The sequence below is a fragment of the Microcoleus sp. T3_D1 genome, assembly GCF_036700405.1.
Lineage (GTDB): Bacteria > Cyanobacteriota > Cyanobacteriia > Cyanobacteriales > Microcoleaceae > Microcoleus.
On record NZ_JAUBOV010000006.1, the window covers coordinates 57672 to 115342 of the forward strand.

Sequence of the window (57671 nt, forward strand, 5' to 3'; positions counted from 1 at the left end):
GAATCGCTTGCTCGTAGCAGCTTATAGCCTCCACCACATTCCCTTGCTCTTCCCGCAACAGGCCCAAATTAATCAGCGCTTCCGCGCAATTCGGGTTCAAAGAAAGCGCCCGCTCGTATTCTGCGATCGCCTCTTCAGTCTCCCCTGCTTCCGCAAGCGCGCTGCCCAAATTGCTTGCAGTTTCCGCCAAATTCCCGTCGATTGCTAAGGCTTGTCGGTAGTGCGCGATCGCCTCTGTTAGCTGGCCGCTTTGCTGTTTAACAACGCCTAAATTGCTGTGCGCGGCTGCGTAATTAGGATCGATCGCGATCGCCCGCTCATAACAAGCGATCGCACCGCCCACATCGGCTTGCTGCTGCAAATCCACGCCCAACCGAAACTCTGCATCCGCCGAATCCGACGGCCGGGATGCAGCACCCACCGCGCCTAGAGCTTCCGCCACCCGATCGAAAACGTCCTCCCACTCGCCCCGCTGATGCTGGCGAAACAGCCTTGCGCTTGGATACCAAGGACTATCTTCGCGCTCCAACAGCCACCGCCAATCCGGCGAAAACGCCAGCAAAATCCACACTGGTTTGCCCAAAGCGCCCGCCAAATGGGCGACAGCGGTATCCACACTAATGACTAAATCCAGTTTGGCGATCGCAGCAGCAGTATCGGCAAAATCGCCAAAATGCGGGCTCAAATCTACGATCGACGTTTGATTCAACAGCGCGCGATCGGCATCGGAAACCTCTTTCTGCAAGCTGTAAAAACTTACCCCCGAAACGTCAAAAAGCGGCAGAAACTGGCTTAAACTGCAAGAACGCTGCTTGTTTTTGCGGTGTTTTGGATTCCCCGCCCAGACAATCCCAACTTTCAAAGTGCGATCGGGCCCAAGCGTAAATTCAGCACCTGCCGGCGGAGATAAATAAGCACTATTTGCTGGTATTGTTTCCAGCTTTGTACCGATAATATAGGGCAAACTCAACATCGGCGCTTGCACGTCAAATTCCGGCAGTGGCTCCCCTTTAACTATTAGCAAATCAATGCCATCAACCGTTGCAAATAAACGGTGCAATTGCGGGTAACAGCCCACAATTACCCTACCGCCTTTATTTTTGACGATCGCAGCGTAGCGAATAAACTGAAGCGAATCGCCTAAACCTTGTTCGGCGTGCAGCAAAATAGTCTTTCCTACCAAATCAGAACCGTCCCATAGCGGCCGGTATTCTCTCACCGAAACAGTATTATCCGGCCCCGTCAAAAAACAGGAATGACCAGTGTGAAATTCTTTAATTTGCCAGCGCCACTCGTATTCAGCGAGACCATTTTCCAAATCTCCCACCAACAGCAAAGCCAAGGATAAATTCAGGTGAGCGCTAGCATGATTGGGACTTAAATGAATCGCTCGTCTGTAGCAGGATATGGCATTTTCTACCGCGCCTTTTTCCAGAAACGTCCTGCCTAAATTGTTGATAGCTTCCACAAAATCCGGCAGCAATTCTAGAGCTTTGTGATAATACTCCAACGCATCTTCTAAATTGCCCTGTTCTTGCAACACTGTTGCCAGATTGTTGTAAGCTTCCCAGCTATGCGGATTAATTTCCAGCGCTCGCCGGTACAGCTCGATCGCCCTGAAAAGTTCGCCTTTTTCTTGCTGCGCCACAGCTAAATTAATCAGTGCGGGTACGAAATTCGGTTCAGCGACAAGAGCTTGTTCGTAATGTGCGATCGCCTCTTCCGCTTGACCTTGTTCCTCAAAAATCTTGGCCAAGTTGTAAGATGTTTGAGGAATATTTGGATCGATGGCTAAAGCTTCTAGGTAATGCGGGATAGCGGCTTCTAATTCGCCATTTTCTTGCTTGAGAAAACCAAAATTAATCCGCGCTTGGACGCAATTTGGGTCAAGAGATATTATCTGTTCGTAAAGGGCGATCGCCTCTTCCCGATCTCCTGTTTCCATTAACTGTTCTGCTTGCCGCAATAAATCCTCTAAAACAACCAAATTATCGCCAGCCGTTCCGATCGCAACCGATGTCTCAATCCCCTGCGATTGCTTAGCTGCAGAGCCTTCTGCTAAGCCTTCGCTCGCAATCACAAATATTTGTTTACTCTCTTGAACTACCCTTGCACCTGTCATTTTGAGAGCTACTGAATCGAGGTCAGGCGTATGATTAGCAGTCATTGCAAGTGAAACGAAGTCAAGCGAATCTTTGGCAGAATCCTGGGAATAACTAGCAGTATTTGCGATCGCAAATAAACTCAAAGCCGCCTGTACATCCTCAAACAATTCTTGCCAACTTTCCGGCTGACTTTGGCGGAAAAGCCTCGCAGTTGGATACCAAGGATTGTCTTCACGATCCAGCAGCCAACGCCAGTCAGGAGCAAAAGAAAGCAGCACCCAAACCGGTTTTCCTAAAGCACCGGCTAAGTGCGCCACAGCCGTATCGACAGTAATGACTAAATCCAGTTGAGATATAGCCGAAGCGGTATCAGCAAAGTCGTTCAAATGCGGAGTTAAATCCGGCACCAAGTGTTGGTTCAACAAAGTGCGATCGCTCTCGGACAAGTTTTTTTGTAAACTATAAAAAGCAATTCCCGGAACATCCAAAAATCGAATAAAATCGCTCAAGCTGCAAGAACGCTGATTGTCTTTCCGGCGCTTGGGACTCCCCGCCCAAACAATTCCTACCTTCAATTTGGCATCAGAAGAAAGCGCAAATTTGCACTCAGCAGGCGGATATAAATAAGGAACATTGGCAGGTATTGTTTCCAGAGTTGTCCCGACAATTCGCGGCAAACTCATCAGCGGCGCGTGAACGTCAAATTCTGGCAAACCTTCCAGACTCACTGATAAATATTCAATACCAGCAACTGTGGCAAACAAGCGCATCACTTCTGGATAGCAAGCCACCATAACTTTAGCGCCTCGGCTGCGAAGAATCGGCGCGTAGCGAATAAACTGAATCGAATCGCCGAAGCCTTGCTCGACGTGGAGTAAAATAGTTTTCCCCTGCAAATCCGAACCATCCCAAACCGGCTGTTTAAATTGCCTCGGTTGTAGTTGCGGAGTGCGCCACCGCCACTCATATTCAGCAAAACCGCGCTGAAAGTCTCCGAACAATAGCAAAGTTAAGGCGAATTCCAGGTGTGCGGTGGCGTTGTCTGGCTGCAATTCCAAGGCTCGACTGTGACAAGAAAAAGCTTCTTGAAATTCTCCTAAATCGACCAAAGCGTGTCCGAGATTGTTAATAGCTTCCACGAAGTCTGGCTTTAAGTTTAATGCTTGTCTGTAGTAGGATATTGCGGCTTTTACATTACCTTGTTCGTGGTAAAATGCTCCTACATTGTTGTGAGCTTCGGGATTGTTGGGTTCTAGTTTTACCGCTTGCTGGTAGCAGTTGAAAGCTTCGTCTAATTTCCCCTGCTGTTGCAAAACTGTTCCCAAGCCCATCAGAGAATATGTTAAGTTGGGATTGATTTTTAAAGCGTGCCGATAACAGGCGATTGCCTCGTTTAATTGATTTTTTTGTTTATATAAATGTCCTAAATTGTGCGCTGTTTCCTGCAGGTTGGGGTCGAGTCGCAGCGCTGTTTGGTAATATAAAATTGCCGAGTCTATTTCGCATAATTGCTGTTTTGCCCAGCCCAAATTATTGTAAGCGAGTGCTGAATTGGGCTGGATTTTGATGACTTGTTCGTAACTGGCGATCGCCCTTGGATACTCGCCTACATCCAGTAAAAGATTAGCCTTATTTAAATGTGCTTCTACAAAATCGCGGTTTTGGGCGATCGCCTTTTCGTAAAAGTCGATCGCCTCTGCAATTTTTCCCTGCTGTCTCGCCGCTATTCCCAACAAACACAGCACGTTTGCTGATTCCGGCTGTACTTCTATTATTTGCCGGTACAAATTCTCAGCTTCTAACAAACGTCCCGCTTGGTGATGTTCCCAAGCTAATTTCAAACAGTCTTCTGCACCCAGTTTGCCAGCAAATTTTCGCGATTTTTTTTGAGAAGCCATAGTTGTCTTAGTTGTTTGGGAGTTCGCTAACTTGTAATTGCAAAATTGTTCTAACTTGTTAACTCTTCCTTCCTTGGGAGCATCTCAGTTTTGTAAAAAGCATTTTTTTTATTGTAGTGCGAGCGTCCCCGCTCGCGTATTGTACAATACGCGAGCGGGGACGCTCGCACTGTAAATGCAAAACTGAGATGCTCCCCCTTCCTTCTTCCCTCTTCCCCCTTCCTTCTTCCTTCTTCCCCCTTCCTTCTTCCTTCTTCCTTCTTCCTTCTTCCTTCTACCCCAACAAACAAGCTGCGGGAAAAATCAGATATTCTAAGAAAAACAACTTCCAGATAAACTGATAAAATGCAGCAATTTCTATTTTATCGTCCAAATCAACTTTCGCGCTCCAAAACCACATCAAACCCAAAGCCGCCAAATGAGAAACTGCCAGAAACACTAAATTAACATTAGGCAATACGATCGCTCCCGCCAAAGTCGCGCCCAAATAACAAACCGTCAACACCCAGCGAGATAAATTAAAGACGGCCGGCTTGCCCAGCTCAATCGTAAACGTAGTAATATTATATTGCTTGTCCCCTTCCATGTCGGGGATATCTTTAAAAATGGCGATCGCAAACGTAAACACCACAACAAAAACCGTTAGCACCCAAACTTCCGCAGGAATCTCAAAAGACATACTCTCCAAACTCCAGCCAGAAAAAGCGCTTTTCGCCCTTCCCAAATTCAACACCCAATTAAAGTGCAAAAATAACCCTAAATTTACGATCGCGCCCCGCACAGTAAAAATGCACAGCGCCGCCCACAAAGGAAAGCGTTTCAGCCGAATTGGCGGCAGAGAATAAGCAGTCCCGAGCGCCAAACTAACGCCAACGGTAGCCAGCAAAAACGGCCCTTGTAAAACAGCAGTCAAAATTGCTAGGATTCCCGTTGCAATTACGATTAATTCCCCGGTTTTCCGAGAAAACACTCCCGATGCGATCGGCAAATACGGCTTATTAATTTTATCAATTTCAACATCTTCTAACTGGTTCAATCCCACAATATAAATATTGCCGCAAATGCAAGCCAACCAGGCAAAAGCTAGGGCCCCAAATACAGGATTCACAAACAGCCGCGCGCTTTGGGCGATCGCGTACAACGCCAATACACTCAAGCTAGTACCCACAATTGTGTGCGGCCGAGAAAACTCCCAAAATGCCCTCACCCAGCTTTGCGGAGCCGAGCCATTTTTATCAATCCAAGACTTGCCAATCGAATCGTTGCCCATAAATCTCACACCCGCACCAAACAAATAATATTCTGTAGGGTGTGCAATGCACACCTTACTCATCAACTCAAGACTCAAAACTTCTCTGATATCTGCCTGTTATTTTACAGCACAAATCAGCCCAAAACGAATCAACCCGCTCTGATATCCACGGCTCATCAATCCGAGAGCAAGTGCAGCTTGAATAGTCGTCCAACCGCTAGTTAGCAAACCCCAAATCGCGCTCGGAGTCAAAGCAGAATCGATCACCACATCCCAAAAAGGAGCAACAGCTTTTGACCAATCAGCGCTGCGAATACTTGTCAAAGGCAAACTGCGAACAATTTCCTCGTATTCCGGCAAAGAAATCACATAAGGCAAAGCATAAACCCGGTAAATTTCTGCCAATTCCTTTCTCTCTTCATCAGTTAATTCTCCCGCCGTTTCTCCCACCGGGCGGTGACACCAAGTAGCCAAAATCAAAGTTCCTCCCGGCTTCAGTACGCGGCAGCATTCCTGCAAAAACTTAATTTTGTCTGGCATATGTTCGCCACTTTCGAGCGACCAAACCAAGTCGAATGACTCGTCAGGAAAAGGCATATTCAAAGCATCGGCCACCAAAAAATTCACATTGCTTTGAGCATCGGCAATTTTAGCGCGTTCGGTCGCTCTGTTGGCCTGTACCGGACTCAGAGTAATCCCGGTCGCTGTAACGACGCTAGCGCCCGTTTTATTTGGTTCGGCAGATATGCTAAAATCACGATCGCTCCTGCCATCCAACTTTAAATTATTTTCCGCGATCGAACTAAACTTTTGAGTCAAATACAGCGTGCTGCCGCCGATGCCGCAACCGACATCGAGAATGCGGTAAGATTCACAGAGTGCCTTCTCTGACGGTACTCCAGCCCAGCCCAGCAGTTCTTCTATCAAATCTATCTGAGCCTGTCGGCGCTCTTTTTTCAAATTGCCATCCGGGCCGTAGTAACCGTGGTGCATATGTTCGCCCCACACCTGCTCCCACAGACCGCTAGAAGCGTCGTAAAGTTGCTGAATTTGCTGGTAAAGTGTTGATGTCATCGCCGGATCGCAAGTTATTAAAGGAATTCTACCGTTATTTTCCCGATGTTGTCATAGAATTTGGCTATTGAGTTCGATCGGTCTCCGGCATTCGCCAGACAGAGATGTTCTGATTTCAAGCCCGACGATCGATTTGTGGGCTGCGTCTAAAATCTCAAATCTCAAATCGATTTGTGGATTCCCTCTCAAACCTCAAATCTCAAATCGATTTGTGGCTTCCCTCTCAAACCTCAAATCCCAAATCGATTTGTGGCTTCCCTCTCAAATCTAAAATCTCAAATCTAAAACCTAAAATCGAATGACTGTCTCGCGAACCATTGCTTTGGGCTTTCTCGCTGTCATCCTCGTAGGTGCTCTATTACTGATGATGCCCTTTTCCACAATTGATGGAACTTGGAGCGATCCAATAACAGCACTGTTTACCTCTACTTCCTCTGTCTGCGTCACGGGCTTGTCGGTTGTAGATGTCGGAAAATATTACTCTTTTTGGGGGCAACTGTGCCTAGTTTTACTGGTGCAAATAGGAGGCTTGGGCTACATGACAGCCACGACTTTCTTGCTGCTGTTATTGGGCCGCCGCTTTGGTTTGAAAGACAAAATTGCCCTGCAACAATCTCTCGACAAATCCGGGCTAGCCGGCGTAGTACAACTCGTGCAGTCAATTCTAGCAACAACGCTTTTGTTTGAATTAACAGGAGTGTTTTTGCTGATGACGGTTTTCGTCCCCCAATACGGATTTAAACAGGGTGTGTGGTCTGCTATATTTCACAGCGTTAATTCCTTTAACAACGCGGGTTTTAGCATCTATTCAGATAATTTGATCGGCTACATCAGTTCGCCTATGGTTAACTTCACAGTCACTGGTTTAATCATATTTGGGGGAATCGGCTATCAAGTAATTATGGAAATGTACCTGTGGCTGCGCGATCGCTTCAACAAAAGCCCTATCTGCACAGTTTTTTCCCTGAACTTCAAAGTTGTTACCACTACAACGGCTGTCCTTTTAATTTTAGGAACGCTAGCGTTTTTGGTGCTGGAATACGACAACCCAGACACTTTCGGATCTCTAACTTTTCCTCAAAAGCTGATGGCAGCTTGGTTTCAATCTGTTACTCCCCGCACGGCGGGATTCAATACAATTAGCATTGGCCAAATGACCGAAGCCTCGCTATTTCTGACGATCGCGCTGATGTTTATCGGCGCCAGTCCTGGCAGCACTGGCGGCGGAATCAAAACCACAACTTTTAGGATATTGTTTTGCTGTACCACAGCAGTTGTCGAAGGCCAGGAAGATGTGGAGTGCTATCAGCGTCAGATCCCGCCACCAATGATTCTGAAAACCATTAGCGTAGTCTTCGGTTCCCTGTTGGTCGCGTTCACATCTGCAATTTTAATCGAGCTGACCAATCCCCAAGTAGAATTTATCGCAGCGCTGTATGAAGCAGTTTCAGCTTTTGCCACGGTCGGTCTTTCCACTGGGATTACACCCACGCTTTCAGCGATCGGTAAGTTGATTTTGATTGCTACAATGTACATAGGTCGGGTTGGGGTGCTGCTGCTGGTGAGTGCTGCATTCGGCGACCCAAAACCCAGGTCTTTTAAGTATGCTGAGGAAAGTTTGTTAGTGGGATAAAAAAATCCTGTCTCGTTGCTGATAATCTAAACAATGGGTGACAACCCAAATCAACTTTTACTACTTACCCAAAAATCAAAAGGAGGCGGCGCTGTCTCTGCTAAAATTTAAACAGCAAGACGCTCAGCGCTGGAAATTTAGTGAACCTGTCATCTTTGAATTTTTTTCGCACTTTGCGCGCCGACAACAAGCAGTTTGCAGTTATTGGTTTGGGACGCTTCGGCAAAGCTGTCTGTTCGACTCTGCACGGTTTGGGTTACGAAGTCTTGGGAATTGACACCGACGAAAAAAAAGTAACTCAAGCTTTGAGCGATCGTATTGCTGCTCACGTTTTGCAGTTAGATTCTACGGAGCCTAGCGCTCTTGCTGAAGCCGGTATATTTGAATTTGAAACAGTGATTGTTGCGATCGGCAATTACCTAGGAGAAAGCATTACCACCACCCTTAACCTTAAGGAAGGGGGGGTACGTCACGTAATAGCCAAAGCTTCTTCGGAAACTCACTTAAAACTGTTGAAAAAAGTCGGCGCCGATCATGTAGTTTTTCCCGAACGAGAAATGGGCTGCTCTTTGGCCCGCCTTCTTACAAAACCCAGCATTTTAGAACGCTTTGACCTCGACCCCGATCACAGCATCGTTGAGGTGCTCGTTCCTGAAAAGTTTGACGGTAAAACCATCTCCGAATTGGAACTCCGGCGCAAGTATGGTTTGAACTTGCTAGCAGTCGGGCGCGCCGACAAGTTCGAGATTAATCCGGAGCCAAGCGAACGCTTGAGAAAGGGCGAGGTGATGGTAGTAATTGGTTCTAATAAAGATATCAATCGCTTGCCAATTTAACAGAGCGCCATTTTACGCACATATAGCAACATTCCTGGACTCAGAAACCCGGTTTCTTGAGTTCGGAGTGCCTAAGTCCTAAGCAATTCTTGCGGGATGTATGAAAATTTCCTACCCCTACAAACCCGGTTTATCTAAGATAAACTGGGTTTCTCTGTCAATCTTTATGTTCTAATTTTTAACTGAAATATGTATAGCAACCGCCTTGGCGGTTAGGACGGTATCGATTGCTGAAACCCTTGCTCTGATTACCTCTGCCTCCTGCCTCCTGCCTTCTGCCTCCTGCCTCCTGCTATAAATTGAATTTCACCAGTTCTGGGGTTTGTTCCGTCTTTGCGACCCCCTCGGAGAACCTAGCCAGACAAATCGCGAAAAATTTTAACAAAGTAGCAGCACCCGATCGCGCTCCCGCCAATCCTAGGAGCGCTAGCCCTGAAAATTCAGCCGACTTTCAAGATTTTTTGCAAATAAGCTTTGCCGAAAACCACCACCGCCAAGACTAGAGCGAGTTCAACAGGCCAAGGACACGCCGCCACAAACCAAATTAACGAACACACTCCAATAATTGCAGCTATGGGAGCAGGAATTCCGTCTAGCGTTCTATTGTCAGTCCCGGCAGTCACCCACCAAGCAACCAAGCAGACCGTCAAAGGAATCAAGCAACTTGCGATCATGATTTTTACCCCATCAATGTTTTTTACATATGGCATCTGAGCATATTGTTACAATACATCAAAGATTCAGAAGTGCACCATCAATTGCGATAAAATTTAAGGTTAGGTAATTCATACTATGGGGTGATATATTTTGTAATTTTTAGCTTAGCCTCTCTCAGAAGGCAGAAGTAGGTTGGCATCAGGCAGGATTGTGGAATTTTTATTTCGGCAGAAGTCCTGAAAGCTTTCTACCTTGAGGTCACTAACCCCACCCTAAAGGGATGGGGCTTGAAAGCGGAAGACTCACCACCTTCTTAATTTGAGGCCAAACCAGTGTCTAGCCTGGGTCTTCGAGACAAGCTGAACTATATGGTGGTGGTACACCAAGCGACGTTAAGAATGCTTCCCTAGTTTTTAACCTCTCGGATAGTCAGCGGCGAAGGGATATATACACACGGGCTTACAGCCACTTGCTATGCGTACAGGTAAAAAGCACGAGCCTGTAACTGTCCAGGCGAAAGGCGAATACAAAACGTCGAACGTCGTCACTATATTCAAGGCGGTAGCAAGCAAGAAAAGGGGGACTAATCCTCCCCCCATCCAATGTAAAGCCGTCCTAAAAGGACGGGGTTTCAAACCCAAATTTTTGATGAATTGCAATGCGGCCATCTCTGCAAGTTATACTCAGGATTGCAGTCAGTTACTGTAGAGCGTGAATCAATGCTGGGCAAATTTTTTCGCAAGCCAGAATTAGAAAATAGCGATCGCGTCCCCCCGGGTCAATACCTCGCCAACGGGTTTCCCGTGCTGACCTACGGCGATACACCCTCCGTCAGCATTGAAAGTTGGGAATTTAAAGTCTGGGGATTGGCCAAACCAAAAACCTTCACTTGGTCGGACTTCCAGGCCATGCCCCAAAGTAACTTTACTGCGGATTTTCACTGCGTCACCCGGTGGTCAAAACTCGACGTGCAGTGGACGGGAGTTAAAGTGACAGATTTTATGAACTATATAGAAGTCGATCCGAAAGCTATGCACCTCGTGGAACACTGCTACGGCGGCTACACGACTAACATTGCGATCGCCGACTTCCTCCGAGAAGAAAACTTTTTCGCCCACACCGTCTTCGGCGAACCCCTATCGGCAGACCACGGCGGCCCAATGCGGCTCGTAGTTCCCCACTTGTACGCTTGGAAAAGCGCTAAATGGATTAACGGCCTGCAGTTTACAGAAACCGAAGAACTCGGTTTTTGGGAACGCAACGGCTACCACCAGCGGGGCGAACCTTGGGCAGAGGAACGGTACAGCGGTCTGTTTTGATGGTCGATCGGGAGCAAAGACGGGGCCATACCTTCTCTATACAATCTTGGTTGAGGGGCAATCCGGTCTTTTACCGCTTCAATCGGCAGAAATTGCATCTGGTCGATCGCATCTTTGGGATATCTCACGCCACGGGATCTATTTAATTCAACCAAAATACGTAGAGCCAACGATCGCATTTTGTACGTAATTTACCCGATAGATAAACTACTTTAACTCCCCTACACAAGTCCCAAAAAACAAATATTCCCAGTTTCAGGTTAATATAAAACTTCTGTAACAGTCCGTACCCACGAATATTACCGTATTTATACTTAAGTGTTTGCTGTTGAGGATTGAGACTTGACAATATAATAAAAAATTAGCCTAATCCCGATCCAAATCACTTGGGCTGACCCGCGCTCCCATGCCCGCTACGGCAAGGTTTCAAGCCACAAAATTTATAATTATTTAGTGGGTATTATTAGGAGGCGATCGCCCGCGGGCCGATGCGATCGACAGCATTTATGAAGGATATGTAAAGGCTTGATAAAGAATATGTCAAACTTTACCTAAAGTGCCCCAAATACAAACAAAGTATCGCATAATGAAATTATTAAGACGATCGCACAAAAGGAACAGGTTTATGAATACCAAACTCTTATCCGCCCTAACAGCTACCGCCGCCGCCACAGCTCTGTTTGGCGCCGGAGCTCCAGCTCAGGCCTTCTCCTTTGGTACCAACGGCATCACATTCAGTCAAGATCAAGATGTCAAGTTTAAATTCAAAGAGTCTCACGGTGGGTATACTTCCTCTTTGGGAATCTACCAGGTGAACGGCTTCACACTCGCTAACGTTGCCAAGTTATTTTCGGAAACTAAATCCTCAGACAACGGTGACGCTAGCGACTGGAAAGGAACTTTGGGCAATACCGTCACGGGTTCTGGCGAGGTAGTATTCAGATTCTTGGCAAATCAAGTTTACACTTTGGGACTCTCCAGCACTTTCGGGGAGGCGTCGAAGGGCATGGTCTACTCGACATCAGGGCTGAACCTGAACGTCGCCTCTACCGGCAGCCAGCAAGCCGTGTTTGGCGCGCAATCGCAACTGTGGAGCGAACTCAACACAGAAAAAACGAACCGCTTCGGAGCTGCCGGAAACTTCACAAACGGAATAGGTTCTCTGTTTAACGGAGGCACACTAATCTCCTTCGACGATCGCGGTAACAGCAACGACGCAGACTTCCAAGACTTCACAGTCAGCGCAGAAGCAGTTCCAGAACCGATGACAATGACTGGTTTGGCTCTCGGTTTGGGTGGTTTGGTTGCAGCGCGCCGCCGTCGCGCTAGCAAGACGACTTCATGATTTTTTCAACCGGAACAATATCCTCAATGACGCTTGACAAAATAAAATTCAATTAGGAGGCGCGCTAATGAGAAATCGGCTCGCCTTTTGCTTGATTTGAAAAGTCAGAAGGGAGAAGTCATATCAATTCTGGTTGCACTCCTCCGGAATTGTTGACTGTTGACTGTTGACCGTTGACTGTTGAAGGAGGGGTCGCCAAACTGAATGATGGTTGAGTGTTGGATGTTGACTCGATTTTACGCCCGACTGTCGAAGCGCGGATTTGATATCAGAGGAAAGTTCGGCCACGCCCAGTGTACGGGATTTAACGGAGTTAACGGATGGGTGTTGAGGGAAGAAGTCAAGCGTGAAGCCAGAGGATTTTTCCAACTCTCCCACTCTCCCACTCTCTCCCTCTCCCAACTCAAAATTCAAAACTCACTCACGGTAAATTGTTCGATCGTACAAAGTCACCAGTACCGGTTGAGGAATTTTAAGGTCCGCCCGGATGCACGCTACTTTAATCGCCACCACAGCCCTAGTGTTTGTCCGTCGCACCTGTGCTTGTTCGCGCAGCGTCCAATAGCGGACAATAAGATCCAAAGAACCATCGTTAAAGCCTGAAGTATCAACATCATAGGCTAAATTTAAAGGCAAGTTAGTTCGCCTGCGGGGCAGGCCTATTAGTAAGCTGTTGTGCATTTAAATTGTATATTGAGGGCGCGATCTCCTGCCCAACCCCTACTCCCCACACCAGTAAAGATTTATTTGACTATGCAATTTAAATGCGGATTAGCTTACCCGCACTGAATTGGCAAATACGATCGCCTTCGGCACGATAACTCGCTCTCCCCCATCGCTAATAATTTGAGTTGAACGCAGCAAAATCTTTTCAACAGTACCTTCAAAAGCCTTCTACAATTATTATCCGATCGCCCCATTGAAACGGTTCGTGCAACAGAAAAAATATTTCCGCTAAAAAGTATTTGAAGATGTCTGGGAACGGGAAACTAATCCCTACTGAACCAAGTCCTAACCAACTGATGATATCTGCAGGCTGCCAAGCGGGGAACGCCACGCAGGCGATCGAACTGCCAGCAGCCCAAGTGAGAGTGTCAATCGATTTTAGATTTTCGATTTTAGATTTTCGATTGAAGCCTTGACCCCACGGATAAATTCGCGGGCTTGTATCCTGGATGCTTTCGGTCAAATAATTAAAAAATGCCACGCTAACACAAAAGATTGAGATCCATCGCCCGACAAGAATGTTTGACTCTCACTGTGCGGGTGACTCCATCGACTAGCTCGCTAATCATTAAAACACAGTCAAAATTTAAGATTAGCAGCGCCGACCCCGATCGAGTAAAATCACAGCACTTGCCCGCCGATGACTTAATCTGCTAAAACTAACAAAGTTTGATGATTTCTGAGAAATAACATACATGGTTGCTACATCCGTCAAGATTAAACACGAAGTCAAAGACTTGTCCCTCGCCCCCTTGGGAAAGCAACGCATCGAGTGGGCCGGCCGGGAAATGCCCGTTTTGCGGCAAATTCAAGAACGCTTCGCTAAAGAAAAGCCTTTTGCTGGCATTCGCTTGGCTGCTTGCTGCCACGTAACCACAGAAACCGCTCATTTGGCAATCGCCATCAAACTCGGCGGTGGCGACGCCGTACTGATCGCCAGCAACCCCTTGAGCACTCAAGATGACGTAGCAGCTTGCTTAGTTGAAGACTACGGCATTTCCGTCTTCGCCCTCAAAGGAGAAGACGCGGCTACCTACGAACGTCACGTCTACACAGCCCTAGACCACCGCCCCAATATTATCATCGACGACGGCAGCGACGTGGTAGCCGCCCTGATCCAGCACCGCCCGAACCAAATTTCCGACTTAATCGGAACTACCGAAGAAACTACCACAGGCATCGTGCGCCTGCGGGCCATGTTGAAAGACGGCGTGCTGACTTTCCCCGCAATGAACGTCAACGACGCCGACACCAAGCACTTCTTTGACAACCGCTACGGCACCGGTCAATCTACCCTAGACGGCATTATCCGCGCTACCAATATTTTGTTAGCCGGTAAAAATATTGTGGTTGCAGGTTACGGTTGGTGCGGCAAAGGCACGGCACTGCGCGCCCGCGGTATGGGTGCTAACGTAATTGTCACCGAAATCGATCCGATTCGGGCGATCGAAGCAGTGATGGACGGTTTCCGCGTCATGCCGATGGACGAAGCAGCAACAGTCGGAGATATATTCATTACCGTTACCGGCAACAAACACGTCATTCGTGCCGAACATTTCGACACAATGAAAGACGGCGCAATTGTTTGCAATTCCGGTCACTTCGACATTGAAATTGACCTCAAATCCCTCGGCGCAAAAAGCACCGACGTGAAAACAGTCCGGTCTTTCACTCAAGAATATCACCTCAATAATGGCAAATCGATTATTGTGTTGGGCGAAGGCCGTTTGATCAACTTGGCAGCAGCCGAAGGACACCCCAGCGCCGTGATGGATATGAGCTTTGCTAACCAAGCTTTAGCCTGCGAATATCTAGTTACGAACAAAGGCAAACTAGAGCCTGGTATTCACTCAATACCCGTAGAAGTTGACAAAGAAATTGCCCGTCTCAAATTGGAAGCAATGGGTATTCACATTGATACCTTGACTGCCGAACAAATTGAGTACACAAACTCTTGGACTTCGGGCACTTAATCATCGTTTATCGTTCCCAGGCTGTGCCTGGGAATGAATGCAGCAAGGCTCTGCCTCCCTCATGGGGAGTCGAGGCAGAGCCTCGTTTTTGATCGTTCCCAGGCACAGCCTGGGAACGATCAAAAAACGAGCAAAATACAAAGTACCTATTACCAATATTTAAATCAAAATGGTTGAATGGATAACTAACACAATGCAGTCGATGAGCTATCTCGGGATTGGCCTGTTGATGTTTTTAGAAAATCTTTTCCCCCCCATACCCTCAGAATTGATTATGCCGCTGGCAGGATTCACGGCCTCAAAGGGTGATGATATGGAGTTAGCGCCGGCGATCGCAGCCGGAGTAATCGGTACAATTCTGGGGGCGTTTCCCTGGTACTATGCGGGTAAATTATTGAGCGAAGAACGCTTGAGGAATTTAGCCGACAAATACGGCAAGTGGATCACAGTATCGGGTGCCGATATTGACAAAGCAAATAGATGGTTTAACAGACACGGCAACAAAGCCGTGTTTTTGTGTCGCCTCGTACCGGGAGTTCGCACCCTAATTTCCCTGCCCGCTGGCATCAATAATATGCCTTTAATTCCTTTTTTACTATACTCAACCGGCGGCACTCTTTTATGGGTAAGTTTCCTGACTTTTGCCGGATATAAACTAGGGGAAAATTATACACTTGTAGAGGAATATCTGGCCCCGGTTTCCAAAATAGTTGTGGTGATTATTGTCATTTGGTGTATTTTGTGGGTTGTCAAAAAGAATATGCAGAAGGAAAAATATCGCAAATAAAGGCAAAAGTTGTGAAAATAATCGGCGTTTATTTGCGTTCATCGGCGGCTACAATCACCATTTTGACCCCACCCAAAAACGCATACAACTTTCCGACAAAAGTCGCGATCCGTTCAAAATTTTAGACTAAGGTTCAACCTCCCAGATTCATGTGTGGAGTAAATCTAAAATCTAAAATCTAAAATCTAAAATCCACTGACTTGTTTCTAGCATCTTCTCAACCGTAGCGCTGAAAGATAGAGAGGGAGATTTGAGGGAAACTTCTGCTATCTTTGCTACTTTTTTAAATTGAGGTTGAAATGGGCGATCGCCCAAAAGTCAGAGTGACGGGCAGCCGATCGCCCAAAAATCCCACTTAAATTTATACAAATATTTAAGATTGGTGGAGGTTTAGGCAGATAATCGTGGCAAAATAGGGAACATTCCTATCCGCGCTGTTAAAATATGTACGAAAAGATTGTAGCCCCGACAACAGGTTCTAAAATTACTTTCAAAGACGGTTTGCCGATCGTCCCCAATGACCCAATTATTCCCTTCATTCGCGGCGACGGTACCGGCGTTGACTTGTGGCCTGCATCCCAGAAAGTCATGGATGCTGCGGTAGAAAAGGCTTACGGTGGCGATCGAAAAATCAACTGGTTTAAAATCTATGTAGGCGACGAAGCCTGCGATGTCTACGGTACTTACCAATATCTGCCCCAGGATTCCTTAGACGCCATCAAAGAATACGGAGTCGCCATCAAAGGGCCACTGACAACCCCAATCGGGGGCGGCATTCGATCGCTAAACGTAGCTTTGCGGCAAATCTTTGACCTTTACGCCTGCGTGCGCCCCTGCAAATATTATGCTGGAACACCATCGCTACACAAAACCCCTGAACTCCTAGATGTAATTATTTACCGGGAAAATACAGAAGATATTTACCTCGGAATTGAATGGGCCAAAGGCAGCGAAATCGGCAAAAAATTGATTGAATTCCTCAATAATGAGTTAATTCCCGCAACACCAGAACATGGCAAAAAACAAATTCGCCTCGATTCTGGAATCGGAATAAAACCCATTAGCAAAACAGGTTCTCAGCGTTTAGTACGGCGCGCCATTACCCACGCTTTACGGTTGCCGAAAGATAAGCAGCAAGTGACTTTGGTGCACAAAGGCAACATCATGAAATATACTGAAGGAGCTTTCCGAGATTGGGGTTATGAATTAGCAACCACCGAATTTCGCGAACAGTGCGTAACTGAAAGAGAGTCTTGGATTCTGGAAAACAAAGAAAAAAATCCCGACATTAGCTTAGAAGATAATGCTCGCCAAATAGACCCAGGATACGATGCTTTGACCCCAGAAAAACAAGCCAAAATTCGTCAAGAAGTAGCCGACGTTCTGTTTGCAATTTGGGACAGTCACGGCAGCGGCAAGTGGAAAGAAAAAATCATGGTCAACGACCGAATTGCTGACAGTATTTTTCAACAAATTCAAACCCGACCGGCCGAGTATTCGATTTTGGCGACAATGAATCTGAACGGGGATTATTTGTCCGATGCGGCCGCCGCCATTGTCGGTGGATTGGGCATGGGCCCCGGTGCTAATATTGGTGATGAATGTGCAGTTTTTGAGGCGACTCACGGCACTGCACCTAAACACGCTGGTTTGGATAAAGTCAATCCCGGTTCCCTGATTTTGTCCGGGGTGATGATGTTAGAATACATGGGATGGCAGGAAGCCGCAGATTTGATTAAGAAGGGTTTGGGAGCGGCAATTTCTAACGGTGAAGTTACTTATGATTTGGCGAGGTTGATGGAACCGCCGGTGCCTGAGTTGAAGTGTTCGGAGTTTGCTGATGCGATTATTAAGCATTTCGCGGATTGAGTTTGAGGGCTTTTTTTGAACGGGCTAGAAGCCCGTTCCACAAAAGTCAATTTGCTTGTGGGGAGTAGGGGTTGGGCTTCTAGCCCGCCCGCTGTGGATTGAGAACGGGCTAGAAGCCCGTTCCACAAAAGTCAATTTGCTTGTGGGGAGTAGGGGTTGGGCTTCTAGCCCGCCCGCTGTGGATTGAGAACGGGCTAGAAGCCCGTTCCACAACCAGTAAACTTGCTTTGTGGGGTGGGCGGGACGCCCGCTGTTTATTAAGAACGGGCTAGAAGCCCGTTCCACCTCACATCTTGCACCATTGTCAAGAACAGGCAAGATGCCTGTTCCACAAAGAGGGAATTTTCTTGTGGAACAGGCATCTTGCCTGTTCATAAAAAGCTTATTGAGAATGGTGCAACATCTCAGTTCCACAAAAGTCAATTTGCTTGTGGGGTGTCCCGCCCTCCCGAAAATACAATTTAGATGGGGGGTTTATAATGATGGAACAGCCATGCCGCGCTCAACTGCAGGACGCTTCTGCAAGGTTTCTACCCAACGTTTGAGGTGGGGGTGGTTGTCGAGGCTTAATCCTTGAAATTCGTAAATAGCAACCCAGGGATAGGTAGCAATGTCGGCAATAGAATAGTCGCCGCAGATGTATTCGTATTTTGCTAGTTGAGTGTCTAATACTCCGTAGAGGCGCAAGGTTTCTTTTTCGTAGCGCCCAATCGCATAGGGAATTTGTTCGGGTGCAAAGCGTTTGAAGTGGTTTAGCTGACCAAACATCGGGCCGACGCTGGCCATTTGAAACATCAGCCATTCCATAACTTGAAAGTATTTTTGTTTGTCTGTGGGCAGAAATCTGCCGCTTTTTTCGGCAAGATAGATCAGAATAGCGCCGGACTCGAAGACGGTGATGCCGTTATCTCGATCGACTATCGCCGGAATTTTGCTGTTGGGGTTGATGGCGATGAATTCTGGGCTAAATTGGTCGTTTTTTGTGATGTCGATGACGTGCACGTTGTAGGGTAAACCTATTTCTTCGAGCATGATCGAAACTTTGCGACCGTTGGGGGTAGTAAAAGTGTAGAGGTCAATCATAGTTGTGATGTTAAGTTGAAAGTTGGCAAGGCAGGAAATAACCTGATATACTATCACAATTTGGACGAAAATTGCGATAGTATATCTATTGTGTTAAAATTATATTCTAATAATAGAAGAATAACGATCGCTCGAAATGGACATTATTGAAATTCTCAAAGACGATTATCAAAGATTTCCAGATAATCAGACTTACAGCATCTATGCAAAAGATGTTTATTTTGAAGATCCGGTGAATCGATTTACAGGAGTCGATCGCTACCGCAAAATGATCGGGTTTATGGGGACTTTTTTTCAGGATATAAATCTCGATTTGCACGAGATTTCGCGATCGGGGGATACTATAGACACTCGCTGGACTCTGAGCTGGATCGCACCGCTACCTTGGAAACCTAAAATGGCGATCGCCGGTAGGAGCGAAATGAAAGTCAACAGCGACGGTTTAATTGTTTCTCACATCGATTACTGGAACTGTTCGCGGTTGGATGTGCTCAAACAGCTTGTATTTCCTGTGAAAACTAATGTTTGAGAATTGTTCTTAGGTTTGTTAGCAATAAAAAATAGTGTTTCAAGAGCGAGATCCCTTTTTTAACCGCAGATGTTAGCAGATAAACACAGATGAACGCTGATGGATTTTTATTTGTTGCAATTGATATCTGAGATAAATAATTTTAACTGATCTTGACATGGCGGCAATTTCGTGAGTCACAGGAAATGTGCTGTGTCCGGCTGGTGCTTGTCGCCAAAATTAAGCGCCGACTAAATTAATCTCTGTTACAGAACGTTACAATAAAGAAGTAAAGAATTTTCAGGCGAGCTAAACAATCAATGCGCTTAATATTAATGACCGGAAAAGGCGGCGTCGGCAAAACCTCCGTAGCCGCTGCTACTGGGCTACGGTGTGCCGAATTGGGATACAAAACCCTAGTGCTGAGCACAGATCCCGCTCACTCCTTAGCCGACAGCTTCGACATGGAACTCGGACACGATTCGCGGCTGGTGAAACCGAATTTGTGGGGAGCAGAATTAGACGCTCTCAGGGAATTAGAAGGCAATTGGGGAGCCGTTAAGCGCTACATTAGTCAAGTCTTGCGAGCGCAGGGACTCGAAGGGGTGCAAGCTGAAGAATTAGCCATCTTGCCAGGAATGGATGAAATCTTCGGTTTAGTGCGAATGAAGCGGCATTACGACGAAGGCGAATTTGATGTTTTAATTATCGATTCGGCTCCGACTGGCACTGCATTGAGACTGCTAAGTTTGCCGGAAGTTGGCGGCTGGTACATGAGAAAATTTTACAAGCCGCTGCAAGGCATATCAGCCGCCCTTCGGCCTTTAGTTGAACCTATTTTTAGACCAATTGCGGGTTTTTCTTTGCCAGACAAAGAGGTGATGGATGCACCTTACGAATTTTACGAACAAATCGAAGCTTTGGAAAAGGTTTTAACTGACAATACTGTCACTTCGGTAAGGTTAGTTACCAATCCCGAAAAAATGGTAATTAAAGAGTCTCTGCGCGCTCATGCCTATTTGAGTTTGTACAATGTAGCCACTGATTTAGTAGTAGCTAACCGGATTATTCCCGCAGAAGTAACTGACCCATTTTTCAAACGGTGGAAAGAAAGCCAGGAACAGTACCGTCAGGAAATTCACTCAGATTTCATGCCGCTTCCAGTTAAGGAGGTGCCACTTTATTCAGAAGAAATGTGCGGTTTGGCAGCTTTGGAACGCTTGAAAGAAACGCTTTACAAAGACGAAGACCCCAGTCAAGTTTATTACAAAGAAAATACGATTAAGATCGTGCAGGAAAACAATCAATATAGTCTTGAACTGTATTTGCCCGGAATTGCTAAGGATCAGATCCAGTTGACCAAAACGGGAGATGAGTTGAATGTTCGGATTGGGAATCACCGCCGTAATTTGGTGTTGCCGCAAGCTTTAGCGGCGCTGCAACCTTCGGGGGCGAAGATGGAGGATGATTATTTGAAGATTAAGTTTGCTTAAGAAGACTTACGCACTATCAACCTAAAAAACCCGGTTTCTAGGAAAAATCGTGGATAATCCCTTGAGATATTCACGCAGAAACCGGATTTTTTGTGCGCGTGCAGGTATTGAGCTATTCAGCAGACTTACGCCATTCTTGTCCAAGGCGAACTGCTTTGTCAAAAGTAGGATGGTTGCGTCTGCGTTTATGAGACAGTGACTTTTGTAATGGTATCAATTCCGATTGTACCGGAATGATTTAACCGCAGAGGGCGCAGAGGGCGCAGAGTCTGCAGAAGAGAGAGATGAATAATTCCGATGTCAAGGGGTTGGATATGAGATGCTGCTGGCTAGACACAATTAACAGGGCTCAGCACGAAGGACTTCGTTTAATGCCTCATCAATCACTGCATCGCTGACACCTCGGCGCTTCAAACTTGCTACTAAGGCTGTTACTGTCTCGCTCTCAAATCGTTCTAAATCAACGCGCAAACCTTGACCGATATAAGCACGAATTAATGGCTGATAACCCGAAAAACCCAACAATGGTGCAACTTTTTTTAAATCTTCCACAACATCTTCGGGCATACGAATCGTCACGCTAGTCATTGGACGGTTGCGGTTTAATCGCTGCTTTAATGCTTCAACCTTCATACTCTGCCCTCTCCTGACGAGTTGCTTTACGTGCTGAAATAATCCGAATGACATTTTCTTCACGCTCAATGTGAACCACATACAGTAGATTCCACCGACTATCTAGCCAAATCACAGTATAGGGAAAGGGATGAAAAGAATTCGACCTTCCTATTCATCAGGCTGACTCCAACAAATAAATAGTTCTAAATCATCAATGATCTTACCAATGGGTGCTGTTGCAATAACCTCAATAACTCCAAGCCCTAGGTAGTCCTTGATTGACTCGCTCGTAGGCATACATCGTAATAGTGGCCACATCATGGGTAAGTAAGATGCGTCCTTCATTAGCCGCCCATTCTAAAATATCTGGATCGTCAGTGTGAATCAGCCCTACATCTTGGACACGAACAATATCTAATTCAGGCAAACGTCTCACCAGCCCACGCAATATGGCTCCATTAAAATTTTCATCAGTTAGAAGGCGCACTTGGTATCGACTCCCCTTTTGACTGATAACGAGTAAGCAAACGTTGTCTCAGATCAACTAAGTTGTGTTGTCGAGAAAGTTCTTGTCTCAGTTGCTGAGATTGTTGGCTGCGCTGTTCCAAATAACTGTCAATTTCCTGACGATGGTTTAGATAGTAAGCAATGGTACTGTATATGTCTTCTAAGCGAACAACTGAATACTGAATAGCGATTTCTTCGGGAGTGGAGCCATTGTGGTATGAAGCAAGTATGCTATCTAGGGTGACTCGACTCGAACCTATACGGATACCTCCCGCTTCATCCCAACGGAAAGGAGGAGAGGTTGCTTGGAATTTTGCTGGGGCGCTCATTAGGGACATATTCTACCTGACTTGAACTGTATCAAAACATTGTAGCAAGAAGCCTAATGCTTTGTCGGAAGGTAATGAAAGCCAACCATAATTATAGCTGTCGTTATGCTGGCTTTGCTACGAATGCAGGATAGGTTTTGTGTGCATCTGCATAAATCCTAAGTGCTACAGACATTTGTTGTTGGGCAGTTTCTCCTTGTGCCTGAAACCAAGCAAATGTTTCAGGATCGACTTGAACTGGCATAGTAATAGCCGACTGAGGCATTCGTAATTGCGCTCTAGTAAAGAACTCCTCCGATAGTGGTGGACTATCGGAAGTATCGATATCTTCATCGCTCATTGCGTCGATTCTCGCCCAGTCGGTTTGTGAGGTATTGTTCATAGCGTCTGCGTTCATAAGACAGTGACTTTCGCCCTGGAGATAATACGAACTGTTTCCCGATCAAGCTCCGTGTAGACAACAACTACAACTCGTCCATCAAGTAAACCAATACCGATACTCGACTCCAACGCATTGTTAGGCTTTCTGATTGCTACGGATATGGCAATAAATTTAAGTTTTGAATGAATCGATAATCTCGTTGGTTCTTAGTGATGAAAGGGTACTCCCATACTATTGCTGTAGCTGCGATCGAGCCATCGGCAATTAGTAAGCCGTGACTTAGCCGATACAACCGTAACAAGTCAACCGCCTTATCTGAGATAGACTGGTCAATTCTAATCACGTCAAACTGCTGGAGAAATTTTTCTAGAGTCTGTAACTCTACCTTGTTAGCGCAGCCAACAATTAGCTCCATTTGTGTGATTATGCTAATTGCTAATCGAGAACTTGATTTTAGTCCTTGCAAACAATTAACTGCATCAGGAATACCACGACCAACATCAATGATTATGTCGGTATCTATGATAGTTGAACTAGCCATGTGCTTTTTACCACTCGTTTTCTCGGAGATTACGTACCCAGGTAGTGCTACCTAAGTCTTGACGATCTCGCCACATTCCAATAAAGGGATCGTTCATTAAATCAACATTTACTGACGAAGAGACAGGTTCATCATATATGTACTTTTGTTTTAAAAAGGCGATCAAACTTACCACTTGACTCTGTGCTTCAGCCGGCAGAGATAAAAATTCACCTAAAAACTCTTGATTTGTCATGGCTATACCTTTTAAACAGAACAAGATATCTTTGATTAAGTCTATCAATATTTTGAGATTTTGGGAACTACTCCCTTCCCGTCATGGGGTCAAAAGCAGAAATTTTCTGTCTAAAATCCCAATTTTGGGTAGTTAGGCAAAAACTTTCTCTGTTTCCATGACTATTCCTCTTCTTTCCCTTCCTCTGTGCTCTCTGTGCCCTCTGCGGTTCCTTCAATCTTTCCCGCATTAACCTCAATCTTTTGCGAGTGGCGTTCCGACGCAGCTTTTTGCAGCATTTTCAATTTTTCTGGGTCAGCATTCGATCGCCAAAATAACTTATGATCCTTAATTTTAACGCAGTTTTCCTCCAAACACTTCACCCATTCTCGATGTTTCTTAACTACACCACGATCGAGAATACCTAACTTTTCTTCTTGGCGGGTGAGTTTCGCAAACTTGTCATAATGGGGATAACTAGCAGTAACAAAAGCTTCTTTTCTCACTAAAATTGGTGGATTATACACATCAGAATAGTCTTGATAGCTCACAGAAAGATCGCGCAAATCTATGTGCATAGAAGTGTGAAGGGCTGGATGCGGGTTAGTGTCAAAATCGGGATAAAATAAATAGGAAATCTGAGGTCTGCGAGCGTAAAATTTGATGATTGTCGCGCCGTCAAGTCTGCCAATTGTGCGGTTGGCGCAGCCTTCGTAGAGCCGGAGTAAAGGGTCTAGTTCTTCTAATGCAGAGACGTGAACTGAAAGGGAACCATGCTGTTTGTAGCCGATCGCACTATCTTCGCAGCAATCCGCAACAATATCAGGTTTGCTCAGACTATATAGCATTAAATCTGCTAAAGTGCAAGCTTTTTGATAATTGTCAAACAAACCTTTGATATCATTGCGGATTTGAGCTGGGAGTCGGCGGATTGAAGGCCGATCGCCCAAACCGTTCAGAGCCAGATACACCAGCAAATCCTGGCGGCGCTTGTCGGCGATTTTCTCCCAATCATCCGCATCCGTTGCTTGCAAAATCACCCTCCAAGCGCGATTAAAACTGTGAAATTCCTCCTTAATCGCCGATTCTTCCGCTAGTTCGCCTTTAACAGGAAGGCGGCCCCGATCGCTCACAAAAGCCATCAAAGGAGCCAACATTTCCGCATAATCCTCAAACCGCTTAACTTGCGATCGCACCCTGGGAGTCGATAAGTGCGATCGAAACCGAGAAGCACGAAAACTTTCACCCTCCGCCGCATCCCGAAATACAAAATAAATCCCCAAAGCCACAGGAATTGCATCTACACTCAAAACTTGGTCGATATAAACCTTCAACTCTTCTTGTTCGTAATACTTCTGAAAAGTATTCCGAGAAGTAATCACCCCATCCCCGTAAGCAATTTGACCTTGTTGGCGATCGTCAATCAAAACCTGAGCCGCTACAACTAATAAACTCTTAGTTAATTCCCAAGCATTCAGCAAAGCTTCTCGGCGTTCCGCCAAAGATTCAATCACATTAATCACATAACCAATATTCACAATATCAGCACAAATTCGCGGAGTATCCGGCTGATAGTATGGGTCCCAACCAGAAATAGCATAACCCTCTTGTGCAATATATTTAACATCCCCGCCGTAACCGCAACCGTAATCAAAAAAAGTCGCCCCGTCCCTCACTAAATCAGCTTCTAAAACCAGACGCAGGGGTTTAGAAAGCGAATTGCGTACCATTGCAGCTTTATGTCGCTCGATTTTAGGAATTGATAGCTCACTATTCTCCTCTTTCAAACGCTCGACAACAGTATGATCTTGGATTTCTACACCGCAATATCCCAAATATTTGAGCCAACCTTCGCGAGTTCCGATAACGCTAGTATTGTCAAGCAGTCCCCACTTTTCCTCGCAGCGAGTCAGCCTCGCAAACTTTTCGTAATTGGGATAATCCGCAGCTACAAAAGTTTCCTTACGGTGCAAAACCGGGGGATTTTCGCTGTTGCTGTAATCGAAATATTTAACTTCCCCTGTTGCTAGATTAATTTGGATGCTGGTTTGCAAAGCAGGATGAGCATCTGTATCGAAATCAGGGTAAAAAAGATAAGATATTTTAGGTTGATGGAGTGAAATTTTAACTAAAGTTGCTTCATCAATATTTTCGAGAGTGCGTCTGGCACAATTTTCGTAGATTCCGATGACTGGGTTGAGTGCTTGCAAAGCCGAAACGTGAACGTAAAAAGCCGTAGGTAATTTTTTTCCCACCTTGCTTTCCCGACAGCAGCGAGCCACTTTTGCTACTAGATTGTCCACAGAAAAATTATTGATTTCATCGAGCGGGTAAGGCACAGCATTTACAGAATATTGCTCAGAAATAGCCTCTTTTTCATACAATAAAACTTCGCGAGCAAAAACCATCAAAGGCGTTAGCAGTTTTTCCTCGTTTTCTAAGGAATTGCTATTTGAAATAGTGTTTGTAATGGTATCGTAATTCATAGCTAAATTAATTATTTTTTTTAAATTAACCGCAGAGAACGCAGAGAACACAGAGTGAAGAAAGAAACAAAGAAACAAAGAAACAAAGAATTTATTTCTTAGTCCGCGTAGGCGGACTTCGTTTGTTTAGGCGCGATTTCAAGCGCCGACTAATATCGATTAATAGCGACTAACCGACTAACCAAACATTCGAGTTTCGACAAATTGTTGAACTCTGGCTAAATGATTTGACAAACTCACTAATATATTTTCAATCCCCTCAATGGTTAACAATTGGGTCGCTGGTGCTTCTGATTGGAAGCTTCGCGCTTGATGCTCCAATTGTGCGGCCAAATCCGACATCAGAGCAACTCCCACATTAGCAGAAGTTCCCTTGAGACGGTGGGCTTGATATTCCACAGCTTGCCAATCTTTAGCTTCTACGGCGATTTTGGCAGTAGCTACATCAGCTTGCGCGTCTGCCACAAAAGCTTGCAAAAGTCGCTCTGGCAATTTAATATTAACTCGTCCGAGTTGCTCCAATCTGCTCTTGTCGAACAGTCCGTCGCAGTCTGCGTGTTCCCAAGTTTGAAGTGCGATCGCCCTTGGTGCCGGCACAGCCACAACCTGCGCTTTTTCCACAACTTCTGTATAATTTGTTGCTAAGTGAGATTTATTTTCCGAGTTAATACTTTTTACTCCATACTTATTTTCACCCTGAAAATTTAGGGCTTCATACTTTTTCAGAGCCGCCGCCAAAGCATCTAAATCTACAGGTTTGCTGAGATAATCGTCCATCCCCGCCGCCAGACACTTTTCTCGTTCCCCCGGCATAGCATGAGCAGTTAAAGCCATCACAAAAGTATGCCGATCGCTTCCTTCGATTTCCCTCAATTTTTGCGCCGCTTTGTAACCGTCAAGTACCGGCATTTGACAGTCCATCAGCACTAAATCATAGCTTTTTTTTGCCAGTAAATCCAGCGCTTCTTGACCGTTGACCACGCAGTCAGCCTGATAGCCTAAAACGGCCAACTGTTCGACAATAACTTGTTGATTGATCGGGTGGTCTTCCGCCAGCAAAATTCTCAGCGATGACGGCGAATTGGGAGTAACATATTGAGAATTAACTGCTGGCAATTTGCAAGTATTAGCAGCCTCCAAACTCCCAAAATCTCCCGTTCCCTTAACCGACGCAAGCATTGCCTCAAGCAGGCGGCTTGGCCGCACAGGCTCGATCAAATACCCGTTAAAACCCCCACTGCAAAGCGATTCAGCCTTCGGCTGTTCTCGCAAAGCAGTCATGGCGATTAACGAGCCAACTGTCGAGGTCGATCGCACTTTTCTAGCAAATTCCTCCGCATCCAACTCCGGCATTTGCAAGTCCACAAGCACCACATCCCAGCTTTTTCCCCTCTCCCCCGAATTCTGAGAAATCCCGCCCCGGGCCTTGTTCAACCAAGTCAAAGCCTCAGTAGCAGTTTCTGCCTCGTCGCAGCGGGCACCCCAACTTTGAGCGAGCGATCGCACCGCTGCCCTCCTCAAAGCGCTTTCCGATACTACTAACAGCTTCTTGCCCGCAAGTTCGGGATCGTGAGGCTCAACTGGCAACTGTTTTTCCAAAGGTACAGTAAACCAAAAAGTAGCACCGCTGCCTAGCAAACTGCGAACTCCAATATCGCCTCCCATCATCTCCACTAACTGCTTACAAATAGCCAAACCCAAACCCGTCCCGCCGTAAGGCCTAGTAGGAGAATCGTCTACCTGAGAAAAAGATTGGAACAGCTTTGTTTGCCCTTGGGCCGAAATTCCAATGCCAGTATCCCGCACGGAAAATAGCAATCTTGCTTCTTGTCTACCGTCTGCCTGTCGGTTGCCCTGTTTCACAGTTACGTGAACTAGAACTTGACCGCGATCTGTAAATTTTATGGCATTACCCGTCAAATTCAGCAAAACTTGCTTCAATCTGCCCGAGTCGCCCACCAACTTTCTCGGCACTGAGCTGTCAACTAAAATATTCAATTCAATACCTTTTTCTTCTGCCAAATGCGCTATTATTTCTATCACCGACTCAACGCAACTATCCAAATCAAAATTAGACTTTTCCAGCCGCATTTCTCCAGCTTCAATTTTAGAGAAATCAAGGATATCATTAATAACACTTAGCAAATGTTCAGCACTGCGGTAAATCGTCTGAGCACAGTCCCGCTGTTTCTGTTCCAGAGGAGCGCGCAGCAGCAATTGAGCCATTGCCAAAACCCCATTCATCGGAGTGCGAATTTCGTGACTCATGTTCGCCAAGAATTGCGACTTCACCCGGCTGGCTTCTAGGGCCGTTTCCCGCGCTTCCACCAACTCATTAATCTTGTCGGCCACCATCACAATTCCCCCGACTTTCTCGTCTGGATCGTACCAAGGGTGAGCAGCCCACCGCAGGTACATAACAGAGCCGTCTGCTCGTTCCCAAGCATCTTCGCTCACAGAAACTACCTCACCTGTCAGCACTTCTTGATACATCACTTTCCAGCGATCGGGCGTATCTGGAAACAATTCGTAATGGCTGAGATTATTCAGGGACGGCAAGTCCAAATTAAATTGAGTAACCCATTTTTTAGAGTTAGCCATATAGCGCATTTCCGTATCGAACATCGCCATTGCTACAGGCACGCAATTAATAATTTGTCTCAGTTGCAGCCGTTCCCTTTCCAGAGCATCTTCCGCCTGTTTGCGCTGAGTAATGTCGCTAATCATGCCGGCCATCCGCAGCGGTTTTCCTTGGGAATTCCGCTGAGCTTTTCCCTGAGAAGTGCAGTAGCGGTAAACACCGTTCGAGTGTAGCAGCCGGAATTCTACATTATAGTCTATTTCTTGTTCCAAGTGAGCGGCGATCGCCGCGACGATTCCCTCCTTGTCATCGGGGTGCAGGCGGTTGTATAGAGCTTCCATAGTCCTGCCAAATTGCTTTCGCGACAAACCGATAATTTCCAAAAGGCGATCGTTCCAATAAACCTCATTTTTACTTAAATCCCAATCCCAAATTCCGTCGTTCACTCCCTCTAAAACTAACCTGTACCGTTCCTCACTTTCCTTAAGTTTTTGACTGGCCTCAAACGCCTTAGATTCGGCGCGGTAAACGCGAATGGCATTGTACAAACTGCGAGACAAACTATCGGGAGAAAGCTTATTTTTAGCGATATAATCAGAAGCTCCCGCCTTCATCAATTCCACAGCAATTTGTTCGTCGCCTTGACCGGTGAGCACAATTAAGGGAACTTTAAGCCCCGCTTCTCGTAGATTTTTTACCAAACTCAGCCCGTCTCCGTCGGGCAATCCGTAGTCGAGCAATACGCAGTCAAATTTGCACTCAAATATTTGATTTAATAGCAGCCCCTTTTCTGTCTCTTCAACCTCGCTTAAAGGTTGAGATTTATTTTGTTGGGAGAGTTTCGCGGTAGCCTGAGTAGAAGTTTTGCTGACCGAGAGTTGTGCCAGCGCATCCGCGCAGTCTTCTGCTTCAGTAACTTCTGCCGAAACACCAGCGGACTTGAGCGATCGTTTGATCGCCATTCGATCGACTGCATCGTCATCAACTATCAGAATTGTGAGAATTTTGTCCATAAAAACCGAATTGTGGATTACTCCGAAAAAGCTGCTGTCGGGAAAAAGGAATTAAAACAACTGCATCGCTAAAAAATCACAAACCCCCTTGAAAAATTTTTTTATTAAATTTTCCCGAGTTTAGGGAATTTCGCTCAGCATCCAGTATCTGTTTAGGGTAGCCATAACTTCCACGAAGTTAGAAAAAGTGACAGGTTTAAGAATATAGCCCGCTACATTCAAATTATAAGCTTTTACTTTATCTCTATCTTCATTAGAAGTTGTGAGGACGATTACCGGAATCGACCTCAAACATTCATCCAGTCGCAATTCTTGCAAAAACTCGATCCCGCTCATTCTCGGCATATTCAAGTCCAGCAAAATCAACCGGCGCGCTTGAGGCATTGGAGGCTCTATTTTTCCTTCTCCACGTAATATTGCCAGAGCTTCTAATCCATTGGCAGCAATGTAGAGGGGGTTGACGATGTTATTTTTTTTGAACGCTCGCCGGACGTTCATCACATCAACCTCATCATCTTCTACCAAGAGAATATGAATTTTTTTGTCTTGCATAAATCAGCCATTTTATAGATGTTTTTTAAGCGCCAGTCTCCTTGGGGAGGTTTATTCAGCACGGATCGCGAACCCAGCAGGTTTAATCTCTATTGTCCTTTTTGACAACTCCTCGGCCTGAAGGCACGAGGATTCTTGGTTCATTGGGACTACTCATGTAGCTTCCCCTCCCCAAAATTCACGCTCGTTTTGCCCAACCGCTGTATATCCACGCTGCAACACCACTTGCGCGGCTGCAACATCTCGATTCGTTTCATAGCCACAGGTTTGACATTTATGTACCCGTTCGGATAGTTCTTTTTTGCCTGTATGGGTTTGACATCTTGGACAAGTTTGACTTGTTCCGTTCGGGTTTACAGACGCGAAGTACGCACCTCGCTTAAAGCAAACATGGCTCAAGATATTCAAGAACTGACCAAACCCTGCATCAAGCGTGTGCTTGCTCAGCATTCCGGCTGACATTGCTTTGAGGTTCAAATCCTCAGCAAATACTATGTGGGCTGCGTCGCATAAATGATGTGCGGTCTTGAAATGAAAGTATGAGCGACTGTTCGAGATGTATTCGTGGTGCTTCGCTATTTGGTGATGAATTTGACGAAACTTTCTAGAGCCTTTTTTCTTGCGCTTGAGTTGACGTTGCAGCAATTTCAGCTTGCGTTGTCCATCCACAAAAAATTTAGGTCTATCAATCAATTCACCATCAGAAGTTGCCAAAAAATGTTTTAACCCTAAATCAATCCCTAATCCATGTCCTGAAGGTGAGGCTTGAGGCACTTGGATATCACATTGCAAAGTGAGCATGGCATAGTAACCAGAAGCCCTCTTAACAACGCGAATTTGCTTGACATCAAACCCTTGAGGGATTGGACGTGACAGGTGCATTTTTACGGGACCAATCTTGGGCAGGTTGACCCAATCGGCATCATCAAACCGTTTAACTGATTCTAGATTCAACTGAGGGAACACAAATGAGCGCATCCGCTTTTTGAATCTAGGAAAACCGTGTCCTCGTTCCCACATCGCCACAAACGCTGCCTCTAGTTGGCGCAACGCCTGCTGCAAGACATGGGTGTGAGGCAGTTTCAACTCAGGAATTAACTTCTTTGCTTTTGCCAATGATTTGCATTGGCCCGCAAAGGTTGGACGCGGTGCATCAGCAGGGATCATGTATTCCTGCTTCATGCTGCACGAGTTGATATCACACTTACGAGAATTAACCCAATCTTTTCGTTCTCGCAATGCAAAGTTGTAGACCTTGCGGCAAATATTGAGCCACTGGTCGAAAGTCTGGCGTTGCGTATCGGTAGGAATGAGCTTGTACTCGTAGGTTAGATTTAACATACAGCCATTGTAGAGCCGACCTGAATAAATGCAGTGCTGTTTAATGCAAAAACCTCGCTGAGAGATTCCGAGCCGAAAGTCCCCCTAGAAGGGGGAGGCTTGTATCCCATTTTTTTGGTCAAGAATCATTTATTCCGGGGCCGATGACGGTATCTACCGGCAGGTGTACTCGCCCCTCATGCTCTCAGGGGCACAGCCGAGATCCAAAAACTCGCCAATAACACCCGATCGAGCTACGGTAAAATCTAAAACTCATCTACATTCATTATTAATCGCCATGTCAGCCGATCGCAAACTCTACGAAGGCAAAGCCAAAATCCTCTACTCCACCGAAGACAGCGAAATTTTGCTGACCCACTTCAAAGACGACGCCACAGCCTTTAACGCCCAGAAACGCGGCAGCATCGTCGGCAAAGGCGAAATCAACTGCGCCGTATCCGCCCACCTGTTTCGGATGCTAGAAGCCAAAGGGATTCCCACCCACTTCATCGACACGCCGGCCCCCAACCAAATGCGAGTCTGTCGCGTCCAAATCTTGCCATTGGAAGTCGTAGTTAGAAACATTGCCGCCGGCAGTCTTTGCAAGCAAACCGGTCTCGCCCTCGGCACAATTGTCAATCCGCCGCTGGTGGAGTTTTATTACAAAAACGACGATTTGGGAGACCCGCTGCTGACCCGCGACAGGCTCCAGTTAATGCAGCTAGCCACCCCCGAACAAGTAGACCAACTAGAAATAGCCGCCCGCGAAATTAACGAAATACTCAAAGAATTTTTCACCGAGTGCGGCATCACCCTAGTAGACTTCAAACTAGAATTCGGTATCGACCAACATCAAAATCTGCTCCTCGCCGACGAAATCAGTCCCGACACCTGCCGCCTGTGGGACAACGCAGAAACCGACCCCGACGCCCGTGTTATGGACAAAGACCGATTCCGCCGCGACTTGGGATCGGTGGAAACCGCTTACCAGCAAGTTCTCCAACGGGTTCTAGCTCAGAAAGTCTAGAGGCTTTAACAATGCGCTACAATTGCACAGTTTGTCACCCTTGTGCCTTTGATGTCAGCAATCAGCGGTCAACAGTCATCAATTAGCGGTCAGCGCGAAATTCCACCGACTTATATAACTAATGACTAATGACTAATGAATAATGACTAATGTGGTGTGTGAATTGCCCAAAAAAGTGAACAAAAATGCGTTTATCTGCTGTATTGGTGGCAGTTTTTACTGCCTCAGCAACATTCGGGTTATCAAATTCTGCAAACGGCCAAACATCCTACTCTGAATCTGCAGAGGAAGCTTTGGCTGCCGCCCGGCCCGCCCCGTCGATCGAATTACCCGATCGCCCCATTCCAGAATTAACCCAAAACCCTCCTCAAGACCGCAAAGCCGCTAAAACTAGCACAGGGGAAGCCCTAACAATAGCTGAGGCCCCTGCCAGAGGACAAGGCGAGGAACCCCCAAACCTAGTCACAGACCCGCCCTCCCCGGTTTCACCTCCGCTCCTTCAACTCCAACCCCAGCTAGCATCCAACCCCTCCCCCGCCTCTAGCACCCAAAACGCCCTGCCAGAGGCGCAACAGGACAGCTCGCTCCCCCCATCGGAAGCGGCTGTAACGCCCGCCTGGATCGCAGCAGAGCTAGGGAAACCAGAGGAATCAGGGGCGATCGATCAAAACGCCCAAGTTACCCCCAGGCCGACCCCGACCAGGCCGAACCCGACCAGACCGGCCCCGACCAGACCGCCGGCTAACACCGTTCCCCCATTGCCCCCTGGCCCAGCACCGCGGCCCAGACAAACGCCCGCACCCGCCGGGGCGGCAGAACCGCAAGTGCTAGTTGCAGAAGTTACAGTCACCGGGGCGACGGAAGACTTGGAAAGCGAAATTTACCGAGTCATCAGCACCCAACCGGGACGCACGACCAACCGCAGCCAACTGCAACAAGACATCAACGCCATTTTTGCCACGGGCTTTTTTAGAAACGTGCGGGCAGTACCGGAAGACACCCCGTTGGGCGTCCGGGTGACTTTTATTGTGCAGCCAAATCCGGTATTGCGGGGAGTGACAATCACCGGTCAGCAAGTGCTGCCCCAAAGCGTAATTGACGAAAGCTTCCGCGATCAATACGGCAAAATTCTCAACCTCCGCCGCTTTGAAGAGGGAGTGAAAAAAATTAATGCGTGGTATCAAGAGAACGGCTATGTTTTGGGGCAAATCACTGATGCCCCGCAAGTAGCAGACGACGGCACTGTTACCCTGGTAGTGGCAGAAGGCCAGATCGAATCCGTTGATGTCCGCTTCCTGAACAAGGAGGGAGAGGCAACAGATGCCACGGGTCAGCCCATCGGAGGCAACACCCGCCGGTTTGTCATCACCCGCGAAGTAGAACTCAAGCCCGGAGACATCTTTAACCGCACCAAGGCGGAAAGGGATTTGAGACGGGTGTTTGGTTTGGGAATTTTTGAAGACGTGCGACTTGCCTTGGAACCGGGAACGACTGACCCCCGCAAGGCAAGGGTAATTGTCAACGTCATTGAGAAAAATACCGGTTCTCTAGCCGCGGGTGCGGGTTTGAGTTCCGCGACGGGTTTGTTCGGTACGGTGAGTTACCAGCAGCAAAACTTGGGCGGTAGGAACCAGAAGTTGGGCGCTGAGGTGCAAATCGGGGAACGCCAAAATCTGTTTGACGTGAGTTTTACAGATCCCTGGATTGCGGGCGATCCTTACCGGACTTCTTATACGATTAATGCGTTTAGAAGACGATCGATCAGCGTGATTTTTGACGGCGGCGAACGGGAAGTCAGATTGCCCAACGAGGATCGACCCCGCATCAATCGCACCGGGGCCGGCATCAATTTCACCCGTCCCCTGTCGGCCAATCCTTTTGCGGATGCTGAGTGGACTGCTTCAGTCGGCTTGCAGTACCAGCGAGTCTCAATTACCGATCGCAAAGGCAGGCGCGAATCCGAGGACGAACTCGGCAACCTGTTAAGTTTTAGCAATTCTGGCTCAGATGACTTGACAACTTTGCAAGCAGGTGCGGTGCGCGATCGGCGCAACGACCCCCTCCGCCCCACTAGCGGTTCCCTGCTCAGATTTGGGATGGAACAATCGATTCCTGTAGGTTCCGGCAGCATCCTCTTAAACCGCCTGCGGGCCAGCTACAGCTTGTACCTACCAGTCAAGTACACTAACTTTACCGCCGGCCCTCAAACCCTGGCATTCAGTCTTAGGGGCGGCACCGTATTCGGAGATTTGCCTCCCTACGAAGCCTTTGCCTTGGGCGGCGCCAACTCGGTACGCGGTTACGCCGAAGGCGACCTCGGAGCCGGTCGCAGTTTCCTAGAAGCCAGCGTTGAGTACCGTTTCCCGATTATTTCGTTTATCGGCGGAGCGCTATTTTTGGATGCTGGCACTGACTTGGGCACGGGCAAAGATGTCCCAGGCGACCCGGCAGGTATCCGCGAAAAGCCCGGTAGCGGTTACGGTTACGGCCTCGGCGTGCGGGTTCAATCTCCTTTAGGGCCGATCCGGATCGATTACGGTATCAACGACACTGGCGACAATCAAATTCACTTTGGGATTGGTGAGCGATTCTAAGTTGGCAGTTGGCAGTTGGCAGTTGACAGTTGGCAGTTGGCAGTTGGCAGTTGACAGTTGACAGTTGACAGTTGACAGTTGGCAGTTGGCAGTTGACTACTAACTACTGACTACTAACTACTGACTACTAACTAATGACTAATGACTACTAACTAATGACTAATGACTAATGACTAATGACTATTGAACGTACCTTAAAATCTGAATTTGAACTGTCGGGAATTGGTTTGCACAGCGGCGAACAAACTCGCGTCCGAGTTTTGCCAGCAGAGGTTGGGGAAGGCCGCTATTTTGTCAGAATTGACTTGCCTGGTGCTCCGAGAATTCCTGCCAAAATTGAGGCGGTTTGCCAGACTGCACTTTCCACTGAACTGGCAGCTATCGATGCTCAAATTCGCACTGTAGAGCATTTATTAGCCGCTTTGGCGGGGATGGGAGCGGATAATGCTCGAATAGAGGTTGAGGGGCCGGAAGTGCCGCTGCTGGACGGTTCGGCTCTGGTTTGGGTAGAGGCGATCGCCCATACCGGCTTAGTTCCTCAAGAATCGAAGCAAGCCCCCACTTCCTCCGCCGTCCTAGAACAGCCAATTTGGGTGCGCCACGGGGATGCTTTTGCAGCGGCTTTACCCTCAGCCGAAACTCGATTTAGTTACGGAATTGATTTTGAGGAACAGGCGATCGGCAATCAATGGTACAGTTGGTCGCCAGAGGCAGAAAGTTTTGCTAGCGCGATCGCCCCAGCCCGCACTTTTGGACTTGCTCGCCAAGTTGATCAATTGCGACAAGCAGGTTTGATCAAAGGTGGTACCCTAGAGAACGCCCTAGTTTGCGATCGATCCGGCTGGCTCAACCCGCCCTTGAGATTTGTCAACGAACCGGTGCGCCATAAAATCTTAGACTTAGTAGGCGACCTCAGTCTGCTAGGAACTTGGCCAAAAGCTCACTACTTGGCTTACAAAGCCAGTCACAACCTGCACGTCCAACTCGCCCAAGCCCTGAAATCGGAAGCTCTAGCTACCCTAGATAAAAGTTAGGAAAAAACAGGTGATCTGTTAAGATTGCATCTTCCTTCTTCCTTCTGCCTTCTGCAATACCACACTCAAAAGTCTTCAAGTAATGTCTACGCTGACTGAAGTTAACACCCCCAATACTGCTAATTCTGAATCCGTTCCCACCGAAAACGGTGAGGATTCTCCAGCGGTTAAATCTACTTTTACTCTCGAAGAAATTCATAAATTATTGCCTCATCGCTATCCTTTTGCACTGGTTGACAAGATTGTTGATTACGTGCCGTCCGAGAAGGCTGTAGGAATTAAAAATGTGACTTTCAACGAACCGCATTTTCAAGGGCATTTTCCCGGACGGCCAATTATGCCTGGAGTATTAATTGTCGAAGCGATGGCTCAAGTTGGCGGTATTGTTCTGGCTCAGTTACCCGACATCAAGCAAGGATTGTGGATGTTTACCGGAATTGATGAAGTCAAGTTCCGTCGTCAGGTTGTACCGGGCGATCAGTTGCTGATGACGGTAGAATTGCTGTGGGTAAAACGCCGTCGCTTCGCAAAAATGCAGGCTCTGGCTGAAGTAGACGGACAAAAAGTTTGTGAAGGAGAATTGACGTTTTCGATGGTAGATTAAGTTGGTGATTGGTGATTGGTGATTGGTGATTGGTGATTGGTTATGTGTTATTTGGGAATTTCTCTATATTCCTGATAACCAATGACAATTGACAATTGACAATTGACTACTGATACTAAATCCTGGTTTGTTACTCCTTGATGATTCGGCGATTGAAATCGCTACTACACAAACGAAGTCCGCCGCGGACTAAGAAATAAACGGGGTATTTAAGCTTGATTTTGTATGAAAAATGAAAACTGAAAACTGAAAACTGACTAATAAAAAATGCTTACTTTGATTCACCCAACTGCTGTGATTCATCCCCGCGCTGAACTTCACCCGACTGTAGAAGTGGGAGCTTATGCTGTAATTGGGGAAAGAGTGAAAATAGGGCCGGAGACTAAGATTGGCGCTCATGCAATTATCGACGGGCTAACAGAAATAGGCGCTCGCAATCAAATTTTCCCCGGTGCGGCGATTGGTTTGGAACCTCAAGATTTGAAATATGAGGGTTCTCTGACTAGGGTGAAAATTGGCGACAACAATCTGATTCGGGAATACGTGACAATTAACCGCGCTACTGGAGCCGGGGAAAGCACGACTATTGGCAATCATAATCTATTGATGGCTTATGTTCATGTGGGACACAATTGCGCGATCGCCGATCGAGTAATTATCGCCAATGCTGTAGCCTTAGCCGGACACGTTAAAATCGAGTCTCAAGCCCGATTGAGCGGTGTTTTGGGGGTTCACCAGTTTGTCCACATCGGCCGCTTGTCTATGGTGGGCGGCTTGAGCAGGATCGATCGAGACGTACCTCCTTATATGCTAGTCGAGGGGAATCCTTCGAGAGTGCGAGCAATCAACAAAATAGGCCTCGAACGCGCCGGTTTTACTGCAGAAGATTTGCTAGTTTTGAAGAAAACTTTTCGTATTCTCTACCATTCTGGCTACACTCTAAATCAAGCTTTGGAACAGTTGGATTTGTTGCCAGAAAACCCCCATTTGCAGCACCTGCGGAGATTTATGCAGCAGTCTATAACCAAAGGGCGGCGCGGTTTGATTCCTGGCAAAAAGTAAATGAGGTAGAATAAACCTATGAACTAAGCGACTGTTGCCCTATGAATGTATATACTTCAGTCAAATCTACATCCCCTGAAACAGAACAAGATGGCTGCATCAGGTTCTCAGATGTTAGTTGGGAGCAATTTGAAGCTATAGAAGCAGCTTTTAAAGATTTCAGAGGTGTGAAATTTTTCTATCTCGATAAAATACTGCAAATTATGACTGTCTCGCCCGAACACGAAATAATCAAGAAAACTCTCTGTATGCTGCTAGAGGCATATATGAGAGCAAATGGGATTAGATTTTACGGCAAGGGCGGCCCGACTCTAGGTAACAGAGAATTAGGCGGTAGAAAAGAGCCGGATGATTCCTATGATATAGGAACCCAAAAAATAGTCCCAGATATTGCTATTGAAGTCGTAATTACCAGTGGCGGGATAAATACTCTAGAGTTCTACAAAAGATTGGGCGTTCGGGAAGTCTGGTTTTGGCAAAATAGTCAGTTATCTCTCTATTACTTAACAGGTGAAAATTCTGAGCAGATTGCCAGGAGTACATTCCTTCCCGATCTGGACTTAGAATTACTGGTACGCTGTGCTAATATGCCCGATCAATATGATGCTGTTACCGAGTTATTAGCAAACATCTCATCTGTATAAAGTCCCAATATGAAAATTTTTATTAGCACTGGTGAGGTTTCGGGCGATTTGCAAGGATCTTTGTTAGTTGCAGCCTTAAAACGTCACGCTGTCGCGGCCGGTTTGGAGTTAGAAATAACAGGATTGGGCGGCCCTCGTATGGCGGAAGCGGGTGCTACTATTTTAGGCGATACTGTGGGCATTGGTTCTATGGGCCTTATAGAATCAGTGCCGTATATTTGGCCCACGATTAAAGTTCAGCAAAAAGCTAAACAATATCTCAAAAACTTCCGCCCCGATGCTGTTGTATTGATTGATTATTTGACTCCAAATCTCGGTATTGGCAGCTATATCCGCCGCTATTTGCCTGATCTGCCGGTGGTTTGGTACATCGCACCTCAAGAATGGGTTTGGTCGATTTCTCCTCGCAATACTGATCTGATTGTCAATATTTGCGACCAACTTTTGGCAATTTTCCCAGAGGAAGCTTGTTATTATCAAAAAAAAGGAGCCGAAGTGAGTTGGGTTGGTCATCCTTTGGTGGATAGAATGCAATCTGCGCCCAGCCGGGAAGTTGCCCGCAAAACTTTGGGAATTGGGCCGGAACAGGTGTCGATCGCCCTAATTCCCGCTTCCAGACACCAAGAACTCAAGTACCTGATGCCGGTTATATTTGAGGCAGCTCAAATTATTCAAGCTAAATTGCCGGAAGTTCATTTTTGGATTCCGCTGGCTAACAAAGCTTTTCGCAGCAAAATCGAACAGGCGATCGAGAATTACGGTTTGCGGGCTACTTTGTTAGAAAATCAAACTCTGGAAATCTTGGCTGCGGCCGATCTGGCGATCGCTAAATCTGGTACTGTTAATCTGGAGCTAGCTTTACTCGACGTTCCCCAAGTTGTCGCCTACCGCGTCAGTCCGATTACGGCGGTTATTGCTCGCCACGTGCTGAAATTTTCGATTCCTTTTATGTCTCCGCCCAATTTGGTGCAAATGAAGCCGATCGTCCCGGAGTTGCTGCAAGACGAGGCGACTGCGGAAAATATAGTGAATCACGCACTGGAATTGCTGCAAAATGCCGATCGACGCCAGCAAACTTTGGCAGGTTATCGGGAAATGCGGGAAAGTCTCGGAGATGTGGGTGTGTGCGATCGGGCGGCTGCGGAAATAATGAAAAATGTTAAATTAAATACAGCAAATTAAAGCAACTTTGGTATTGAAAGGTTATGTATAAACCTGGTTTATTTGTGGATGGCTCGTGGACAAACCCACGATTGATTACCAGAAACGCGGTTGATTTCCTTAATTTCTATTAAAGCAACTTTTTTATTGAAATGTTATGCCAAGCAATCGGAAAAAGCGACCGATCGCTGTTGATTTATTTGCAGGCGCGGGCGGCATGACTCTGGGCTTTGAACAAGCTGGTTTTGATGTACTTGCATCCGTCGAAATTGACCCTATTCACTGCGCCACACACGAGTTTAATTTCCCGCTGTGTTCTATTCTGTGCAAAGATGTCACACAGCTTACGGGATCGGAAATTCGGAAAAAATCGGCGATCGGGCGGCGCGAGATAGACGTAGTAATCAGCGGTTCGCCCTGTCAAGGATTCTCCATGATGGGCAAGCGCGATGTGGACGACCCGCGAAATTCTCTAATTTTTCACTTTCAGCGCTTAGTTTTGGAGCTAAAACCCAAGTTTTTTGTAATGGAAAATGTGCCGGGAATTGCATCAGGAGAACACAAAGAACTCCTGAATGTTTTAATTAGCTCTTTTATGAAACGTGGCTATAAAGTAGAAGAAAATTATCAAGTTCTCAACGCTGTTCACTATGGAGTGCCGCAAGCTCGCAAACGATTGTTTTTGATTGGGTGCAAAGAAGGTTATGAGCTACCCAAATACCCTCAGCAAACTACTATACTGCCGAAAATTAAAATTCCTAAACGCTATAAAAAAATTAATTTACCTGCTGTTCCGACAGTTTGGGATGCGATTGGAGATTTGCCGGAAGTGGAAAACTACAGCGAGTTGCTGCACCGAGATTGGGTAATGGCGGAGTACGGAAAGTGCAGCACTTATGCGAGTATAATGCGCGGAATTGATGGTTTGGATGATGATTATTCCTACGATCGCGAGTACGATCGACAAATCCTCTCTTGTAGTTTGCGAACTAAACATTCTCAGGAATGTATGGAAAGGTTTCATGCTGCCAAACACGGCGAAAAAGAGCCGATCAGCCGTTTTTACAAGCTACATCCCGACGGAGTTTGCAACACTCTCAGGGCGGGAACCGACAGGGCGAGGGGGGCTTATACTTCTCCGAGACCGATTCACCCGATCGCCCCTCGGTGCATTACAGTCAGAGAAGCTGCGCGACTGCATTCCTATCCTGACTGGTTTAGATTTCACGTCACAAAATGGCACGGTTTTCGCCAAGTCGGAAATTCTGTACCGCCGCTTCTGGCGAAAGCTGTCGCAGCGCAGATTATTAGCGCTTTGGGCGTGGAAGCAATTAAGCCGAGTCTCAAACTAACCTGGGGAGATGATTCGTTGCTTAAACTCAATTGGTCAGAAGCAGAACAATATTATATCAAAAGTTAAGAATTAGATTGACAGCGTATATGCAGGGCTACCCCCAATTAAGCGCGGGTTTAGCGTCGCCTGTATCAGCGATCGCACTTCGATGACCAGCACAAGATGTCCTGGGTAGTTAAACAAACGGGGAATGTATTCCGGCGCGCTGTGCAGTTTGTTCAAGGTAAAAGTGGGAACTATTTCGACTACTGGTATGCAATCCAAGGCGTAGCGATCGTCCTATACATAAAATAGCAAAATCAACATCTGCATATCATGGGAGATTTGAGATTGTGAAAGTCTACCGGAAAACATTTTGATAAATTTCGCTGAGTTTTGCAACAATTACCAAGAAATTGGGTCTAAAGCCCCGTCCTTCTAGGACGGCTTTAATTAATTATCAACTTTTGTTAAGTGTTTTCTTGAACTTTCTTGCATTGTGTTCATTGTAGAGTACAATAACTATACTACAGGTAGAATAACCGCCGATACACATGAGACACCACGCTCAAACGACTGGTCGGAAAACAATAATGGTTAGTGGGTGGCGAAAACCACAAAAAACATAGCTGGGCTAACTAATGTAAGCCAAAATCAGAGACTAAACTTTTTATTTCTAAAATGTACTGTGGGGCACACAGAAACAAGAGAAGCAATTCTCGAAAGCTTGGGGAGACAAACTCTCTGAGGCTATCTAAATTAAGCTCGATATTTGGTTCTTTTGAACGGATACCTGGTTTAAACACTGCCGCAAGGATAGATAGTTTTAAGGTAGGTCGCAGAACCAAGAATCCCCTCGCCTTGACTGCTGGGGAGTGTCAAGAGTCTTTTGGAATTCTAGAGCTATCGTGTAAAAAGTGTATTTTCAGGAGACTCAAATACTATGGGTTGGTTTAAAAGACTGTTCGGACTCGAAAAGCCGGCACCCCAGGCTGAACCGATGGCACAAGTAGTACAGCAAGCTGCCCAATCGCAATCTATCGCTCCTGCTAAAGTCGGCCCAGACGGAAATTTTGACGAAAGCGGCCTGGCGAAGCGGGTGGCTTTAGCTTTTGACGGCGATCCAGAAGTTGCTGATATCGAGACTGTTTATGTGGCTCAGCTCAGCGGCACGGTTGTTCTCAAAGGTCAAGTTCCCAGTCAGGAAATTCTCGACAAGTTGGTGGCGATCGCCTCTGCTGAAGAAGGTGCCGCAGGCGTGCAAACCGATCAGGTGACAGTTGGCTAGTTCTGCGGAACCGAAGCAGTTTCGCTCCGGGTGCTGCTCGAATTAGTCAAAAACTCGATTAAACCCGCTGCGGCGGGTTTTTTCTTGCCGTCTCCCCCCTCCAAATATTAATTTTTGTAAATAAAACGGATTCATCTCAAAAAACCGTATAATTGAATACAGAAACTAAAAAAGTTTTAGCCAAGAAAACCAACCCTGACCTGACTGCCCTTTTTATCTCCATAAATATAAGGATCAAAAAATATGAAACTAACTTATCGCGGTTCAAACTACGAGTACGACATTCCGACAGTTGATATGGTAGAAGGCGAAGTCGCGGGCAAATACCGGGGGCAAAACTGGAACTATCGGTATCCGAGACACATTCCCAACCCCAAAAAATACGGCGGCCCAAACTATACCAAAAAGCGAGATGCTCAATCGGGCGATCGGGATGTCGCAGCAGCTAACGCCCCAGGGGCGGTTAAATCTTACCCAACAGTTATGGAAGTGGCGCAAGTGCACCGGGCGAATCTTTGCAATATTCTCGATCGTAGAAAGGAAGCAGCCAAAGCCAAGGGCGATGAAACACTGCTGCGCTTGCTAGAAATTGAGTCGAGACAGATGGTGTGTTAGAGAAAAGCTTCAGAAAACAAAGCGTTTGTCAAGAGGGGGGAAATCGAGTTAAGCTCAATTTCCCCCTTTTGATGCTGTTTGTGCGATCGAATTCTCCTTTCCCCACAGCGCGCACGGCGATGTATTATTGATTTAGTTGCCCCTTAATTTTCAAACAAAACTTTATAAATTCTTGAAAACTAAGTAAGTGATCTGAATTGGCCTCAAGTCTTGCTATCAGTTGTTCAAGGTAATATTTTTCTTGTACTTCTCTCGGTTTAGATTTATGGTAAGAAAAGCTCTTGTTTGACGCAGAACTACGCTCTTTGAAAATTTCTCTAAGATAACCTTCATGAAACAAAGCTTTTGTTTTATATCCAAAAATATCCTTTGTATTTTGTTCATCTTGCACAAATTCACTCGCTAAGTCTTCGGGATTACTTGTGCTTACATCAAAATATTCGATGTATTTTTTCAAAATTGAATTATGTTGTGGATGTCTGACAAAGAACTTCCTATTGCCTAAAAACCAAGTTTCAATACAAACTTTCTGCACAATAATTTCAAGTTGGCAATTTTCCGGTAATGTTTTAAAAGGTTTATCTTTTAATTCTAACTTAATTTGAGCGTCAGCTTCTGCTTTTTTCTCTGCAACTGTAAAACGGTCTGCATCTGTAAATAGTACCAAGTAATTATATTTAGGAAAATCGTTAATTTCTTGGATAGCATTAGCAGCAACTCTGTAGCAGCTAGGAACGCCCATATCACTTTCGTAATAATAGTTATTCTTATTTACAGCATCAAAATTATCCACTTCTGTCAAGTCTGGAAGAAGTACAGATAACCACTTGTTATAAACAATCGGTTCTGTCTTCCCTTCAAATACAAAATAGAAGTTCATACTATGATTGTTTTTCTAGAATTTTGGTTAATTGAATAAATGCGTCTTGTTTAGATTTACCCAAACGATAATCTGAAGCATTACAAATGCTAATATGTCCGCCCTGTCGAGTCACAATTTTCCAATATTCATACGGAATATTATTGATAATGTAAGGGTGATGGCTTGTAGCAATAAATTGTAAGGTTTTATTTTCGTGAATCAGGTCATCAGTCAAGATGTCAATACAATTTATGCCTAAACTATTTTCAAATTCATCAATCAATATTACCGAACCTTCATTTGCCAGAAACATTTCGGCAATATGAATAATTGTACGCAACATCCCCGAAGACATCCTATTTTCTCTAATCCATTTTGGTACAGATTTCTCTTTTATAGAAATACCAGGCTGAAATTTCTCAGCAATTGATTTAGGAAATATGTCTGTTTTAAAAGGCTCAACTTTTAGATCTTCTATTTGTGGAAAAATGTCAATAAATCTTGACTTTATTTTTTCATAAATATCTAACTTGTTTTCAAAAGTCAGATATAGTTTAGTTCTAATATCCTCATCACTATTTACTATGCTGTCTAAGGTTTTGTATTTATTTTTGAGCGAGTGCAAAGATTGGTTTGAGTTTATAAGACGCCGACCGTTTATTGTATGATCGCGATATTCTATTTTATTTATAGCATCAAAGGCTTCTTTAATCACACTTTCTTCTTTCAGAATATATATCATTGATTGATGCGAAGAAAGTTTAGGCATTGGGGTATTTTTAAACGTAATTTCTTCCAAATTTCGCTTAAGAATTAAAAGCCGATCGTTTGAGGTCAATTTTTCATAAATTAAGGAATATTGTTCTCGCTCATCTTGTTTTTCTTTTTCATCATCCTCAAAACTTAGTTCATTTGTTTCAACAGTATCAAAACCACCTTCCCAAATAAATTCAGTACCGTTTACCGTAGAAAATTTGATTTTCCATTCAAACCCATTTATAGCTTTTCCATTTGCAATACGTCTTAAATCGATAATTGCACGCAGGATTTGGGTTTTGCCTGCACCTGATACACCTACTAAAAGGGTTAAGTTTGATGAAAACTTAATTTCATCAAAATCCCACTCAAAAAAATTATTTTTTAGTCTAAGTGAAATAATCTTCATAATTTAAAATGGTTTTTATTGTTCATATGACCCAACGTATTTGCATTTTTGCAATCGAGTAATATTCGGGATTCTCCTAAGCTCTACATTTTATTTATAAACCATTAAGAAGCCTTGTGTCAATACCGACTTTGGGAGACCAACTCCAGAAAAAGAAACCGGGTTTTTCACGAGTTCAAGGCTCAAATGCAGTAATTTCGTACAAAACCCGGTTTCTGATTATCACCATCACCCCTTGACACAAACCACCTGCTTCAAAGTCGCCACAACTTCCACCAAATCCGACTGCTGACTCATCACCTCATCAATCGACTTGTAAGCCCCCGGAATTTCATCTAAAAATTGCTCATCTTTGCGGCACTCAACCCCGTCAGTCTGCCGCACAAAATCATCGAGAGTGAATACATTTTTAGCTTGAGTGCGAGACATCAAGCGCCCCGCGCCGTGACTGCAACTACAGTAACTTTCAGCATTTCCCTTCCCTTTAACAATAAAAGATTTCGCCCCCATCGAACCCGGAATAATCCCGTAATCCTGTACATCGGCGCGCACGGCACCCTTGCGAGTCACATACACATCTTCCCCAAAATGCACCTCTTTTTCCGCGTAATTGTGGTGGCAATTCACCTCTAATAACGGCTTAACAGATTTGCCGCCCGCGACGTGCTTTTCCACAATTCGCTTAAACCGATTCATCATTACATCGCGATTAAAACGAGCATAATCTTGCGCCCACTGCAAATCGTGCCAGTAAGCCGCAAACTCCCGCGTACCCGCCACAAAATAAGCCAAATCTTTGTCAGCCAGATTAATTTCTGCCAGTTTAGCTAAATCTTTAGCCGTCTCTATATGCTGCTGTGCGAGCAAATTCCCAATGCCGCGAGAACCAGAGTGCAGCATCAGCCAAACAAAGTTTTCAGTATCAACGCAAACCTCAATAAAATGATTACCGCCGCCGAGGGAACCCATTTGTTTTAAGGCTTTATTGTTTTGGTGCTGTACGCCTTGATGAAGTTGCTTAAACTCTCCCCATCCTTGCCAGTTGGTGACTGTTTTTTCTACTTCTTTATTTTCCGCAAATCCCACGGGAATCGCGGCTTCGATATCGAGGCGAATTTGTTTGAGTTTGCCTTCTAATTTGTTGGCGGTGAAAGGCATTTTCACAGCCATCATGCCGCAGTTATGGACAAATACTCCCGCAGTTAACGCAAAATTGCCGTATTCTGGAACTGTTAGGCAATAGACATCTTCCTTTTCAAATAAAGGAATAACAGCAACTACTTTGTGGTTGTAGCCGTGCTGATTTTTTCTGTGATTGTGAAGTCCGATAGGAGTTTTAACTTCCTCTCCACAACTCTCACAAGTGTATAGCCGATTAGCAAGTTCTTTACTCTTTGCTTTACCCTTTTCACTCTGATTGTAATTAATTAGATACTGCTTTCCTCGTTCGCCATTCCCCGCAACTGACTCTTGGAAGTGTTGGGGATTATTCTCCATATACTTAAGGATATTTTTCGTCCCGCGTTCGGCGTAATACCTGTGTCCGTCTGAGGTTTGAGCTTTATTAGCTAGGGCTTGCTTTCTTTTTTGTTCAAATTCTAGGGATTGCCAATGGGTATTTCTATCAACTAATGAACGGTGATAGGCAGAATGGTCATTATTACCCATGAATTCTAAATTTTCTGGTCTATTATCTGCAGCATCAAAATTTTTGTGATGAATCACAGTTCTCTGATTGGGGAAAGATGGTATGTCTCCTAACAAACCACAACGAGCAATCATCCAATGAGCTTTCTGCCATCTACCTGAATAGTTTTGCTGTACTAAGGTATACCCATCCTTATCTAGTTTGGAATAAAAGGGCATCAATGACGTTCCTGTTGTCAAATCCCGCGCTTCTCGGTATTCACCATTCCGCAACATGAATTGATGATCGGGAGTGCATTTGATTTCTTCTCCATTATCCAGTACCACTTTAACCAGTTCGGCATTATTTCTAGTTAATTTGGCTGTAGCCTTAGCAGCAACAATTCTGCCTGTTTCTGTACAGGAGTAGATAAGAAATTCTTTTTGACTCCTAGCCAGTTCCCCGATCGCATAAGATTTGCCATCCACTAGAGGAATTTGTGTATCATCAGTAAAGCAGCCAATATCAACGCCCACAGCAGCCGGAATAATCGCTTCTTTTGTCGCAATTACGGAACCGACTAAAGCGCCTTTTCCTAAATGTACGTCGGGCATTAGTGCGACGTGTTTGAATACAAAGGGCAAAGATGCTACGTTTGCGGTCATCTTGGTTTCTTTTTCGCCTAGGGCGTGATTTGCCCAAGATAATACTGGTTTTGGGGCTGATATGTCTAATTTTTCGTAGGGCATTTTTATTGAGATTTATTTTGCTTATTGCTCTGTAGTATATATTGTAGCATAAACAATTTATGATGTCAAATTCACCTTACTGGCTGATTTTATTACGGTGCGTCAGCTTAACATCAAATGCAGCACCGATATTGTTTGTGAGTCCGACAGTCCGACAGGGAATGAATTCCCTGTCTCATAGCTAAAGTCCTCGCTCAAGAGGACTAAATCGATCGCACTTCCCGTCAAAATCTACAGTCGGTTTTAACCGACAGTCCGACAGGGAATGAATTCCCTGTCTCATAGCTCAAGTCCTCTGAAAGAGGACTAAAATCCCTCGCACTTCCCGTCAAAATCTACAGTCGGTTTTAACCGACTTTCGCTATGAGGCAGGGGTTTCAACCCTGTCGGATTGTGGGAAAGCGAGTGAAAAGCTAACACGGCACAAGAAGCGTTTTGTATTAAAAATCCTTAAGAAATGCCTAAAGATTGAATGAATAATTTACTGTAGGGTGCCGATTCTTGTACCTTCGCCAGCGAACCAAACAACTCTTTTCCCCCGAAGATAACTAATGTCTTCTGTTGAGATTCAGGTTCTTGAGTCAGGATTTGTGAATGAACGGACAGAATGCTATCTGAATCCCAACGATAGAAATAGTGCAAGTCGCCGCAAAGCTGTTCTTTAATATCCTTGAGAGTAGGGTAAAGTTCTTTACACGAGCGCGGTTCATGACCGCTTAAAATCAGTTCATCTGATATCTCCATTTTGTTAAGATCGATTAGATACATAAGTCCTTCATTACTGTTGATTAGAAGGCGATCGTCCGATAGGTAGCACATAGAGAAGAGAAAACCGTCATCAGAATCAGGCCAAGGCCATTCGCATATTCCCAGTAGATTGCAGTCAGGAAAACTGAATCGGCTGATTGTTCGCTCACAACCATGTAGAACCACAAATTCGCTACCAGCAGGATGAAATTCTGGAGGCCCTGTGTCATCGGGACATGGAACTTCCACGGCGTGAATTTCTGTACCATCATCATACAGCCAATAGATTTGCTCTCCGTCCTGACCGGCAGCAGCCCAAATAGCTAAAATTTGATTTTCCGGGTGCGGGTGAAACGAGAAGGAACTCCATCCAAAAGGGTCTTTGAGCAAAAGTTTTCGCTGGATTTGCCATGAATTGGTATCGCGAATTTGAATCTCGACTTCTTGAGCTTCAATTACTTTCATGCACCAAAAACGCACGCCGTCTGCATCAAACCAGCAGTCCCGAAATCCATTCTCGTTATCCAAATAATGCTTAACAGGAGGGTTAGGTAGCTGTTCTTCAAAAACTAGCTGGTTTTCTGCTGCCACAATTGCTAAATGATTGCCATTTGCCATAATTGCTGCCAGCAAATCGCCTTTGGGGCTGATGGCTGAATGGCTAATTTCGTCGGGAAGCTGGTATTCGTATTTTGGCGACAAGTTACGATCGACTAAAGTGACTTTTTTGCTATCGCAACTTGTCGCAATAGTCCAATCGGAATCAGTGCGTTGATTTATGGCTAAGATACCCCAGTCAATTTGTCTTTCATGTTTTGGTAAAATCAGCATAAAGATATTTCAGCGTAAATAAGCTCTATTTTAACTGAAATCTTGCAGCATTTATCGTAGGGTGCGTCAGTGTGGAATTTCTTTGGGGAGTCAGAGACTGTTTACTGACGCACCTTACCGACTAATTATCGGCGCGTTAACTTAAGATCGAATGCAGTACCGGTATTGTTTGTGAGTCCGACAGTCCGACAGGGAATTCATTCCCTGTCTCATAGCTCAAGTCCTCTGAAAGAGGACTAAAATCCCTCGCACTTCCCGTCAAAATCTACAGTCGGTTTTAACCGACAGTCCGACAGGGAATGAATTCCCTGTCTCATAGCTCAAGTCCTCTGAAAGAGGACTAAAATCCCTCGCACTTCCCGTCAAAATCTACAGTCGGTTTTAACCGACTTTCGCTATGAGGCAGGGGTTTCAACCCTGTCGGATTGTGGGAAAGCGAGTGAAAAGCTAACACGGCACAAGAAGCGTTTTGTATTGAAAATCCTTAAGAAATGCCTAAAGATTGAATGAATAATTTACTGTAGGGTGCGGATTGTTGTACCTTCGCCAGGGAACCAAACAGCTCTTTTCCGCCGAAGATAACTAATGTCTTCTGTTTAGAGTCAGGTTCTTGACTCAGGACTTGTGAGTGAACGGACAGAATGCTATCTGAATCAAAACAATAGAAATATTTCAGGTCGCCGCAAAGCTCTTCTTTAAGATCCTTGAGAGTGGGGTAAAGTTCTTTACACGAGCGCGGTTCGTGACCGATTAAAATCAGTTCATCTGATATCTCCATTTTGTCAATATCGATTAGATACATGAGCCCTTCATCAGTATTAACTAGAATGCGATCGTCTGAAAGGTAGCACATATAGCTACCAAAACCGTCACTCAGCCCAGGCCAAGGCCATTCGCATATTCCCAGTAGATTGCGGTCAGGAAAACTGAATCGGCTGATTTTTCGGCCGCAATCATGTACTATTAGAAATTCGCCACCAGCAGGGTGAAATTCTGGAGGCCCCATGTAATCATCGGCACAGAGAACCTCTACGGCATGAATTGTCATACCATCATCATAAAGCCAATAGATTTGCGATTCGCCCTGACCCTCGGTAGTCCAAACAGCTAAAATTTGATTTTCTGGGTGTCGTTGAAACAAGAATCCACGGTCATAAAAAGGGTCTTTGAGCCTAATTTTTCGCTGGATATGCCATGAATTAGTATCGCGAATTTGAATCTCGACTTCCTCGCCTTCAATTAATTTGATACACCAAAAACGCACGCCGTCTGCATCAAACCAGCAGTCCTGAAATCCATTTTTGTTATACGAAAACTTAACAGGAGGGTTAGGTAGCTGTTCTTCAAAAACTAGCTGGTTTTCTGCTGTCACAATTGCTAAATGATTGCCATTTGCCATAATTGCTGCCAGCAAATCGCCTTTGGGACTAATGGCTAAACAGCTAATTTCGTCGGGAAGCTGGTATTCGTATTTTGGCGACAAGTTGCGATCGACTAAAGTGACTTTTTTGCGATCGCCACTGACAATCGTCGCCCACTCGGAATTAATGGGTTGATTTATGTGTGAGAACGACCAGTCAATTTGTCTTTCATGTTTTGGTAAAATCAGCATAAAGATATTTCAGCGTAAATAAGCTCTATTTTAACTGAAATCTTGCAGCATTTATCGTAGGGTGCGTCAGTCGGGAATTTCTTTGGGGAGTCAGAGACTGTTTACTGACGCACCTTACCGACTAATTATCGGCGCGTTAACTTAAGATCGAATGCAGTACCGGTATTGTTTGTGAGTCCGACAGTCCGACAGGGAATGAATTCCCTGTCTCATAGCGAAAGTCCTCTGAAAGAGGACTGAAATAGATCGTATTTTTCCTCAAAATCTACAGTCGGTTTTAACCGACAGTCCGACAGGGAATGAATTCCCTGTCTCATAGCAAAAGTCCTCTGAAAGAGGACTGAAATAGATCGTATTTTTCCTCAAAATCTACAGTCGGTTTTAACCGACTTTCGCTATGAGGCAGGGAATTCATTCCCTGCCGGATTGCGGGAAAAGCGCGTATTTGCTGGCACTAAAATATTACAAATTCGTAGTCTTTCTCCCCGCCTTCTGCAGGGGAATAACAACCCCGTGCGGCTTCTTTTTCGCTGCAAACATACCAAATAAATCGTGCAGCAAAATGTAAAAACACGGAATAATAAACAGCGTCAGTAGCGTCGCCAGCGACAAACCGGAAAACACCACCACACCCAGCGGTTGCAAGAATTCCGAACCGTCTCCAATGCCCAAAGCTAGGGGGAATAAACCCAAAACTGTGGTAATAGTTGTCATCAAAATCGGACGCAAGCGCTGAGGTGCGGCCCTGAGAATTGCTGTTGTGCGATCGACCTTTTCATCTTCCAGAATTTGGTTCGCCAACTCCACCATAATAATCGCATTATTTACCACAATTCCCACCAGCAAAATCGCCCCCACAATCACCGTTGCGCCGATCGCAGTTTTAGTCGCATACAACCCGAAAATCCCCCCAGCCAAAGCCAGCGGCACCGTTAACATAATCACCAGCGGATCGACAAGCGAATTGTACTGCACCGCCATCACCACAAATACCAAAAACGCCGCCAAAGATCCCAAAACAATCAGCGAACTTTGCAATTCTCGGTTAGTTTCAGCCGCCGAACTCGGTATAACTCGCACTCCTGGTGGCAATTTGATTTCCGACAAAACTTCATCCACTTGTTTCAAAGCATCACCCAAACTCGCGCCCTTATTAATATTCCCAGCAATCATGAAAACTTGGCGCTGGTTAAGCCTTTGAATTTCCCCAGGCGCTTTTCCCAGTTCAATATTAGCCACATCGCTCAAGCGGATAATGCTGTTATCCCTAGCAGTTAAAGGAATAAATTTTAGTTCCGAAATCGATTGGACAGAATCGCGATCGAATTGTACTCGCACATCAACCAAACGGTTTCCCCGCTGCAATTGCGTGGGAACCGAACCTTGAATTGCTGTCTGAATCGCCTCTCCAATTTGCCTCGCATTCAATCCGTAGATTTCCGCTTGTTCCCAGTTGGGGCGAATCTGCACTTCCGTCTGCTGCGGGTCTCCATCCGGGCGAAAACGAGCTAATTTTACCTTCTTATCCAAAGTTCCCAATATCTCGCGGCCGGCTTGCTGCAATATTTGTTCGTTTTCGCCCTGAAGCAGGATATCAATTTCAGCGCCGCGCACTGGCGAATTAGTTAAAACCAAACCCCGCACATTTTCTGGATTCAGCCGCAAACGAGTATTTTTGGGCAAATCAATTTTATTCAATTCTTGCGTAACTCGCTCCACAAAAGCCAATGTATTGGTGCCAGGTTTCAGCGTAATGTTGCAGCCGCCGCGCAGCAAATTTTCTACCGTATTGTTGCCGAACAACAGCCCGCCCACTGTCGTCAAAGTGTATTGAGTTTCTGGTTGGCTGAGGATAATTTTCTCAGCTTCTGCCATGATTTTTTGGTTGGTTGCCAAATTTGTGCCGGCGGGAAACAAAGCAAACAATCTCGCTTGACCGGTATTAATTCTCGGTAATATTTCCTGGGGAATTTGACCAGCCATCAGCCAACTGCCGCCGCCCAATCCAATAATTGCTACTGCAATGATAATCAACCGCCACCGCACTATGCCCGATAAAAATTTACCGTAACCGGCCGTAGCATTAGTAAAAGCTCGATCGAATGCGCGCAGCGGCCAAAAGTTGCTCAAACCGCTGGATACCCGCAGCGCTAGCAGTCGAGAAGCCATCATCGGTACAACTGTCAATCCGACAATCAGAGAGGCGGCGACGGAAAAGGTGATGGTGAGAATTAATTCGTTGAAAAGTAAGGAAACTAAGCCGCCTATTAGCAAAAATGGCAGTACGGCAACTAAGTTAGTGATGGTGGAAGCAAATAAAGCTGATTCTAATTCTTGGCTGCTTTTTTCTGCTTGCTGCATCAACTGCTTGTTACTTAAGCGCTGCTTGCCGTTGGCACTGTTTTTATTGCTGGTTCCTTCGACAATATTCTCCAGCATGACGATCGAGTTATCGACCACAATTCCCACGCCCAGTGCCAAACCGCCCAAACTGAAGACGTTGAGAGATAGGTGAAAAACTCCCATCAGAATAATCGCCATTAAAGTTGCGAGGGGAATTGCCAGCACAATAATCAAAGTTTGGCGCAGGGAAGCGAGGAACAGCAATACAGATGCCCCGGCTAAAACAGCCCCGGTTAAACCAGAAAATACGACGTTGCTAATAGAATCGCGGATGAACTTAGACTCATCAAAAGTATTGACTATAGTCGTGCCTTCGGGAATGAGCCCGGATTCTTTTAATTCTTCTAGCCGCTTTTTGATGCCGTCTACAACGGAGATAGTATTAGCATCCGGCTGCTTTTGAATGGTAATTTTTACGGCGGCTTTCTGATTGAGAAATACTTTAACTCGTTCTTCTTCTGTACCGTCAATTACCTGAGCAAAATCACGCAAAAAAACTCGTTTTGGCGGATTGGAACCCGATGCTTGAAACGAAATTTCCTGAATTTCTTTCGCATTCTTAAATCGCCCGACGGTACGGGTTAAAGGTTCCGCTGCTTCTTGCCGCAGCCGGCCGCCCGAAGTGTCGAGATTGCGGGATTCGAGGGCTGATAAAACGTCGGAAATACTGACCCCTAAAGATTGCAAGCGATTTAAGTCAATATTTACTTGAATTTCTTCTTGCACGCCGCCGGCCACGTCAACTGCTGCTACTCCTGGAATTACGTTTAGTTCTCTGGATAATTCTTCGTCGGCAAATACGCGCAAATCAACTCCTTGCAGGGAGTCGGAAGTGAGGGCAAATTCGTAAATCGGCTGCTGGGAAGGGTCAACTTTGAAGAGAGTGGGCGATTCTACTGTATCGGGAAGTCGGTTGCGGATGCGGTTGACAGCCGCAGTGGCGTCGTTGAGGGCCTGGTCGATGTTTCCCCCCGGTTTGAAGAATAAATCGACGCTGACTTGTCCTTCGCGAGTCCGGGAGAAAACTTGCATGACGCCTTCAGTGGCGGAAAGTCCTTGTTCGAGGGGGCGGGTAACTTCGTCTATTGCTACTTCTGGGGAGACGCCGGGGGCGTTTAAGCGCACGCCGATGCGGGGATATGTGATGGATGGTAGCAAGTCAACGGGCAGTTGGGTGATGTAAAACAAGCCCACGATTATAATAGCAAGTGTCAGCATGAGGGTGCCGATGTGGCGGCGAATGGCGGTCGCGCTAATACTGAATCCGGTTTTGTCGGGAGTCATTCGATTTTAGATTTTAGATTTTAGATTAAAGAATTGAAAAGTTTACCCCGTCACTCAGCCTGCAAAGGAATGAATCGCGGGGCGGGCGACTAAATTGTTTTCGGTCAGGCTTTATTGTGTATCGGGAGTGAGAGAATATTTACGCTCCGCACCTGACAAGTAGTATAATAAATTTTAATAAATTGTGAAAAATGTTTTTTTGAATATTCCTTTAGAGGTAGTCGATCGCCCAAAACGCTGATTGCCAGAAATTGCAAGGGGCTTTTGAATCTCTGTAAGTTATCGCCATCAGGAACAGGCAAGATGCCTGTTCCACAAGAAAGTTTATTTGTTGTGGAATAGGCATCTTGCCTGTTCCTAAAGTCTTCTTCCCTTCTCCCTCTTCTTTCTTCCTTCTTCCTTCTTCCTTCTTCCTGACATCCGTTACATCCGTAATCAGGAACAGGCAAGATGCCTGTTCCACAAGAAAGTTTATTTGTTGTGGAATAGGCATCTTGCCTGTTCCTAAAGTCTTCTTCCCTTTTCTCTCTTCCTTCATTTACTGTACTTGAGAGCCGTGGGCGCGGGGGTCGGAGCTACTTGTTTTCACAGGCCCTGTGGGGGGAGTAAAATTAGAAACTTGACCGCCTGCTTGGACGTGTGGCAGAGGTTTTCCTGCAATTAAAGCTTCTAAGTTAGCTTCCATAATACTGCGCGGCATTTCGCCCATCGTTTCAGCAACGGCGCTGCCTTTATCGTTCAAATAGACAAAGTGCGGAATGCCATCTACTCGATATTTTGTGATTTCTGGCAGCCATTTGTCATTGTCTACATTCAGCATCACAAAATTCATCGGTTCGGCGTATTTCTGTTTGATTTCGCTCAGATCCTTAGCCATTGCCTGACAGCTACCGCACCAATTAGCATAAAATTCCATCAGTGTCGGTTTGCCATTTACCAAAGCTGTTTCTAATGGCGTTGAAGCTTTTGCCATGTCGGTGAGACTGCTTGACGGCGTTTGGGTTTGCAGCCCGAAGAAGATTGATATTGAAAGGGCGATCGCTGTTAACACGATCAATAAGTTTCTGAGGCGCGTGGCGACTTTTGTTTCGGGATTTTTGGCGGCGGGGGCGACAGTTGAGTTGGGCGAATTCTGGGTCATAAAATATATTGCGGTTTTATTTCTATGTTTGTATCTTAAATAATAGATTCAGATTATAGCACATTTTGAGATAATCAGACCAATCTCATAAAATTTTTTGAAGAGGCCAGAATTAGGCCAAGTGCGCTAAAACATAAGATAACAAAGATTGTTTGTAAATTACCGAGGACTTGCAGGGTGAAAAAACGGGTAACACTGACGTTTCCCCAACGATCGATCCAAATGCCTGTCACCTATCGACTGGCAAAGGATTTTAATGTTGCAGCCAACATTATCCGCGCTCAGGTGGCTCCGAATCAAGTGGGCAAACTGGTGCTAGAGTTATCAGGGGACATCGACCAACTAGAAGCGGCGATCGACTGGATGCGATCGCAAAATATCGGCGTTTCCCTAGCCAGTCGGGAAATACTCATAGACGAAGATATCTGCGTTGACTGCGGTTTGTGTACGGGAGTTTGCCCGACAGAAGCCTTGACCCTTGACCCAGAAAGCTTTAAACTAAGTTTTGCTCGATCGCGGTGTATCGTTTGCGAGCAGTGCATCCCTACTTGTCCGGTGCAAGCTATTTCTACTAACCTCTAGGCCCTGTACAAACTCATCGGGAGCATCATCTTTTTTTTGCCTGGTTCTCCTAATGGTGCGATTGGATGAAAAAAAACTCTTGGGTTTCCCTAACTCTACTTTTTGTTACTTATTTCACTTTTGGCTGGAAATTATCTGAGTTTGATGTTCCCCCGCACCTGACTTGGTTTCTAGCCATAGCTTCAATTTTAGTATTTGCTGTCGCCTTGTCGTTCCCTCTGAGAGACATAAAAGCCTTAATTTTGCGGTGGTTTTCGAGTGATATCGGTGCTTTTCTTTCTATTATTGTAGGAGCTTTTGTGGCAGTGGTAGTTTTTGCTTGGCTGCACCTTTTTGCTACTTGTTTACTCTTGATTTCAGCCGGAGCTTTGGCAAGACTCGATATTCAAATGTCTGGTTGGAAGAATTGGCGGGCTTTTGCGGTATTAGCTACCATTTCTTTAACAGGTGTGGGGTTGGGCGGAGCGATCGAGTTTTGGTCAAGGACAGGCAAGCTTGTATTCTCTTAATGAGGAACGGGAAATTCATCCAACCAAATTCTATAACTCGCAACGGATATGTAGCCCAAAACTATCAGCTCGCCCATCAATAAATACAGCTTATTTTTTTTCAATCCCCCACCCCCGGATTAATTCCCCGTTCCGCGCATCATAGTAGTTTTCCAGCCTCGTGAGGTAAAGCTTCTCAATTGCCGATTCCCCGTTGCGCGTTACTAATTCCCAATTACTGATTACCAATTACTAATTACCGACACACCGGGAGTGGAACTGAAAACCCCTAGGGCAGTATTGAGGTGGAGGGACTGTTGCTCAAAATGTTATTCCCAAGAGCCCGCAAGTCCCGCAGCCAAAAACTCATCCCAATAAAAAAGCAGCTTTAGGGAGCTGCTCGTCAGAATGCATGAGGTATTGTTTTTAGAATAGGACAGATTAAATTCGATCAGTGCTGGGTTACATTTTTTGATACGGGAGAGTTGATGAGGGAATGGACGATCGTAAAATCGTCACATAGGAGGATAGCATTGATGCTAAATTTCCCGACAATCAAGTTAGCGTTTAACTGTCCTTGCGCCCTACAGCCCTTCAGCGGTGGGGCCATTTTATTTTTAGGGAAAACTCAATAGCCGACTTTAACGCATTAGATGAGTCTGCCATTAGTTCTTGTATAAAATCTCCGCATCGCCACATCCTCATACCATTTTAGATTTTAGATTTTAGATTTTAGATTTTGGGAATGACAGATTAAGCTGGTGGTTTGGAGCTTGCGTAGGGTTGCATTATTTTTGGGAACTAATACCAAAAGTCCTCAGAAACCTGTTAAGCTGTTGTGCATTTAAATTGAATGTCAAAAAATAATCTAAGCTTTGTGGGGAGTAGGGGTTGGGCCTAAGAGCCCGCCCTAAATATGCAATTTAAATGCGTGACAGCTTATTTTCTCAGCAACCCGGTTTCTGAATGTATCAATTGAGATCGGGCCCGGTTTCTGGTTTGATAACTTTTTGGATTTCCTCGATCGCCCTAGTCGCCACTGTTTCAGGCCTTTCACCCACACCAGCATAGACTCGGACATCTGCTTGAGTGTAGAAACGCTCTCGCTCTTTAAAAAGGCTTTGCAGCTTAGATTTGAGCTCGCCCTCCTGCAGTAGGGGTCGAGCGGTGTCCGAACGCAGTCGATCGTACAATTGATCTACAGGCACATCCAGCCAAACCACTACACCGTAGTGCAAGTAACCCCAATTCATCGATCGCGTCACAATGCCACCGCCCGTAGCCACCACCGAATTTTGATACGCAGACAACTCCCCAAGCACTTTACTTTCTAGTTCCCGAAAAGCCTCTTCCCCTTCTCGATCGAAAATCTCAGCAATTGACTGATTAGCAACTCGAACAATTAGTTCATCAGTATCAAAAAAACGGTATTTTAATTTTTTTGCCAAAATCCGCCCCACCGTTGTTTTTCCCGCACCCATCATCCCGACAAGATAGATATTTACTCCCCTCAACCCATCCACTGCCAAATCCTCCGATATTTTTCTATTTTTTCAGGTTAATCGATCTGCCACTGAGGCCATCATCGTCATCAAACTCATCACCCTCATCCAATCCCCAATCCTCATCTGCTTCTGCCATAGGATTTATTGGTGTTTCATCAGCGGGTTTAGGAATCTGCCCTTCCAGAGGAATCAGCACTCGATACTCCGCATCGTAT

Annotated in this window: 50 protein-coding genes (2 of these 50 cut by a window edge); 21 read left to right on the forward strand and 29 right to left on the reverse strand. The window is 45.7% G+C overall.

Annotation, left to right across the window (positions count from 1 at the left end):
* The 3 genes from QT992_RS04835 to QT992_RS04845 form a co-directional block, all read right to left on the reverse strand.
* Window positions 1–4003 carry the beginning of a tetratricopeptide repeat protein gene (locus QT992_RS04835; RefSeq protein WP_333376643.1) on the reverse strand. The gene continues 5870 nt to the left of window position 1, outside the view, so the window shows 4003 of its 9873 coding nt (coding positions 1–4003); it begins with the start codon at window positions 4001–4003; its stop codon lies beyond the left edge, outside the window.
* A gap of 274 nt (window positions 4004–4277) precedes the next feature.
* Entirely contained in the window at window positions 4278–5336 is a 1059-nt protein-coding gene (locus QT992_RS04840; RefSeq protein WP_333337087.1) for a homogentisate phytyltransferase, read from the reverse strand.
* Between the two features lie 36 nt (window positions 5337–5372).
* The gene (locus QT992_RS04845) at window positions 5373–6329 is read right to left on the reverse strand and encodes a methyltransferase domain-containing protein (protein ID WP_333337089.1); all 957 of its coding nucleotides are present in this window, start codon (window positions 6327–6329) and stop codon (window positions 5373–5375) included.
* 298 nt (window positions 6330–6627) lie between these two features.
* Between QT992_RS04845 and QT992_RS04850 the strand changes: the two genes are divergently transcribed.
* On the forward strand, window positions 6628–7962 hold the full coding sequence (locus QT992_RS04850) for a TrkH family potassium uptake protein (protein WP_333315772.1): 1335 nt from the start codon (window positions 6628–6630) through the stop codon (window positions 7960–7962).
* Between the two features lie 140 nt (window positions 7963–8102).
* Entirely contained in the window at window positions 8103–8798 is a 696-nt protein-coding gene (locus QT992_RS04855) for a TrkA family potassium uptake protein (RefSeq protein ID WP_333315773.1), read from the forward strand.
* A 440-nt stretch (window positions 8799–9238) separates the two neighbouring features.
* On the opposite strand, the gene QT992_RS04860 is transcribed toward QT992_RS04855, so the two are convergent.
* On the reverse strand, window positions 9239–9508 hold the full coding sequence (locus tag QT992_RS04860; RefSeq protein WP_333315774.1) for a hypothetical protein: 270 nt from the start codon (window positions 9506–9508) through the stop codon (window positions 9239–9241).
* 666 nt (window positions 9509–10174) lie between these two features.
* Here QT992_RS04860 and QT992_RS04865 point away from each other — a divergent pair.
* Entirely contained in the window at window positions 10175–10774 is a 600-nt protein-coding gene (locus QT992_RS04865; protein ID WP_333315808.1) for a sulfite oxidase-like oxidoreductase, read from the forward strand.
* Window positions 10775–11399: 625 nt separating this feature from the next.
* Complete coding sequence (locus QT992_RS04870; RefSeq protein ID WP_333337091.1) at window positions 11400–12119, forward strand: PEP-CTERM sorting domain-containing protein; 720 nt, start codon at window positions 11400–11402, stop codon at window positions 12117–12119.
* 417 nt (window positions 12120–12536) lie between these two features.
* Here QT992_RS04870 and QT992_RS04875 read toward each other — a convergent pair whose 3' ends face one another.
* The 3 genes from QT992_RS04875 to QT992_RS04880 all read right to left on the reverse strand — a co-directional run bounded on the left by QT992_RS04875 (window position 12537) and on the right by QT992_RS04880 (window position 13308).
* Window positions 12537–12800: a hypothetical protein gene (locus QT992_RS04875; protein WP_333315777.1), complete on the reverse strand. Its 264-nt coding sequence runs from the start codon at window positions 12798–12800 to the stop codon at window positions 12537–12539.
* 90 nt (window positions 12801–12890) lie between these two features.
* Window positions 12891–12983, reverse strand: coding sequence for a hypothetical protein (locus QT992_RS33545; RefSeq protein WP_445251109.1), 93 nt, complete (start codon window positions 12981–12983; stop codon window positions 12891–12893).
* Window positions 12984–13002: 19 nt separating this feature from the next.
* The gene (locus tag QT992_RS04880; RefSeq protein WP_333315778.1) at window positions 13003–13308 is read right to left on the reverse strand and encodes a hypothetical protein; all 306 of its coding nucleotides are present in this window, start codon (window positions 13306–13308) and stop codon (window positions 13003–13005) included.
* 232 nt (window positions 13309–13540) lie between these two features.
* On the opposite strand from QT992_RS04880, the gene ahcY reads away from it, so the two are divergent.
* From ahcY to QT992_RS04895, 3 genes are all read left to right on the forward strand, one after another.
* Complete coding sequence (gene ahcY, locus QT992_RS04885) at window positions 13541–14818, forward strand: adenosylhomocysteinase (RefSeq protein ID WP_333109311.1); 1278 nt, start codon at window positions 13541–13543, stop codon at window positions 14816–14818.
* Window positions 14819–15047: 229 nt separating this feature from the next.
* On the forward strand, window positions 15048–15605 hold the full coding sequence (locus tag QT992_RS04890; protein ID WP_333376655.1) for a DedA family protein: 558 nt from the start codon (window positions 15048–15050) through the stop codon (window positions 15603–15605).
* A gap of 444 nt (window positions 15606–16049) precedes the next feature.
* The gene (locus QT992_RS04895; protein WP_333337094.1) at window positions 16050–17474 is read left to right on the forward strand and encodes an NADP-dependent isocitrate dehydrogenase; all 1425 of its coding nucleotides are present in this window, start codon (window positions 16050–16052) and stop codon (window positions 17472–17474) included.
* A gap of 474 nt (window positions 17475–17948) precedes the next feature.
* Here the strand turns inward: QT992_RS04895 and QT992_RS04900 are convergent, their stop codons facing one another.
* Entirely contained in the window at window positions 17949–18557 is a 609-nt protein-coding gene (locus QT992_RS04900; RefSeq protein WP_333176617.1) for a glutathione S-transferase N-terminal domain-containing protein, read from the reverse strand.
* A 136-nt stretch (window positions 18558–18693) separates the two neighbouring features.
* Between QT992_RS04900 and QT992_RS04905 the strand changes: the two genes are divergently transcribed.
* Window positions 18694–19086: a DUF2358 domain-containing protein gene (locus QT992_RS04905; RefSeq protein WP_333337096.1), complete on the forward strand. Its 393-nt coding sequence runs from the start codon at window positions 18694–18696 to the stop codon at window positions 19084–19086.
* 299 nt (window positions 19087–19385) lie between these two features.
* Entirely contained in the window at window positions 19386–20558 is a 1173-nt protein-coding gene (locus QT992_RS04910) for a TRC40/GET3/ArsA family transport-energizing ATPase (RefSeq protein WP_333337098.1), read from the forward strand.
* 339 nt (window positions 20559–20897) lie between these two features.
* On the opposite strand, the gene QT992_RS04915 is transcribed toward QT992_RS04910, so the two are convergent.
* From QT992_RS04915 to QT992_RS04960, 10 genes are all read right to left on the reverse strand, one after another.
* Window positions 20898–21191, reverse strand: a complete 294-nt coding sequence (locus tag QT992_RS04915) for a hypothetical protein (protein WP_333337099.1) — start codon at window positions 21189–21191, stop codon at window positions 20898–20900.
* Window positions 21192–21420: 229 nt separating this feature from the next.
* Window positions 21421–21660: a DUF5615 family PIN-like protein gene (locus tag QT992_RS04920; protein WP_333053177.1), complete on the reverse strand. Its 240-nt coding sequence runs from the start codon at window positions 21658–21660 to the stop codon at window positions 21421–21423.
* Window positions 21644–22009 (reverse strand): DUF433 domain-containing protein, encoded by a 366-nt coding sequence (locus QT992_RS04925; protein ID WP_333053176.1) that lies wholly within the window; start codon window positions 22007–22009, stop codon window positions 21644–21646. Before QT992_RS04925 ends, QT992_RS04920 begins: the two co-directional genes overlap by 17 nt.
* Before the next feature lie 103 nt (window positions 22010–22112).
* Window positions 22113–22406 carry a hypothetical protein gene (locus QT992_RS04930; RefSeq protein ID WP_333312996.1) on the reverse strand — a complete coding sequence of 98 codons (294 nt, stop codon included), beginning with the start codon at window positions 22404–22406 and terminating at the stop codon, window positions 22113–22115.
* Between the two features lie 136 nt (window positions 22407–22542).
* Window positions 22543–22932 (reverse strand): type II toxin-antitoxin system VapC family toxin, encoded by a 390-nt coding sequence (locus QT992_RS04935; RefSeq protein WP_333337101.1) that lies wholly within the window; start codon window positions 22930–22932, stop codon window positions 22543–22545.
* 7 nt (window positions 22933–22939) lie between these two features.
* Entirely contained in the window at window positions 22940–23167 is a 228-nt protein-coding gene (locus tag QT992_RS04940; protein WP_333142049.1) for a hypothetical protein, read from the reverse strand.
* Between the two features lie 161 nt (window positions 23168–23328).
* Window positions 23329–25632 carry a DNA phosphorothioation-associated putative methyltransferase gene (locus QT992_RS04945; protein ID WP_333337103.1) on the reverse strand — a complete coding sequence of 768 codons (2304 nt, stop codon included), beginning with the start codon at window positions 25630–25632 and terminating at the stop codon, window positions 23329–23331.
* 177 nt (window positions 25633–25809) lie between these two features.
* Window positions 25810–29226, reverse strand: coding sequence for a response regulator (locus QT992_RS04950; protein ID WP_333337105.1), 3417 nt, complete (start codon window positions 29224–29226; stop codon window positions 25810–25812).
* Window positions 29227–29346: 120 nt separating this feature from the next.
* Window positions 29347–29778: a response regulator gene (locus QT992_RS04955; RefSeq protein ID WP_333159462.1), complete on the reverse strand. Its 432-nt coding sequence runs from the start codon at window positions 29776–29778 to the stop codon at window positions 29347–29349.
* 153 nt (window positions 29779–29931) lie between these two features.
* Window positions 29932–31119 carry a transposase gene (locus QT992_RS04960; protein WP_333337107.1) on the reverse strand — a complete coding sequence of 396 codons (1188 nt, stop codon included), beginning with the start codon at window positions 31117–31119 and terminating at the stop codon, window positions 29932–29934.
* 277 nt (window positions 31120–31396) lie between these two features.
* Here QT992_RS04960 and purC point away from each other — a divergent pair, with 277 nt between their 5' ends.
* The 8 genes from purC to QT992_RS05000 all read left to right on the forward strand — a co-directional run bounded on the left by purC (window position 31397) and on the right by QT992_RS05000 (window position 40644).
* Complete coding sequence (gene purC / locus QT992_RS04965) at window positions 31397–32125, forward strand: phosphoribosylaminoimidazolesuccinocarboxamide synthase (RefSeq protein WP_333142053.1); 729 nt, start codon at window positions 31397–31399, stop codon at window positions 32123–32125.
* A 185-nt stretch (window positions 32126–32310) separates the two neighbouring features.
* Entirely contained in the window at window positions 32311–34719 is a 2409-nt protein-coding gene (locus QT992_RS04970) for a BamA/TamA family outer membrane protein (protein WP_333337109.1), read from the forward strand.
* 176 nt (window positions 34720–34895) lie between these two features.
* On the forward strand, window positions 34896–35753 hold the full coding sequence (gene lpxC / locus QT992_RS04975; RefSeq protein WP_333337110.1) for a UDP-3-O-acyl-N-acetylglucosamine deacetylase: 858 nt from the start codon (window positions 34896–34898) through the stop codon (window positions 35751–35753).
* An 82-nt stretch (window positions 35754–35835) separates the two neighbouring features.
* A complete protein-coding gene (gene fabZ, locus QT992_RS04980; RefSeq protein ID WP_333315787.1) occupies window positions 35836–36357 on the forward strand; it encodes a 3-hydroxyacyl-ACP dehydratase FabZ in 522 nt (173 codons plus the stop codon).
* Between the two features lie 267 nt (window positions 36358–36624).
* Window positions 36625–37419, forward strand: a complete 795-nt coding sequence (lpxA, locus tag QT992_RS04985; protein ID WP_333337112.1) for an acyl-ACP--UDP-N-acetylglucosamine O-acyltransferase — start codon at window positions 36625–36627, stop codon at window positions 37417–37419.
* A 41-nt stretch (window positions 37420–37460) separates the two neighbouring features.
* Window positions 37461–38063, forward strand: a complete 603-nt coding sequence (locus QT992_RS04990; RefSeq protein WP_333376645.1) for a Uma2 family endonuclease — start codon at window positions 37461–37463, stop codon at window positions 38061–38063.
* Window positions 38064–38072: 9 nt separating this feature from the next.
* Window positions 38073–39245 (forward strand): lipid-A-disaccharide synthase, encoded by a 1173-nt coding sequence (gene lpxB / locus QT992_RS04995; RefSeq protein WP_333337116.1) that lies wholly within the window; start codon window positions 38073–38075, stop codon window positions 39243–39245.
* A gap of 136 nt (window positions 39246–39381) precedes the next feature.
* The gene (locus QT992_RS05000) at window positions 39382–40644 is read left to right on the forward strand and encodes a DNA cytosine methyltransferase (protein ID WP_333337118.1); all 1263 of its coding nucleotides are present in this window, start codon (window positions 39382–39384) and stop codon (window positions 40642–40644) included.
* A gap of 3 nt (window positions 40645–40647) precedes the next feature.
* On the opposite strand, the gene QT992_RS05005 is transcribed toward QT992_RS05000, so the two are convergent.
* Window positions 40648–40842 (reverse strand): hypothetical protein, encoded by a 195-nt coding sequence (locus QT992_RS05005; RefSeq protein ID WP_333337119.1) that lies wholly within the window; start codon window positions 40840–40842, stop codon window positions 40648–40650.
* Between the two features lie 658 nt (window positions 40843–41500).
* Here QT992_RS05005 and QT992_RS05010 point away from each other — a divergent pair.
* Together QT992_RS05010 and QT992_RS05015 are read left to right on the forward strand one after the other, a co-directional pair.
* Window positions 41501–41845: a BON domain-containing protein gene (locus QT992_RS05010; protein WP_333337121.1), complete on the forward strand. Its 345-nt coding sequence runs from the start codon at window positions 41501–41503 to the stop codon at window positions 41843–41845.
* Between the two features lie 243 nt (window positions 41846–42088).
* On the forward strand, window positions 42089–42460 hold the full coding sequence (locus QT992_RS05015; RefSeq protein ID WP_333315792.1) for a DUF4278 domain-containing protein: 372 nt from the start codon (window positions 42089–42091) through the stop codon (window positions 42458–42460).
* Between the two features lie 124 nt (window positions 42461–42584).
* Here the strand turns inward: QT992_RS05015 and QT992_RS05020 are convergent, their stop codons facing one another.
* The 8 genes from QT992_RS05020 to QT992_RS05055 form a co-directional block, all read right to left on the reverse strand.
* Window positions 42585–43340, reverse strand: a complete 756-nt coding sequence (locus QT992_RS05020) for a hypothetical protein (RefSeq protein ID WP_333337123.1) — start codon at window positions 43338–43340, stop codon at window positions 42585–42587.
* A gap of 1 nt (window position 43341) precedes the next feature.
* Entirely contained in the window at window positions 43342–44487 is a 1146-nt protein-coding gene (locus QT992_RS05025) for an AAA family ATPase (protein WP_333315794.1), read from the reverse strand.
* Between the two features lie 228 nt (window positions 44488–44715).
* Window positions 44716–46779 carry an RtcB family protein gene (locus tag QT992_RS05030; RefSeq protein WP_333337125.1) on the reverse strand — a complete coding sequence of 688 codons (2064 nt, stop codon included), beginning with the start codon at window positions 46777–46779 and terminating at the stop codon, window positions 44716–44718.
* A gap of 534 nt (window positions 46780–47313) precedes the next feature.
* Window positions 47314–48441: a hypothetical protein gene (locus QT992_RS05035; protein WP_333337127.1), complete on the reverse strand. Its 1128-nt coding sequence runs from the start codon at window positions 48439–48441 to the stop codon at window positions 47314–47316.
* A 484-nt stretch (window positions 48442–48925) separates the two neighbouring features.
* Window positions 48926–50053: a hypothetical protein gene (locus tag QT992_RS05040; protein ID WP_333337129.1), complete on the reverse strand. Its 1128-nt coding sequence runs from the start codon at window positions 50051–50053 to the stop codon at window positions 48926–48928.
* A gap of 462 nt (window positions 50054–50515) precedes the next feature.
* Window positions 50516–53740 carry an efflux RND transporter permease subunit gene (locus tag QT992_RS05045; protein ID WP_333337131.1) on the reverse strand — a complete coding sequence of 1075 codons (3225 nt, stop codon included), beginning with the start codon at window positions 53738–53740 and terminating at the stop codon, window positions 50516–50518.
* 211 nt (window positions 53741–53951) lie between these two features.
* The gene (locus tag QT992_RS05050) at window positions 53952–54233 is read right to left on the reverse strand and encodes a hypothetical protein (protein ID WP_333376647.1); all 282 of its coding nucleotides are present in this window, start codon (window positions 54231–54233) and stop codon (window positions 53952–53954) included.
* 45 nt (window positions 54234–54278) lie between these two features.
* Window positions 54279–54881 (reverse strand): thioredoxin family protein, encoded by a 603-nt coding sequence (locus QT992_RS05055; RefSeq protein WP_333337133.1) that lies wholly within the window; start codon window positions 54879–54881, stop codon window positions 54279–54281.
* Window positions 54882–55058: 177 nt separating this feature from the next.
* Between QT992_RS05055 and QT992_RS05060 the strand changes: the two genes are divergently transcribed.
* Both QT992_RS05060 and QT992_RS05065 read left to right on the forward strand, forming a co-directional pair.
* Window positions 55059–55463, forward strand: coding sequence for an NIL domain-containing protein (locus tag QT992_RS05060; protein ID WP_190741019.1), 405 nt, complete (start codon window positions 55059–55061; stop codon window positions 55461–55463).
* A gap of 65 nt (window positions 55464–55528) precedes the next feature.
* Window positions 55529–55972, forward strand: coding sequence for a hypothetical protein (locus QT992_RS05065; RefSeq protein ID WP_333142069.1), 444 nt, complete (start codon window positions 55529–55531; stop codon window positions 55970–55972).
* Between the two features lie 950 nt (window positions 55973–56922).
* On the opposite strand, the gene QT992_RS05070 is transcribed toward QT992_RS05065, so the two are convergent.
* Window positions 56923–57474 carry a shikimate kinase gene (locus QT992_RS05070; RefSeq protein ID WP_333376649.1) on the reverse strand — a complete coding sequence of 184 codons (552 nt, stop codon included), beginning with the start codon at window positions 57472–57474 and terminating at the stop codon, window positions 56923–56925.
* A gap of 22 nt (window positions 57475–57496) precedes the next feature.
* A protein-coding gene (locus QT992_RS05075) for a LapA family protein (protein ID WP_333057891.1) crosses the window boundary here: on the reverse strand, window positions 57497–57671 show its 3' portion. Its footprint extends 710 nt past the window's final position; the window shows 175 of its 885 coding nt (coding positions 711–885); its start codon lies off the right edge, out of view — the gene reads right to left on this strand; its stop codon occupies window positions 57497–57499.

What these genes read in the sequence shown, in the direction of transcription:
- QT992_RS04840 (WP_333337087.1), bottom strand. Translation starts at nt 5,336, where the DNA reads ATGAGTAAGGTGTGCATTGCACACCCTACAGAATATTATTTGTTTGGT.
- QT992_RS04845 (WP_333337089.1), bottom strand. Translation starts at nt 6,329, where the DNA reads ATGACATCAACACTTTACCAGCAAATTCAGCAACTTTACGACGCTTCT.
- QT992_RS04850 (WP_333315772.1), top strand. Translation starts at nt 6,628, where the DNA reads ATGACTGTCTCGCGAACCATTGCTTTGGGCTTTCTCGCTGTCATCCTC.
- QT992_RS04860 (WP_333315774.1), bottom strand. Translation starts at nt 9,508, where the DNA reads ATGCCATATGTAAAAAACATTGATGGGGTAAAAATCATGATCGCAAGT.
- QT992_RS04865 (WP_333315808.1), top strand. Translation starts at nt 10,175, where the DNA reads ATGCTGGGCAAATTTTTTCGCAAGCCAGAATTAGAAAATAGCGATCGC.
- QT992_RS04870 (WP_333337091.1), top strand. Translation starts at nt 11,400, where the DNA reads ATGAATACCAAACTCTTATCCGCCCTAACAGCTACCGCCGCCGCCACA.
- QT992_RS04875 (WP_333315777.1), bottom strand. Translation starts at nt 12,800, where the DNA reads ATGCACAACAGCTTACTAATAGGCCTGCCCCGCAGGCGAACTAACTTG.
- ahcY (WP_333109311.1), top strand. Translation starts at nt 13,541, where the DNA reads ATGGTTGCTACATCCGTCAAGATTAAACACGAAGTCAAAGACTTGTCC.
- QT992_RS04890 (WP_333376655.1), top strand. Translation starts at nt 15,048, where the DNA reads ATGTTTTTAGAAAATCTTTTCCCCCCCATACCCTCAGAATTGATTATG.
- QT992_RS04895 (WP_333337094.1), top strand. Translation starts at nt 16,050, where the DNA reads ATGTACGAAAAGATTGTAGCCCCGACAACAGGTTCTAAAATTACTTTC.
- QT992_RS04900 (WP_333176617.1), bottom strand. Translation starts at nt 18,557, where the DNA reads ATGATTGACCTCTACACTTTTACTACCCCCAACGGTCGCAAAGTTTCG.
- QT992_RS04905 (WP_333337096.1), top strand. Translation starts at nt 18,694, where the DNA reads ATGGACATTATTGAAATTCTCAAAGACGATTATCAAAGATTTCCAGAT.
- QT992_RS04910 (WP_333337098.1), top strand. Translation starts at nt 19,386, where the DNA reads ATGCGCTTAATATTAATGACCGGAAAAGGCGGCGTCGGCAAAACCTCC.
- QT992_RS04915 (WP_333337099.1), bottom strand. Translation starts at nt 21,191, where the DNA reads ATGAAGGTTGAAGCATTAAAGCAGCGATTAAACCGCAACCGTCCAATG.
- QT992_RS04925 (WP_333053176.1), bottom strand. Translation starts at nt 22,009, where the DNA reads ATGAGCGCCCCAGCAAAATTCCAAGCAACCTCTCCTCCTTTCCGTTGG.
- QT992_RS04930 (WP_333312996.1), bottom strand. Translation starts at nt 22,406, where the DNA reads ATGAACGCAGACGCTATGAACAATACCTCACAAACCGACTGGGCGAGA.
- QT992_RS04935 (WP_333337101.1), bottom strand. Translation starts at nt 22,932, where the DNA reads ATGGCTAGTTCAACTATCATAGATACCGACATAATCATTGATGTTGGT.
- QT992_RS04940 (WP_333142049.1), bottom strand. Translation starts at nt 23,167, where the DNA reads ATGACAAATCAAGAGTTTTTAGGTGAATTTTTATCTCTGCCGGCTGAA.
- QT992_RS04945 (WP_333337103.1), bottom strand. Translation starts at nt 25,632, where the DNA reads ATGAATTACGATACCATTACAAACACTATTTCAAATAGCAATTCCTTA.
- QT992_RS04950 (WP_333337105.1), bottom strand. Translation starts at nt 29,226, where the DNA reads ATGGACAAAATTCTCACAATTCTGATAGTTGATGACGATGCAGTCGAT.
- QT992_RS04955 (WP_333159462.1), bottom strand. Translation starts at nt 29,778, where the DNA reads ATGCAAGACAAAAAAATTCATATTCTCTTGGTAGAAGATGATGAGGTT.
- QT992_RS04960 (WP_333337107.1), bottom strand. Translation starts at nt 31,119, where the DNA reads ATGTTAAATCTAACCTACGAGTACAAGCTCATTCCTACCGATACGCAA.
- purC (WP_333142053.1), top strand. Translation starts at nt 31,397, where the DNA reads ATGTCAGCCGATCGCAAACTCTACGAAGGCAAAGCCAAAATCCTCTAC.
- QT992_RS04970 (WP_333337109.1), top strand. Translation starts at nt 32,311, where the DNA reads ATGCGTTTATCTGCTGTATTGGTGGCAGTTTTTACTGCCTCAGCAACA.
- lpxC (WP_333337110.1), top strand. Translation starts at nt 34,896, where the DNA reads ATGACTATTGAACGTACCTTAAAATCTGAATTTGAACTGTCGGGAATT.
- fabZ (WP_333315787.1), top strand. Translation starts at nt 35,836, where the DNA reads ATGTCTACGCTGACTGAAGTTAACACCCCCAATACTGCTAATTCTGAA.
- lpxA (WP_333337112.1), top strand. Translation starts at nt 36,625, where the DNA reads ATGCTTACTTTGATTCACCCAACTGCTGTGATTCATCCCCGCGCTGAA.
- QT992_RS04990 (WP_333376645.1), top strand. Translation starts at nt 37,461, where the DNA reads ATGAATGTATATACTTCAGTCAAATCTACATCCCCTGAAACAGAACAA.
- lpxB (WP_333337116.1), top strand. Translation starts at nt 38,073, where the DNA reads ATGAAAATTTTTATTAGCACTGGTGAGGTTTCGGGCGATTTGCAAGGA.
- QT992_RS05000 (WP_333337118.1), top strand. Translation starts at nt 39,382, where the DNA reads ATGCCAAGCAATCGGAAAAAGCGACCGATCGCTGTTGATTTATTTGCA.
- QT992_RS05010 (WP_333337121.1), top strand. Translation starts at nt 41,501, where the DNA reads ATGGGTTGGTTTAAAAGACTGTTCGGACTCGAAAAGCCGGCACCCCAG.
- QT992_RS05015 (WP_333315792.1), top strand. Translation starts at nt 42,089, where the DNA reads ATGAAACTAACTTATCGCGGTTCAAACTACGAGTACGACATTCCGACA.
- QT992_RS05020 (WP_333337123.1), bottom strand. Translation starts at nt 43,340, where the DNA reads ATGAACTTCTATTTTGTATTTGAAGGGAAGACAGAACCGATTGTTTAT.
- QT992_RS05025 (WP_333315794.1), bottom strand. Translation starts at nt 44,487, where the DNA reads ATGAAGATTATTTCACTTAGACTAAAAAATAATTTTTTTGAGTGGGAT.
- QT992_RS05030 (WP_333337125.1), bottom strand. Translation starts at nt 46,779, where the DNA reads ATGACCGCAAACGTAGCATCTTTGCCCTTTGTATTCAAACACGTCGCA.
- QT992_RS05035 (WP_333337127.1), bottom strand. Translation starts at nt 48,441, where the DNA reads ATGCTGATTTTACCAAAACATGAAAGACAAATTGACTGGGGTATCTTA.
- QT992_RS05040 (WP_333337129.1), bottom strand. Translation starts at nt 50,053, where the DNA reads ATGCTGATTTTACCAAAACATGAAAGACAAATTGACTGGTCGTTCTCA.
- QT992_RS05045 (WP_333337131.1), bottom strand. Translation starts at nt 53,740, where the DNA reads ATGACTCCCGACAAAACCGGATTCAGTATTAGCGCGACCGCCATTCGC.
- QT992_RS05050 (WP_333376647.1), bottom strand. Translation starts at nt 54,233, where the DNA reads ATGCCTATTCCACAACAAATAAACTTTCTTGTGGAACAGGCATCTTGC.
- QT992_RS05055 (WP_333337133.1), bottom strand. Translation starts at nt 54,881, where the DNA reads ATGACCCAGAATTCGCCCAACTCAACTGTCGCCCCCGCCGCCAAAAAT.
- QT992_RS05065 (WP_333142069.1), top strand. Translation starts at nt 55,529, where the DNA reads ATGAAAAAAAACTCTTGGGTTTCCCTAACTCTACTTTTTGTTACTTAT.